62 protein-coding genes and 1 pseudogene (1 of these 63 only partly in view) are annotated in these 53,199 nt (G+C 64.9%); 28 read left to right on the forward strand and 35 right to left on the reverse strand.

All coding sequences use genetic code 11. From position 1 onward, the window contains the following. Nucleotides 1–279 precede the first annotated feature (279 nt). Both JX25_RS09930 and JX25_RS09935 read left to right on the forward strand, forming a co-directional pair. The gene (locus tag JX25_RS09930) at nucleotides 280–618 is read left to right on the forward strand and encodes a P-II family nitrogen regulator (protein WP_128254833.1); all 339 of its coding nucleotides are present in this window, start codon (nucleotides 280–282) and stop codon (nucleotides 616–618) included. Between the two features lie 25 nt (nucleotides 619–643). Continuing rightward, nucleotides 644–2,008 (forward strand): ammonium transporter family protein, encoded by a 1,365-nt coding sequence (locus JX25_RS09935; protein ID WP_128254834.1) that lies wholly within the window; start codon nucleotides 644–646, stop codon nucleotides 2,006–2,008. A gap of 51 nt (nucleotides 2,009–2,059) precedes the next feature. Here JX25_RS09935 and JX25_RS09940 read toward each other — a convergent pair whose 3' ends face one another. From JX25_RS09940 to dapA, 4 genes are read right to left on the reverse strand one after another with little or no spacing between them, the layout of a single operon-like run. Beyond that, the gene (locus JX25_RS09940) at nucleotides 2,060–3,220 is read right to left on the reverse strand and encodes an amino acid aminotransferase (protein ID WP_128254835.1); all 1,161 of its coding nucleotides are present in this window, start codon (nucleotides 3,218–3,220) and stop codon (nucleotides 2,060–2,062) included. Next, the gene (gene sseA / locus JX25_RS09945) at nucleotides 3,213–4,046 is read right to left on the reverse strand and encodes a 3-mercaptopyruvate sulfurtransferase (protein ID WP_128254836.1); all 834 of its coding nucleotides are present in this window, start codon (nucleotides 4,044–4,046) and stop codon (nucleotides 3,213–3,215) included. Before sseA ends, JX25_RS09940 begins: the two co-directional genes overlap by 8 nt. Nucleotides 4,047–4,079: 33 nt before the next feature. Next, nucleotides 4,080–4,547: an SsrA-binding protein SmpB gene (gene smpB, locus JX25_RS09950; RefSeq protein WP_128254837.1), complete on the reverse strand. Its 468-nt coding sequence runs from the start codon at nucleotides 4,545–4,547 to the stop codon at nucleotides 4,080–4,082. A gap of 37 nt (nucleotides 4,548–4,584) precedes the next feature. Further along, the gene (gene dapA / locus JX25_RS09955; RefSeq protein WP_128254838.1) at nucleotides 4,585–5,460 is read right to left on the reverse strand and encodes a 4-hydroxy-tetrahydrodipicolinate synthase; all 876 of its coding nucleotides are present in this window, start codon (nucleotides 5,458–5,460) and stop codon (nucleotides 4,585–4,587) included. A 129-nt stretch (nucleotides 5,461–5,589) separates the two neighbouring features. Between dapA and JX25_RS09960 the strand changes: the two genes are divergently transcribed. Then, the gene (locus tag JX25_RS09960; protein ID WP_128254839.1) at nucleotides 5,590–7,500 is read left to right on the forward strand and encodes a lytic transglycosylase domain-containing protein; all 1,911 of its coding nucleotides are present in this window, start codon (nucleotides 5,590–5,592) and stop codon (nucleotides 7,498–7,500) included. On the opposite strand, the gene JX25_RS09965 is transcribed toward JX25_RS09960, so the two are convergent. Continuing rightward, nucleotides 7,478–8,371 (reverse strand): DMT family transporter, encoded by an 894-nt coding sequence (locus JX25_RS09965; protein ID WP_128254840.1) that lies wholly within the window; start codon nucleotides 8,369–8,371, stop codon nucleotides 7,478–7,480. The two genes, JX25_RS09960 and JX25_RS09965, sit on opposite strands and share 23 nt — an antisense overlap. Next, nucleotides 8,368–9,039, reverse strand: coding sequence for a tRNA (5-methylaminomethyl-2-thiouridine)(34)-methyltransferase MnmC2 (gene mnmC2, locus JX25_RS09970; protein WP_241557900.1), 672 nt, complete (start codon nucleotides 9,037–9,039; stop codon nucleotides 8,368–8,370). The genes JX25_RS09965 and mnmC2 overlap by 4 nt, the downstream gene beginning before the upstream one ends. Before the next feature lie 88 nt (nucleotides 9,040–9,127). Here mnmC2 and JX25_RS09975 point away from each other — a divergent pair, with 88 nt between their 5' ends. Then, on the forward strand, nucleotides 9,128–10,150 hold the full coding sequence (locus tag JX25_RS09975; protein ID WP_128254842.1) for an NAD(P)/FAD-dependent oxidoreductase: 1,023 nt from the start codon (nucleotides 9,128–9,130) through the stop codon (nucleotides 10,148–10,150). Here JX25_RS09975 and JX25_RS09980 read toward each other — a convergent pair. The 3 genes from JX25_RS09980 to leuC are packed head-to-tail and all read right to left on the reverse strand — an operon-like array spanning nucleotide 10,147 to nucleotide 13,241. Then, nucleotides 10,147–11,163, reverse strand: a complete 1,017-nt coding sequence (locus JX25_RS09980) for an endonuclease/exonuclease/phosphatase family protein (RefSeq protein WP_206611546.1) — start codon at nucleotides 11,161–11,163, stop codon at nucleotides 10,147–10,149. The genes JX25_RS09975 and JX25_RS09980 overlap by 4 nt on opposite strands. A gap of 45 nt (nucleotides 11,164–11,208) precedes the next feature. Then, complete coding sequence (gene leuD / locus JX25_RS09985; RefSeq protein ID WP_128254843.1) at nucleotides 11,209–11,814, reverse strand: 3-isopropylmalate dehydratase small subunit; 606 nt, start codon at nucleotides 11,812–11,814, stop codon at nucleotides 11,209–11,211. Further along, nucleotides 11,814–13,241: a 3-isopropylmalate dehydratase large subunit gene (leuC, locus tag JX25_RS09990; RefSeq protein ID WP_128254844.1), complete on the reverse strand. Its 1,428-nt coding sequence runs from the start codon at nucleotides 13,239–13,241 to the stop codon at nucleotides 11,814–11,816. Before leuC ends, leuD begins: the two co-directional genes overlap by 1 nt. Before the next feature lie 511 nt (nucleotides 13,242–13,752). Between leuC and rsfS the strand changes: the two genes are divergently transcribed. Together rsfS and rlmH are read left to right on the forward strand one after the other, a co-directional pair. After that, a complete protein-coding gene (gene rsfS / locus JX25_RS09995; protein ID WP_164876106.1) occupies nucleotides 13,753–14,121 on the forward strand; it encodes a ribosome silencing factor in 369 nt (122 codons plus the stop codon). Continuing rightward, nucleotides 14,121–14,591, forward strand: coding sequence for a 23S rRNA (pseudouridine(1915)-N(3))-methyltransferase RlmH (rlmH, locus tag JX25_RS10000; protein ID WP_128254845.1), 471 nt, complete (start codon nucleotides 14,121–14,123; stop codon nucleotides 14,589–14,591). Before rsfS ends, rlmH begins: the two co-directional genes overlap by 1 nt. Nucleotides 14,592–14,624: 33 nt before the next feature. Here rlmH and JX25_RS10005 read toward each other — a convergent pair whose 3' ends face one another. Then, nucleotides 14,625–15,584 carry an acetyl-CoA carboxylase carboxyltransferase subunit alpha gene (locus tag JX25_RS10005; protein ID WP_128254846.1) on the reverse strand — a complete coding sequence of 320 codons (960 nt, stop codon included), beginning with the start codon at nucleotides 15,582–15,584 and terminating at the stop codon, nucleotides 14,625–14,627. Between the two features lie 414 nt (nucleotides 15,585–15,998). Between JX25_RS10005 and dgcN the strand changes: the two genes are divergently transcribed. Genes dgcN through JX25_RS10020 form a run of 3 tightly spaced genes read left to right on the forward strand, consistent with a single transcriptional unit; the run spans nucleotide 15,999 to nucleotide 18,877 of the window. Beyond that, nucleotides 15,999–17,000: an N-acetyltransferase DgcN gene (dgcN, locus tag JX25_RS10010; RefSeq protein WP_128254847.1), complete on the forward strand. Its 1,002-nt coding sequence runs from the start codon at nucleotides 15,999–16,001 to the stop codon at nucleotides 16,998–17,000. Nucleotides 17,001–17,048: 48 nt separating this feature from the next. Further along, nucleotides 17,049–18,011: an N-acetyl-D-Glu racemase DgcA gene (gene dgcA / locus JX25_RS10015; RefSeq protein ID WP_128254848.1), complete on the forward strand. Its 963-nt coding sequence runs from the start codon at nucleotides 17,049–17,051 to the stop codon at nucleotides 18,009–18,011. A gap of 2 nt (nucleotides 18,012–18,013) precedes the next feature. Further along, on the forward strand, nucleotides 18,014–18,877 hold the full coding sequence (locus JX25_RS10020; protein ID WP_128254849.1) for a D-amino-acid transaminase: 864 nt from the start codon (nucleotides 18,014–18,016) through the stop codon (nucleotides 18,875–18,877). Here the strand turns inward: JX25_RS10020 and JX25_RS14860 are convergent. Then, nucleotides 18,874–19,041, reverse strand: coding sequence for a hypothetical protein (locus JX25_RS14860; protein ID WP_164876108.1), 168 nt, complete (start codon nucleotides 19,039–19,041; stop codon nucleotides 18,874–18,876). The genes JX25_RS10020 and JX25_RS14860 overlap by 4 nt on opposite strands. Before the next feature lie 51 nt (nucleotides 19,042–19,092). Continuing rightward, nucleotides 19,093–19,842, reverse strand: coding sequence for an N-formylglutamate amidohydrolase (locus JX25_RS10025; protein ID WP_128254850.1), 750 nt, complete (start codon nucleotides 19,840–19,842; stop codon nucleotides 19,093–19,095). 127 nt (nucleotides 19,843–19,969) lie between these two features. On the opposite strand from JX25_RS10025, the pseudogene JX25_RS10030 reads away from it, so the two are divergent. The 6 genes and pseudogenes from JX25_RS10030 to pheT form a co-directional block, all read left to right on the forward strand. Next, a pseudogene (locus JX25_RS10030) lies at nucleotides 19,970–20,191 on the forward strand (pyruvate kinase); the annotation flags it as partial. Between the two features lie 34 nt (nucleotides 20,192–20,225). Next, a complete protein-coding gene (gene pyk, locus JX25_RS10035) occupies nucleotides 20,226–21,671 on the forward strand; it encodes a pyruvate kinase (RefSeq protein WP_128254851.1) in 1,446 nt (481 codons plus the stop codon). 109 nt (nucleotides 21,672–21,780) lie between these two features. Next, nucleotides 21,781–21,981 carry a 50S ribosomal protein L35 gene (rpmI, locus tag JX25_RS10040; RefSeq protein WP_128254852.1) on the forward strand — a complete coding sequence of 67 codons (201 nt, stop codon included), beginning with the start codon at nucleotides 21,781–21,783 and terminating at the stop codon, nucleotides 21,979–21,981. Nucleotides 21,982–21,992: 11 nt separating this feature from the next. After that, a complete protein-coding gene (gene rplT / locus JX25_RS10045; RefSeq protein WP_128254853.1) occupies nucleotides 21,993–22,355 on the forward strand; it encodes a 50S ribosomal protein L20 in 363 nt (120 codons plus the stop codon). 95 nt (nucleotides 22,356–22,450) lie between these two features. Then, complete coding sequence (gene pheS / locus JX25_RS10050; RefSeq protein WP_128254854.1) at nucleotides 22,451–23,533, forward strand: phenylalanine--tRNA ligase subunit alpha; 1,083 nt, start codon at nucleotides 22,451–22,453, stop codon at nucleotides 23,531–23,533. Nucleotides 23,534–23,545: 12 nt separating this feature from the next. After that, nucleotides 23,546–25,933 carry a phenylalanine--tRNA ligase subunit beta gene (gene pheT, locus JX25_RS10055; protein WP_128254855.1) on the forward strand — a complete coding sequence of 796 codons (2,388 nt, stop codon included), beginning with the start codon at nucleotides 23,546–23,548 and terminating at the stop codon, nucleotides 25,931–25,933. Between the two features lie 5 nt (nucleotides 25,934–25,938). Here pheT and panC read toward each other — a convergent pair whose 3' ends face one another. The 7 genes from panC to fliF all read right to left on the reverse strand — a co-directional run bounded on the left by panC (nucleotide 25,939) and on the right by fliF (nucleotide 31,555). Next, nucleotides 25,939–26,763: a pantoate--beta-alanine ligase gene (panC, locus tag JX25_RS10060; protein WP_128254856.1), complete on the reverse strand. Its 825-nt coding sequence runs from the start codon at nucleotides 26,761–26,763 to the stop codon at nucleotides 25,939–25,941. Next, the gene (panB, locus tag JX25_RS10065) at nucleotides 26,760–27,581 is read right to left on the reverse strand and encodes a 3-methyl-2-oxobutanoate hydroxymethyltransferase (RefSeq protein WP_128254857.1); all 822 of its coding nucleotides are present in this window, start codon (nucleotides 27,579–27,581) and stop codon (nucleotides 26,760–26,762) included. The genes panC and panB overlap by 4 nt, the downstream gene beginning before the upstream one ends. 61 nt (nucleotides 27,582–27,642) lie before the next feature. Continuing rightward, nucleotides 27,643–28,296 (reverse strand): L,D-transpeptidase, encoded by a 654-nt coding sequence (locus JX25_RS10070; RefSeq protein ID WP_128254858.1) that lies wholly within the window; start codon nucleotides 28,294–28,296, stop codon nucleotides 27,643–27,645. A 188-nt stretch (nucleotides 28,297–28,484) separates the two neighbouring features. Next, nucleotides 28,485–29,195: a flagellar type III secretion system pore protein FliP gene (fliP, locus tag JX25_RS10075; protein WP_128255247.1), complete on the reverse strand. Its 711-nt coding sequence runs from the start codon at nucleotides 29,193–29,195 to the stop codon at nucleotides 28,485–28,487. Continuing rightward, nucleotides 29,195–29,461: a FliM/FliN family flagellar motor switch protein gene (locus JX25_RS10080; protein ID WP_128254859.1), complete on the reverse strand. Its 267-nt coding sequence runs from the start codon at nucleotides 29,459–29,461 to the stop codon at nucleotides 29,195–29,197. Before JX25_RS10080 ends, fliP begins: the two co-directional genes overlap by 1 nt. Then, entirely contained in the window at nucleotides 29,454–30,032 is a 579-nt protein-coding gene (locus tag JX25_RS10085) for a hypothetical protein (RefSeq protein ID WP_128254860.1), read from the reverse strand. Before JX25_RS10085 ends, JX25_RS10080 begins: the two co-directional genes overlap by 8 nt. Further along, entirely contained in the window at nucleotides 30,029–31,555 is a 1,527-nt protein-coding gene (fliF, locus tag JX25_RS10090) for a flagellar basal-body MS-ring/collar protein FliF (RefSeq protein ID WP_128254861.1), read from the reverse strand. The genes JX25_RS10085 and fliF overlap by 4 nt, the downstream gene beginning before the upstream one ends. A 121-nt stretch (nucleotides 31,556–31,676) precedes the next feature. Between fliF and JX25_RS10095 the strand changes: the two genes are divergently transcribed. From JX25_RS10095 to JX25_RS14865, 10 genes are all read left to right on the forward strand, one after another. After that, nucleotides 31,677–32,141, forward strand: a complete 465-nt coding sequence (locus JX25_RS10095) for a flagellar basal body-associated FliL family protein (RefSeq protein WP_128254862.1) — start codon at nucleotides 31,677–31,679, stop codon at nucleotides 32,139–32,141. Nucleotides 32,142–32,152: 11 nt separating this feature from the next. Continuing rightward, nucleotides 32,153–32,461 carry a DUF6468 domain-containing protein gene (locus tag JX25_RS10100; protein WP_128254863.1) on the forward strand — a complete coding sequence of 103 codons (309 nt, stop codon included), beginning with the start codon at nucleotides 32,153–32,155 and terminating at the stop codon, nucleotides 32,459–32,461. Then, the gene (locus JX25_RS10105) at nucleotides 32,458–33,021 is read left to right on the forward strand and encodes a MotE family protein (RefSeq protein ID WP_128254864.1); all 564 of its coding nucleotides are present in this window, start codon (nucleotides 32,458–32,460) and stop codon (nucleotides 33,019–33,021) included. Before JX25_RS10100 ends, JX25_RS10105 begins: the two co-directional genes overlap by 4 nt. 5 nt (nucleotides 33,022–33,026) lie before the next feature. Then, a complete protein-coding gene (motA, locus tag JX25_RS10110) occupies nucleotides 33,027–33,893 on the forward strand; it encodes a flagellar motor stator protein MotA (RefSeq protein ID WP_128254865.1) in 867 nt (288 codons plus the stop codon). Beyond that, nucleotides 33,890–35,890 carry a hypothetical protein gene (locus JX25_RS10115; RefSeq protein WP_128254866.1) on the forward strand — a complete coding sequence of 667 codons (2,001 nt, stop codon included), beginning with the start codon at nucleotides 33,890–33,892 and terminating at the stop codon, nucleotides 35,888–35,890. The genes motA and JX25_RS10115 overlap by 4 nt, the downstream gene beginning before the upstream one ends. Before the next feature lie 72 nt (nucleotides 35,891–35,962). Next, complete coding sequence (locus JX25_RS10120) at nucleotides 35,963–36,607, forward strand: transglycosylase SLT domain-containing protein (RefSeq protein WP_128254867.1); 645 nt, start codon at nucleotides 35,963–35,965, stop codon at nucleotides 36,605–36,607. A 1-nt stretch (nucleotide 36,608) separates the two neighbouring features. Then, entirely contained in the window at nucleotides 36,609–38,657 is a 2,049-nt protein-coding gene (gene flhA / locus JX25_RS10125; protein ID WP_128254868.1) for a flagellar biosynthesis protein FlhA, read from the forward strand. Beyond that, on the forward strand, nucleotides 38,654–39,406 hold the full coding sequence (locus JX25_RS10130; RefSeq protein WP_421780669.1) for a flagellar biosynthetic protein FliR: 753 nt from the start codon (nucleotides 38,654–38,656) through the stop codon (nucleotides 39,404–39,406). The genes flhA and JX25_RS10130 overlap by 4 nt, the downstream gene beginning before the upstream one ends. Next, nucleotides 39,403–40,479: an EscU/YscU/HrcU family type III secretion system export apparatus switch protein gene (locus tag JX25_RS10135; RefSeq protein WP_128254869.1), complete on the forward strand. Its 1,077-nt coding sequence runs from the start codon at nucleotides 39,403–39,405 to the stop codon at nucleotides 40,477–40,479. The genes JX25_RS10130 and JX25_RS10135 overlap by 4 nt, the downstream gene beginning before the upstream one ends. Then, the gene (locus tag JX25_RS14865) at nucleotides 40,476–40,652 is read left to right on the forward strand and encodes a hypothetical protein (RefSeq protein ID WP_164876109.1); all 177 of its coding nucleotides are present in this window, start codon (nucleotides 40,476–40,478) and stop codon (nucleotides 40,650–40,652) included. The genes JX25_RS10135 and JX25_RS14865 overlap by 4 nt, the downstream gene beginning before the upstream one ends. A 138-nt stretch (nucleotides 40,653–40,790) precedes the next feature. On the opposite strand, the gene JX25_RS10140 is transcribed toward JX25_RS14865, so the two are convergent. Genes JX25_RS10140 through JX25_RS10180 form a run of 9 tightly spaced genes read right to left on the reverse strand, consistent with a single transcriptional unit; the run spans nucleotide 40,791 to nucleotide 45,202 of the window. Next, nucleotides 40,791–41,246 (reverse strand): flagellar basal body-associated FliL family protein, encoded by a 456-nt coding sequence (locus JX25_RS10140; protein WP_128254870.1) that lies wholly within the window; start codon nucleotides 41,244–41,246, stop codon nucleotides 40,791–40,793. After that, nucleotides 41,246–41,965 (reverse strand): flagellar basal body L-ring protein FlgH, encoded by a 720-nt coding sequence (gene flgH, locus JX25_RS10145; protein ID WP_128254871.1) that lies wholly within the window; start codon nucleotides 41,963–41,965, stop codon nucleotides 41,246–41,248. Before flgH ends, JX25_RS10140 begins: the two co-directional genes overlap by 1 nt. A 9-nt stretch (nucleotides 41,966–41,974) precedes the next feature. Beyond that, nucleotides 41,975–42,397, reverse strand: coding sequence for a flagellar basal body P-ring formation chaperone FlgA (flgA, locus tag JX25_RS10150; RefSeq protein ID WP_128254872.1), 423 nt, complete (start codon nucleotides 42,395–42,397; stop codon nucleotides 41,975–41,977). Next, nucleotides 42,394–43,179 (reverse strand): flagellar basal-body rod protein FlgG, encoded by a 786-nt coding sequence (gene flgG, locus JX25_RS10155; protein WP_128254873.1) that lies wholly within the window; start codon nucleotides 43,177–43,179, stop codon nucleotides 42,394–42,396. The genes flgA and flgG overlap by 4 nt, the downstream gene beginning before the upstream one ends. Nucleotides 43,180–43,187: 8 nt before the next feature. Next, nucleotides 43,188–43,898, reverse strand: coding sequence for a flagellar hook-basal body complex protein (locus JX25_RS10160; protein ID WP_128254874.1), 711 nt, complete (start codon nucleotides 43,896–43,898; stop codon nucleotides 43,188–43,190). Nucleotide 43,899: 1 nt separating this feature from the next. Beyond that, a complete protein-coding gene (locus tag JX25_RS10165) occupies nucleotides 43,900–44,169 on the reverse strand; it encodes a flagellar biosynthetic protein FliQ (protein WP_421780674.1) in 270 nt (89 codons plus the stop codon). Then, entirely contained in the window at nucleotides 44,169–44,441 is a 273-nt protein-coding gene (fliE, locus tag JX25_RS10170) for a flagellar hook-basal body complex protein FliE (protein ID WP_128254875.1), read from the reverse strand. The genes JX25_RS10165 and fliE overlap by 1 nt, the downstream gene beginning before the upstream one ends. Nucleotides 44,442–44,453: 12 nt before the next feature. Beyond that, complete coding sequence (flgC, locus tag JX25_RS10175; RefSeq protein WP_128254876.1) at nucleotides 44,454–44,831, reverse strand: flagellar basal body rod protein FlgC; 378 nt, start codon at nucleotides 44,829–44,831, stop codon at nucleotides 44,454–44,456. Further along, nucleotides 44,828–45,202 (reverse strand): FlgB family protein, encoded by a 375-nt coding sequence (locus JX25_RS10180; protein ID WP_206611547.1) that lies wholly within the window; start codon nucleotides 45,200–45,202, stop codon nucleotides 44,828–44,830. The genes flgC and JX25_RS10180 overlap by 4 nt, the downstream gene beginning before the upstream one ends. A gap of 82 nt (nucleotides 45,203–45,284) precedes the next feature. Between JX25_RS10180 and JX25_RS10185 the strand changes: the two genes are divergently transcribed. Beyond that, entirely contained in the window at nucleotides 45,285–46,580 is a 1,296-nt protein-coding gene (locus JX25_RS10185; RefSeq protein ID WP_128254878.1) for a FliI/YscN family ATPase, read from the forward strand. On the opposite strand, the gene JX25_RS10190 is transcribed toward JX25_RS10185, so the two are convergent. The 6 genes from JX25_RS10190 to JX25_RS10215 form a co-directional block, all read right to left on the reverse strand. Next, complete coding sequence (locus tag JX25_RS10190; RefSeq protein ID WP_128254879.1) at nucleotides 46,577–47,386, reverse strand: DUF1217 domain-containing protein; 810 nt, start codon at nucleotides 47,384–47,386, stop codon at nucleotides 46,577–46,579. The two genes, JX25_RS10185 and JX25_RS10190, sit on opposite strands and share 4 nt — an antisense overlap. Continuing rightward, a complete protein-coding gene (gene flbT, locus JX25_RS10195; RefSeq protein WP_128254880.1) occupies nucleotides 47,383–47,787 on the reverse strand; it encodes a flagellar biosynthesis repressor FlbT in 405 nt (134 codons plus the stop codon). Before flbT ends, JX25_RS10190 begins: the two co-directional genes overlap by 4 nt. Beyond that, the gene (gene flaF / locus JX25_RS10200) at nucleotides 47,784–48,152 is read right to left on the reverse strand and encodes a flagellar biosynthesis regulator FlaF (RefSeq protein WP_128254881.1); all 369 of its coding nucleotides are present in this window, start codon (nucleotides 48,150–48,152) and stop codon (nucleotides 47,784–47,786) included. The genes flbT and flaF overlap by 4 nt, the downstream gene beginning before the upstream one ends. A gap of 62 nt (nucleotides 48,153–48,214) precedes the next feature. Continuing rightward, the gene (locus JX25_RS10205; RefSeq protein WP_128254882.1) at nucleotides 48,215–49,414 is read right to left on the reverse strand and encodes a flagellin; all 1,200 of its coding nucleotides are present in this window, start codon (nucleotides 49,412–49,414) and stop codon (nucleotides 48,215–48,217) included. A 193-nt stretch (nucleotides 49,415–49,607) separates the two neighbouring features. Then, nucleotides 49,608–49,922 carry a hypothetical protein gene (locus JX25_RS10210; RefSeq protein WP_128254883.1) on the reverse strand — a complete coding sequence of 105 codons (315 nt, stop codon included), beginning with the start codon at nucleotides 49,920–49,922 and terminating at the stop codon, nucleotides 49,608–49,610. Further along, a complete protein-coding gene (locus JX25_RS10215; protein ID WP_128254884.1) occupies nucleotides 49,919–50,179 on the reverse strand; it encodes a rod-binding protein in 261 nt (86 codons plus the stop codon). The genes JX25_RS10210 and JX25_RS10215 overlap by 4 nt, the downstream gene beginning before the upstream one ends. 96 nt (nucleotides 50,180–50,275) lie before the next feature. On the opposite strand from JX25_RS10215, the gene JX25_RS10220 reads away from it, so the two are divergent. Next, nucleotides 50,276–51,505 (forward strand): flagellar hook-length control protein FliK, encoded by a 1,230-nt coding sequence (locus JX25_RS10220; RefSeq protein WP_128254885.1) that lies wholly within the window; start codon nucleotides 50,276–50,278, stop codon nucleotides 51,503–51,505. Nucleotides 51,506–51,514: 9 nt separating this feature from the next. Continuing rightward, nucleotides 51,515–52,132: a flagellar hook capping FlgD N-terminal domain-containing protein gene (locus JX25_RS10225; protein WP_128254886.1), complete on the forward strand. Its 618-nt coding sequence runs from the start codon at nucleotides 51,515–51,517 to the stop codon at nucleotides 52,130–52,132. Here the strand turns inward: JX25_RS10225 and ubiB are convergent. After that, on the reverse strand, nucleotides 52,129–53,199 hold the 3' portion of the coding sequence (gene ubiB / locus JX25_RS10230) for a 2-polyprenylphenol 6-hydroxylase (protein WP_128254887.1). The gene runs 450 nt beyond the window's last position; 1,071 of the gene's 1,521 nt are visible here — the last part of the coding sequence; its start codon lies beyond the right edge, outside the window — the gene reads right to left on this strand; the stop codon is at nucleotides 52,129–52,131. The two genes, JX25_RS10225 and ubiB, sit on opposite strands and share 4 nt — an antisense overlap.

Here is a 53,199-nt window from a genome sequence, read left to right on the forward strand (position 1 = left end):
GTCGGTCCACTCATGCCTGTCTGCCCTTGTCTGCGCCCGAAGTCTTGTTTTGTGGGCGCACCATAGCGGCAAACCTCAAGGATGTTTAGGCCAACTTCTTGCAGGCGGCGTTCCATCGCCGCCTGCATTTTAGGCAAGCACCCACCCGTTTGGACAAATGAAAGGCCATGCGCTGCACCGGCTGCCTTATCGTTCGGCGGAACATTGTCCGGTGCCTGAAAAAACCGCCTTCTCGTCCTCAGGGGTCCGGCCGGGCCATAATAACAAGGGGATGCACGGGTGAAACTGATCATTGCAGCCATCAAACCGTTCAAGCTGGAGGAGGTCCGCGAAGCCCTGACCGCCATCGGCGTTCGCGGGATGATGGTCACGGAAATCAAGGGCTTCGGCTCGCAGTCGGGACATACGGAAATCTATCGCGGTGCCGAATATGCGGTGAACTTCGTTCCCAAGGTCCGTCTGGAAATCGTCGTGACCGACGCGCTGGCCGAACAGGTGGTGGAAACGATCCGCATCACCGCCCGCACTGACAAGATCGGCGATGGCAAGATCTTCGTGCTGGACGTGGATCACGCCGTCCGCGTGCGGACCGGCGAATTGAATGACGATGCGCTTTGATCGCGCGACAAGGGGACCGGTTCAAATGAAAGACTTCAAGACAACTATCGGCCTTGCCGCGCTTCTGGCCACGGCCGCGCTGCCCGCGCTGGCGCAAGACGCACCTGCCGCGCCGGAGGCCGCAGCAGCGGTTGCCGTTCCGACCGACGTGGCGTTCATCTTCAACACGCTTCTTTTCCTGATCGGGGGCTTTCTTGTCTTCTGGATGGCGGCCGGCTTTGCCATGCTGGAAGCGGGCCTTGTGCGGTCCAAGAACGTCGCGATGCAGTGCCTGAAGAACATCTCGCTGTTTTCGCTGGCCTGCACGATGTATTACCTTGTCGGCTACAACCTGATGTACCCGCTGGGCAACTGGAGCATCGGCTCCGACGAGACCGGCGGCTATCTTGGCGCCTTCGGGGTGGCCATCCTTGAAGCGGTGGGCGTGACGTCCGATGCGGTCGACGACTATTCCTATGCCTCCACGGGTTCGGACTTCTTCTTCCAGGTGATGTTCTGCGCCACCACGGCCTCCATCGTGTCGGGCGCACTGGCCGAACGCATCCGCCTTTGGCCCTTCCTGATCTTCACCGCCATCCTGACGGCGCTGATCTACCCGATCCAGGCCTCGTGGAAATGGGGCGGCGGGTTCCTTGACGCGGCCGGCTTCATGGATTTCGCAGGATCCACCGTGGTTCACTCGGTCGGTGGCTGGGCTGCGCTGGCGGGTGCCATCATCCTTGGGCCGCGCCTTGGCAAATACGCGCAGGGCCGCGTGGTGGCCTTCCCCGGCTCCAACCTGACGCTGGCGACACTGGGCACCTTCATCCTGTGGCTGGGCTGGTTCGGGTTCAACGGCGCTTCGCAGCTTGCGATGGGCACGATCAGCGACGTCGCCGATGTCAGCCGCGCCTTCGCCAACACGAACGCCGCCGCCGCGGGTGGTGCATTGGCCGCGCTTGCCATGACGCAGATCATGTACAAGAAGGTCGACCTGACGATGGTGCTGAACGGGGCGCTGGCCGGCCTCGTCTCCATCACAGCGGAACCGCTGTACCCCACGCTTGGCGGGGCGATCCTGATCGGCGCCGTCGGCGGCATCCTGGTCGTGCTGACCGTTCCGCTGCTGGATCGCGTCAAGATCGACGACGTGGTAGGTGCGATCCCCGTGCACCTTGTCTGCGGCATCTGGGGCACGCTGGCTGTCGTGTTCTCCAACCCTGATGCGACGCTTGGGGCGCAGCTGATGGGCATCGTGATCGTGGGCATCTTCGTCTTCGTCGTGTCGGCCATCGTGTGGCTGATCCTGCGCGCCACCACCGGCCTGCGGGCAACAGCGGAAGAAGAAACGCTGGGCTTCGATAAGGCCGAACTGGGTCTGGAAGCCTATCCGGAGTTCACGAAGCTCTGATCTCCCCAAAGGAAAGTGCCTTGAAAGCCCCGCCACCGGCGGGGCTGTTTGTCAAAGAACAGCGGCGATCGCCTTGGCAACAACGGGAATGCTGTCGCGGCTCAGCCCGGCCACGTTGATCCGGCTGTCATCCAGCATGTAAACGCCGTGCCGGTCCCGCAGCGCCTGCGCCTGCGCCACTGTCAGCCCAAGGCGAGAGAACATTCCCCGATGTTCGGCCACAAAGCCGAAGCGGTCAGTCTGGCAGGCGTCCCGCAGGGCCACGGCCAGCCCCCCGCGAAGCGCGATCATGCCGGTGCGGATCTCCTCCAGTTCGGCCCGCCAGTCGGCGGCAAGCGCGGGATCGTCCAAGATGGTCGAAACCACGCGCGCCCCGTGATCGGGCGGGAACGAAACGGTCAGCCGGTTCACCGCCGCAAGATTGTCCTGCACCAGCGCGCGATCCCCACCCACCGCCAGCAGTACCCCCGCCCGCTCGCGATAGATCCCGAAATTCTTGGAGCAGGAGGCCGCAACCAGCACCTCCGGCAGCCGCTGCGCCAGAAGGCGCGTGGGCAGCGCATCCTCCTCCAGCCCGTCGCCAAACCCCTGATAGGCCAGATCCACCAGCGCCGGCGCGCCTGCCCGTTCCAGCACCGCCGCCACCTCGGCCCACTGGGCCAGCGACAGGTTCGCGCCGGTGGGGTTGTGGCAGCAGCCATGCAGCAGCACGACATCACCCGCCTTCACCCGCGCCAGATCCTCCAGCATCCCCGGCACGTCCAGCCCGCCCGTCGCCGCATCGAAATAGCGATATCGGGCGCGCCGCAGCCCCATATGGTCTATGATCGCGGGATGGTTCGGCCATGTCGGGTCCGACAGCCAGATCGTGACATGCGGCGAGGCTGCGCGGATCAGCTCCAGCGCCTGCCGCAGCGCACCGGTTCCGCCCACGGTGGCAATGGCCGCCCCCGTTTCCGCACCAAGGATCAGGCGCCGCATGCCCGACAGGAACGCGCCGTCACCCGCCATGGCGGTATAGACCTTCGTTTCCTGACGTTCCCAAACCAGCCGCTCGGCGCTGCGCACGGCGCGCATGACGGGGGTGCGGCCTTTGGCATCCTTGTAAACGCCTACGCCCAGATCAACCTTCACGGGGCGCGGATCGTCCCGGAAGGCCTGCATCAGGTGCAGGATCTTGTCCGCAGGCTGCGGTTTCAGGTTTTCAAACATCGCCCGTCTCCACCGGCAGGTCGGCGCGGCCGCCCCATTCGGTCCATGAACCATCGTAAAGCGCGTGATCGCGATGGCCCAGCCGTTCCAGCGCAAGGCTCAGCACCGCCGCCGTGATGCCCGACCCGCAAGAGGTGATCACAGGCCGCTCCAGATCGATTCCGGCGGCCACAAAGGCTTGCCGCAGGTCCTCCACCGGCTTCATCGTGCCGTCAGGGTTCAGAAGCTGGCCAAAGGGCAGATTGCGCGATCCGGGAATATGACCGGTGCGCAGACCGGGGCGCGGTTCGGGCGCCTCGCCGCGGAAGCGGGCGGCAGCGCGGGCATCGACGACCTGCGCCCGCCCCTCGGCCACCTGCTCGGCCGTGCGAATGCGCGCGGGCTGCGGGATGGGGGTTACGGCCTCGGCCAGCGGCTGCGGCACTTCGGTTGTCAGCGGACGCCCTTCGGCCTGCCATTTCGGCAGTCCGCCATCCAGCACGGCCACCGCGTCATGGCCCATCAGGCGGAACAGCCACCAAACCCGCGCCGCAGACCGCACGCCCGAGGCGTCGTAGACCACGACCTGTGTCGCCCCGCCGATGCCCATGGCACCGATCGCGGCCCCGAACATCTCGGCAGACGGGGCCATGTGCGGCAAGTGGCTGTCGGCGCTGATGGCATCAATATCGAAGAACCGTGCGCCGGGGATGTGGCCAGCCCCATATTCGGCGGCGGGATCGCGCCCTTCGGCGGGCATGTGCCACGATCCGTCCAGCACAACGACATCATCCAGATGCGCGGCCAGCCAGTCGGTGGAAACAAGGGTAAGGGGATCGTCGGTCATGGGGGCACCTCCGCCCCCTTGGTTACGCGCCCGTCAGCCCTGCTTCAAGAGCCGCTGCTTCTGGCGGTTCCAGTCCCGCTTGGCCGCGGTTTCCCGCTTGTCGGCCACCTTCTTGCCCTTGGCGATGCCGATGCGGATCTTCACCACGCCACGATCGTTGAAATACATCCGCAGCGGCACCAGCGTCATGCCTTCGCGCTTCGTTGCGTTCCACAACCGGGCCAGTTCCTTGCGACTGACCAGCAGCTTGCGCTTCCGCCGCTCCTCGTGGCCCCAGGTCTTGGCCTGAAGATAGGGCGCGACATATCCGTTGATCAGCCAAAGCTCCCCGTCCTCGACGCTGGCATAGCTTTCGGCGATGTTCGAGCCGCCCTGACGCAGGGACTTCACCTCGGATCCAAGCAGCATGATCCCTGCCTCAAGATCATCCTCGATGGCGTAATCGAACCGCGCACGGCGGTTCTCGGCGATCAGCTTGCTGTTTGGATCGGATTTTTTCATCGGGCAGAGATAGGGGCCACGGGGCCTTTCGTCCAGATCAGTTCAAAATGCCGGCATGGCGCATGGCGGCATCGATCCGCGCCTTCACGCCGTCCGAAACGCCAACCAGCGGCAGGCGCACCTCGTCCTCGCACCGGTCCAAACACGACAGGGCGTATTTCGCCCCCGCAAGGCCGGGTTCAAGGAAGATCGCCTCGTGCAGGGGCATCAGGCGATCCTGATAGGCCAGCGCCTTGGCATAATCGCCGGCAAGCGTCGCCGCCTGGAATTCGGCGCAAAGGCGCGGGGCGACGTTCGCGGTCACGCTGATGCAGCCAACGCCGCCATGTGCGTTGAAGCCAAGCGCGGTCGCATCTTCGCCCGAAAGCTGCACGAAATCCGGCCCGCAGGTGATGCGTTGCTGGCTGACGCGTTCCAGCTTGCCGGTCGCATCCTTCACACCGATGATTCGGGGCAGCTTTGCCAGCTCTCCCATCGTTTCGGGGCTCATATCCACGACAGAACGGCCGGGGATGTTGTAGATGATGATCGGCAGGTCGCAGCTGTCATGCAGCGCGCGGTAATGGGCGATCATGCCCGCCTGCGTGGGCTTGTTGTAATAGGGTGTGACGACCAGCGCCGCATCCGCCCCCGCGTCCTGCGCGTAACGGATCAGGCCAATCCCCTCCACGGTGGAGTTGGAGCCGGCTCCGGCGATCACGGGCACGCGGCCGGCCGCGTATTCCACCACCGCAGCGATCACGGTGCGGTGTTCATCATGGGTCAGGGTGGGGCTTTCGCCCGTCGTGCCCACCGGCACCAACGCCGAGGATCCTTCGGCGATCTGCCAATCCACGAGCTTCTTCAGCGTATCCAGATCCAGGGCGCCGTCCTTGAACGGCGTCACGAGGGCAGGAATGGACCCCTTGATCATGACACGCTTCTCCTGTGCGAAATGCGGATTCGTCCGCCGTCATCTGGCGTCTTACGCGCGTGGCAGCGCTTTGCCAAGCTGGCGGCTTCTTGAGTTGTGGCATCGCCTGCGCTTTGGCAGGATGCCGTCATGAAACGCGCCCTGCTTCTATCCGCCTGCCTGATGCTGCCCCTGCCCGCCTTCGCCGAGGACGGGCTGGCCGCGGCCCTTGCCCTTGCCGCGCGACATGACTGGACCGAAGCGGCCCGCGTCGTGAACAGCGACGTGGCCCGCGACATCGTGGAATGGCAGCGCCTGCGGGCGGGCGAAGGCACCGCCGCCGAGTATGAGGATTTCCTGACCCGCCGCCCCGACTGGCCGGGCCTGCCGCTGCTGCAAAGAAAGGGCGAAGGCGCGATTGCCACCTCGGGGGATGCGGGCCGCATCATCACCTTCTTCGCCGCCCTGCCCCCGCAAACGGCGAAAGGGGCAATAGCCCTGTCCCGCGCCTATCTTGCAACGAACCGCGCCCCCGAAGCGCAGGCCGAGGCGGAGCGGGCATGGCGCGATCTGTCCCTTTCCGCCGAGGAACAGACCGAACTTTCGCAGATGTATCCCGTGCCGCTGGCGGGGCTGGACATCCCGCGCACCGACCGCCTTTTATGGGACGGCGCGCGGGCCGAGGCAGAGCGGATGATCCCGCGCCTTTCCATGGGCTGGCAGGCGCTGGCACGGGCGCGGATCGCCCTGCGCGCCGATGAACAGGGCGTGGATGACCTGATCCATGCGGTGCCCGAACAGCTTGCCGATGATCCCGGCCTTGCCTTCGAACGCTTTGCATGGCGGATGCGGCGTGGCTTTTACGAAACCGCCGCCGAACTGATGCTTGAACGCAGCGGCAGCGCCGAAACGCTGGGCCTTCCGGAAAAATGGGCGCCCCGCCGCATCTATCTCGTGCGCGAGTTTCAGGACAGCGATCCCGATCTGGCCTATCGCCTCGCCTCCTCGCACCACCTGACAGAAGGCGGAAGCTTTGCCGATCTGGAATTTCTGGCCGGCCATATCGCCCTGCGCAAGCTGAACCGTCCCGCCGAGGCGCTGGAACATTTCCGCCATCTGGAAACCGGCGTCGGCACCGCCATCAGCCTGTCACGCGCGCTTTACTGGCAGGGCCGCGCACAAGAGGCGATGGGCAATTTCGATGCGGCGATGAACACGTTCCGCAAAGCGGCCGACCACTCCTCGGCCTATTACGGGCTGCTTGCTGCCGAGAGGCTGGGCCTGACCACAGATCCCGCACTTCTGGCGCAGGATCACGCCCCCGACTGGCACGGCGCGACCTTCACAACATCCTCGGTCTTTCAGGCGGCGCAGCTGCTTCTGGCGGCGGGGGATTTCCAGCTTGGCCGCCGCTTCATCCTGCATCTGGCCGAATCGCAGGATGCCACCGGCCTTGCCCAGCTTGCCGACATGGCGCTGGAAACCGGGGAACCGAACATCGCCCTTGGCGTGGCCAAAATGGCCGCCTATCGCGGGATCATCCTGCCTGCCGCCTATTACCCCGTGCCCGATCTGGTGCCCGAGGGGCTGCCGGTGACCCGGGCCTTCGCCCTTGCCATTTCCCGCCGCGAATCCGAATTCGATCCGGCGGTTATCAGCCCCGCAGGGGCACGCGGGCTGATGCAGGTTATGCCGGAAACCGCGCGCCGCTTGGCCGCAGGCCTTGGGGCCGACCATGACCGCGCGCGCCTGACCACCGATCCGGCATGGAACGTCACGCTCGGTTCCACCTACCTTGCGCAGATGATCGAAATCTTCGGCCCGTCGGTGGCGCTGGTCGCCTCGGGTTACAATGCGGGGCCGGGCCGCCCTGCCCAGTGGATCGAAAGGCTGGGCGATCCGCGTGATCCGCAGGTGGACGTGGTGGACTGGGTGGAAGCGATCCCCTTTGCCGAAACGCGAACCTATGTGCAGCGCGTGGTGGAATCGCTGGTCATCTATCGCGCGAAACTGGCCGGGACCCCCATCCCCGTCCGCGTCACGGACGAGCTACGGGGGTAGGCGCCTCGCCCTTCTTGTCGGCCCGCCACAAGGTGAACAAGCCCGCCGCCACCACGATGCCCGCGCCGATCACGACGTTGGCCGTAAGCGATTCGCCCAGAAACGCCACGCCAATGATCGACGCCCAGACAAGCTGCAGGAACGAAAACGGCTGGATCGCGCTCGCCTCGGCATAGTCATAGGCGCGGATCATGCACCAGTGCCCGATGATGCCGGTCACGCACAGCGCGGCCATCCACGGCCAGCTGCCCTCGCTCAGCGGTTCCCAGAACCACAGGCCAAGCATGGTGATGGCCACGGCCCCCGATGTGCCGGCCCAGAAAAAGCTGACCGCCGCGCCGTCCTCGGCCGCGACATAGCGGGTCAGCAGGCCGTAAAGCGCAAACAGCAGCGCCGCCGCAAAGGGCAGCACCGACCACAGCGACAGCACCCCGCCCCCCGGCTGCAGGATCACCAGCACCCCCACAAGGCCCACCGCAACCGCCGTCCAGCGCCGCCAGCCGACATATTCGCCCAGAACCGGCCCCGACAGTGCCGCCACCAGCAAGGGAAAACAGGTGAACACGGCATGGGTCGCCACCAGCCCCAGCTTCACGAAGGCCACGACCATGATGCATATCTCGGCCACCAGCATCACGCCGCGCAGCACCTGGATCACCGGAAAGCGCGGACGCAGCGCCCGCCCCAGCCCGCCGGGCGCCTTCAACGCCAGCGCGACAACGAAGGCGGCAAAGAACCAGTAGCGGATCATCACGATCACGAAGACGTTGTTCGTCTCGCCCAGGTGCCTGGACAAGGCATCCTGCACAGAGAAAACCAGCGTGGCGGCGATCATGCAGGCGATGCCTTTGCGCGTGTCGGGTCGGGTCATTCCTGCTCCTTGCGGTATCCGGTACTCATGTGTCGTTTGGTGCCGAAGCCGGGCTGGCGGCTGACGGCGAAGCCTGCCGCTTCCAGCGACCGGCGTACATGGCCTGCGGCAGTATAAGTGGCAAAGGTGCCGCCCGCGCAGGTGTGCCGCCCCACCTCGTCCAGCAGGTCTTCGGCCCACATCTCGGGGTTCTTTGCGGGGGAAAAGCCGTCCAGAAACCACGCATCCGCCACACCCGCCCAAGGGCGAAGGGTTTCGCGCACATCGCCCACGATCACCTCGGCCTCCAGATCGTCCAGAACGATCCGGCGCGCGCCCGCCTCCCACTGGGCTAGGATGGGCGCGGCGATCTGCTGCACTTCGGGAAAGGCGGCATGGGCGCGGGCCATGTCATCGGCGCGCATCGGAAATCCCTCGAACGAGGTGAAGCGCAGCTTCCCTGCCACACCCGCCGCCCGCCATGCCATCAGCGCCGCCAGCAGGTTCAGGCCGGTGCCAAAGCCGAGTTCGGCGATATGGAACCCGTCGCGAAAGCGGGCGGGCAAGCCGTTGCCGTCCAGAAACACGTGCCGCGTTTCCGCCAGCCCGCCGGTCAACGAGAAATAGGGATCGTCGAAGCGGGTGGATACCGGGATTGTCCCGTCCCGCCAGTCAAGCTCTGCCTGCATGGGTGGCCTCCGTCCTGCCTTCCATGCGCCTGCCGGAAGGGAAGCGCAACCTCTGGCCGCGCGCCTGCCCGTGACGTATGAAGCCGCCATGCAACCAGATCTTGTCATCCACGGGGCCGGCATCTTCGGCCTGTCCATCGCCTGGGAAGCCACCCGCCGCGGCGCGCGTGTGATCGTTGCCGATCCGCATGGCGTCGGCGCGGGGGCATCGGGGGGCGTTGTCGGGGCTTTGGCACCGCATGTGCCGGAAAACTGGAACGAAAAGAAAGCCTTTCAACTCTCCAGCCTTCTGATGGCGGGCGCCTTCTGGGCAGGGGCCGAGGAGGCTTCGGGCCTTCCCTCCGGCTATGCCCGCACCGGCCGGCTGCAACCCTTGGCCGATGACGCGGCGGTAACGCTGGCCCGCCAGCGGTGCGAAGGCGCAAGGGCCCTGTGGCAGGGCGAGGCTGTCTGGACCGTTCGCCCCGCCCAAGGTGGGTGGGAACCGCCCTCCCCCACGGGCCTGCTGGTGGAGGATACGCTGAGCGGGCGCATCCAGCCGCGCATGGCGCTGGCCGCGCTGGCGGGGGCGATCCGCGCCAAGGGCGGCCGGATCACCGATGAGGCAGAAAGCACGCCTGCGATATGGGCCACGGGCGCTGCGGGCCTGCATGATCTGTCCGCTGCGCTTGGCCGCAACGTGGGCACCAGCATCAAGGGTCAGGCGCTGGTGCTGCGGCACGAGGCGCGGACCCTGCCGCAGCTTTTCGTGGACGGGCTGCATATTGTGCCCCATGCCGATGGAACGGTTGCCATCGGTTCAACGACGGAACGTGACGTGCAGGATCTGGGAACGGATCATCAGCTTGATGCCTTGCATGAAAAGGCGGTTGCAGCGCTGCCGGTGCTGGCCGATGCGCCGGTAGTGGAACGGTGGGCCGGCCTTCGCCCCCGCGCCAGATCGCGTGCCCCGATGCTGGGGGCATGGCCAGACAGGCCGGGACATTTCATTGCCAATGGCGGCTTCAAGATCGGCTTTGGCATGGCGCCGAAGGTGGCGCAGGTGATGGTCGATCTGGTGCTGGAAGGGCGGGACGCGATCCCAGGCGGCTTCCGCGTCAGCGACAGTTAAAGATCCAGATCCACCCAGACCGGCCAGTGCGAGGAAGCGTCGCGCGCCTCCTCCGCCTCGGTCAGGCCCGCGCCAAGGACCGCAAGACCCGCCATCGGCAGCACGTAATCCAGCCGCAACCCGCCCGTGCGGTCATATTGGGCGGTGTGCAGGGCCGGATCACCCCGCGTGTTGCCATCGCGGATGGAACCTTGCGGTCGCGGATCCGTCAGCGTGGGATGATGCAGCAGGCGCAGGATGCCATCGGCCAGCCCGTCGCCATCCTCGGGGTCGGCATTGGCATCGCCCAGCACCACGAAAGGTGGCGCGGGCGGATCGAAGGGAAGCCGCCCCTCGATCAGGTTTGCCCAGAACACAAGCTCGTCATGGTTGCGGCGGCCGTTCCGATCTTCGGGCCCGTCAAAGACCGGCGGCGTGGCGTGGAAGGTCAGCAGCCGCAGCACGGTGCCGGAAGGAAGCTGCACCGGCACCTCCCAATGGGCGACGGAGGACAAGCGCTGCACACGCTTCGCCTCCGCCGTCATGCCATCGAACAGAAGGGCATCCGGCTGATCGGCCCAAAGCAGATCCGAAAAATCGCGCACCTGATCGGTCAGGATCGGATGGCGCGACAGGACGGCAGTTCCCCCGTCGCCGGCGAAAAAGCCGAAACCCTGCGCATCCCCTGCCCCGCCAAGCCGCCCGTCACCATCCAGATCCAGACCCGTTGCCATGCCGCTGTTCGGCCGACGCGCAAGGCGGTGGGGATAGTCCGTCGCCAACAGATCGGCGAAGGCAGACAGGCCGATGCCTTCCAGATCGTAATCGATATCCTGCAACACGATCACATCGGCGCGGGTGGCATCCACCATGGCCGCCGCGGCCAGCGCCTGCGGATCGCCCTTCAGGATGTCGCGCAGCATCAGCCCCGGCCCCTTGCGCGACAGGCTGGTGTTGAAGCTGGCCACGCGCACCGGATCGGCCAGGGCCGCCAAGGGAAGGATCAGCAGGATAAGAAAAAGCCCGACACGCATGGTGCCGGGCTATCACATCACGGTTAACGTGCCGTTAAACCGCCATCAGATCCAGGGACGGGCGGTGGCCATCTTCGCCTCGAACCCCTGAATGGCGGAGGCCTTTTCCATCGTCAGGCCGATATCGTCCAGCCCGTTCAGCAGGCAATGGCGGCGGAACGGATCGACCGAAAACGCGAACTCCTTCCCGTCCGAAGTGGTCACCACCTCACGCTCCAGATCAACGGTCATGCGGGCATTGGCCCCGCGCGAGGCATCTTCCATCAGCACATCCACAACGTCTTGCGGCAAGGTGATCGGCAGGATGCCGTTCTTGAAGCAGTTGTTGAAGAAGATGTCGGCAAAGCTGGTGGAGATCACGCAGCGGATGCCGAAATCCAGAAGCGCCCAAGGCGCGTGTTCGCGCGACGATCCGCAACCGAAATTGTCGCCCGCGATCAGGATCTCGGCCTGACGATAGGCGGGCTGGTTCAGCACGAAACCGGGATTCTCGTTACCGTCCGCATCGAATCGCAGCTCGTCGAACAGGTTCTTGCCCAGGCCCGACCGCAGGATCGTCTTCAGAAACTGCTTGGGTATGATCATGTCCGTGTCGATGTTGACCAGCGGCATGGGGGCGGCAACGCCCGTCAGTTGGGTGAACTTTTCCATCAAACAGCCTCCGCCATCAGGTCGCGCACATCGGTCAGGCGGCCCGTCACCGCCGCTGCCGCCGCCATTGCGGGGCTCATCAGGTGGGTGCGGCCGCCGCGGCCCTGACGGCCTTCGAAGTTGCGGTTCGACGTCGCGGCGCAACGGTCGCCGGGCGACAGCTGATCATCGTTCATGCCAAGGCACATGGAGCAGCCTGCCAAACGCCATTCGAAACCCGCATCGATGAAGATCTGCGCGATGCCTTCCTGTTCGGCCTGCGCACGCACCAGCCCCGATCCGGGAACCACCATCGCGCGGATCCCGTCCTTGACGCGGCGGCCACGCAGAACCTCGGCCGCGGCGCGCAGATCCTCGATCCGGCCATTGGTGCAGGAGCCGATGAAGACCGTGTTCACCTCGATCTCGTCCAGCTTCTGGCCGGCCTCCAGCCCCATGTATTCCAGCGAACGTTTCGCGGCAGCGACCTTGCCGCCCGCGAAGCTTTCCGGTGCCGGAACAACACCGGTGATGGGCAGCACATCCTCGGGCGAGGTGCCCCATGTCACGACAGGGGCGATATCCTCGGCACGGATGGTGATGACCTTGTCGTAATGCGCGCCTTCATCGGAAAACAGCGTCTTCCAATAGGCGACGGCGGCATCCCACTGTTCGCCCTTCGGCGCGTTGGGGCGGCCCTTGCAATAGGCGAAGGTCGTTTCGTCCGGCGCGATCAGGCCAGCGCGGGCACCCCCTTCGATCGCCATGTTGCAGACGGTCATGCGGCCTTCCATCGACAGTTCGCGAATCGCCTGCCCGCAATATTCGATCACATGGCCGGTGCCGCCTGCCGTGCCGGTCAGGCCGATCACCGTCAGGGTGATGTCCTTGGCCGTCACGCCCGGGGGAAGCGATCCGGTGATCTCTACCTTCATGTTCTTGGACTTCTTCTGGATCAGCGTCTGGGTGGCCAGAACATGCTCCACCTCCGACGTGCCGATGCCGTGGGCCAACGCACCGAAGGCGCCATGCGTGGCGGTGTGGCTGTCGCCGCAAACCACCGTCATGCCCGGCAGCGTCCAGCCCTGTTCGGGGCCGACGATGTGCACGATCCCCTGACGCACGTCGTCGATGGGGTAATAATGCACGCCCGTCGCGCGGGCATTGGTATCGAGGGCGGCGACCTGGATGCGCCCCTCCTCGTTCTCGATATGCGTTTCGCGGCCCGCAGTGGTGGGGACGTTGTGATCCGGCACGGCAATCGTCTTGCCCGGCGCATGCACGGTGCGGCCCGCCATGCGCAGCCCTTCGAAGGCCTGCGGGCTGGTCACCTCGTGCACCAGATGGCGGTCGATATACAGCAGGCAGGTGCCGTCGGCATCCTGCTGGACGACGTGGTCGTCCCAGATCTTGTCGTAAAGGGTACGCGGTTTGTCCTGAGCGGTCATGGCTCGTCCTGTGTCGGAATGGCTTTGAGTGTTTGGGATCAGCGGCGTCTGGGATGCGCGAAGGCAGCCCGCCGCATCAAAGCCGCGCGAGGACGTTACGGGTCGCACCGAAGAACCGCGCCGGAAGGCGGGCATGGTCGGTGATGTTGAAATAGATGAACCCTTGCATACTGCCGATCATATCAGGATTGCCGTCCCCGGCAAGGTTCTCGAAAGCGATCGGATCATGACATGAAGACTGCGGCTTTGCTTCCCGCCGGATGCCGTGATCATGATTGGATCAGCGCCCCGCGAGGGCGGGGCGAAAGGTCCCATAATCGCCATGATATGCGCCCTTTTCGCCTCTGCGCCGCATCCCCTGCCCGCCCGTTGAAGCGGCGTTGAGGTTGCGGCCCCTTGATGGTATCGTCGGGATGTGGCGCGGGGCCTTTTCCGCGCAAGATAACTGGAGGACAATGTCCTGTCTCATTCCGATCCTGCGACCGGGTTGCCGGTCGGGCCGCGTCCTGACATGACCGTGGCCAAAACCGATGACGCACAAAGCGAGGCGATGCTTGCCCGCGTCCTGCAATCGCTTGACGATGACAAGGCCGAGGAAATCGTGCAGATCGATCTGCGCGGTCGTTCCGACATGGCCGATTACATGATCATCTGCTCGGGCCGGTCGTCCCGCCAGGTGGCCTCGATCGCCGAAAAGCTGACCGACAACGTGAAGCGCGACTTCGGCCGCGTCTCCAAGGTCGAAGGCAAGGAAACCGGCGACTGGGTGCTGATCGACACGGGCGATGTCATCGTTCACGTCTTCCGCCCCGAAGTGCGCGAGTTCTACCAGCTTGAAAAGATGTGGCTGCCTTCGGACCAGCAACACCAGCCCGGCTGATGCGGGTGCATCTTTGCGCTGTGGGCCGGCTGCGGCAGGGCCCCGAGCGTGATCTGGTGGATGATTACGTCACCCGCTTCGACCGCACCGGCCGCGCCCTTGGCCTTGGTCCACTGACCATGCACGAGGTGGAGGATCGCAAGGGTGGCGGCATGGAGGCGGAAGCCGACCTGCTGTCTCGCGCCCTGCCCGCCGGCGCGCTGGTGGCGGTGATGGATGAACGGGGTCGAACGCTGAACAGCCCCGAATTTTCCGATCAGCTTGCAAAATGGCGCGATGGCGGGCGGCAGGATGTCGCCTTCGTCATCGGCGGGGCGGACGGACTTGCGCCCGCCTTCCGCCAGCGGGCGGATTTCGCACTGTCCTTCGGGCGCATGGTCTGGCCGCATATGCTGGTGCGGGTCATGTTGACCGAACAGCTTTACCGTGCGGCATCGATCCTGTCGGGAAGCCCGTATCACCGGGCATAAGGCGGCGCGGCTTCCCGCGCCACCCTTCCGTGATCAGGCAGCGAGGCTTTTGCTGCCCATTTCAAGGAACTTCTTGCGGCGATCGGCGATCAGCTCCTTGCCGCTTTTTCCCGAAAGCTCTTTCAGCATCGTGGCGATGGCCTTTCCGACCGCCTGAATCGTTTCTGCGGGGGCACGCTGCGCGCCGCCCAGCGGTTCCTGGATGATGCGGTCGATCACGCCAAGCTTCTGAAGATCCTGTGCCGTCAGGCGGAGCGCTTCGGCGGCTTCGCGCATTTTTTCGGCGTCCTTCCACAGGATGGACGCGCACCCCTCGGGCGAGATCACGGAATAAACCGAATGTTCCAGCATCGCGACGCGGTTGCCCGCAGCGAATGCGACAGCACCGCCCGAGCCCCCTTCGCCGATCACGGTGGCCAGCACCGGAACGCCGATTTCAAGGCATTTCTGCGTGGAACGGGCGATGGCCTCGGACTGGCCCCGTTCTTCGGCACCCTTGCCGGGATACGCGCCGGGCGTGTCGATCAGAGTGATGACTGGCAGGCCGAAACGGTCGGCCATGTCCATCAGGCGGATCGCCTTGCGGTAACCTTCCGGGCGGGCCATGCCGAAGTTCCGCTCGATCCGGCTTTTGGTGTCATTGCCCTTTTCGTGGCCGAGGACCACGACCGGCTGATCGTGAAACCGCGCGATGCCGCCCATCACGGCATGATCATCGGCGAAGTTCCGGTCGCCGGCCAGCGGCGTGAACTCGGTGAACAGCGCGTCGATGTAATCCTTGCAGTGCGGACGTTCGGGATGACGCGCCACTTGCGTCTTCTGCCACGCCGTCAGGCCCTTATAAAGGTCGCGCAGCATCGTCTCGGCCTTGCGGTCAAGGGCGGCGGCTTCCTTTTCCACATCCATGGACTCGTTCTGGCGGCCCATTGCGCGAAGCTCTTCTGCCGTGCCCTCGATCTCGGCAAGCGGCTTTTCGAATTCCAGATACTGCATTGCGTCGTCCCTGTGGATGCTTGCCGTTATATGCCCGCCCCGAACGCGCGATGCAACCGCGAGGCCGGACATGGCAACGCCCCGGAGTTTCCTCCGAGGCGCGCCTCCCTCCCCTCGATGTCGCCAAGTGCCTCCCCGCACCGACGACCGGGTATTCCGTTGCTGATCCCGTGATCAACCATAGCGGTAGAGTGATGGTGATTCCGGCGTTCTGTCAACAATTCTTTACAAAGCACCCCCAAGCATATCGGTGCGCGGATCTTGCGCCCTCCGGACATCCGACGCCTGATCCTGTCGCCATACGGGCATTGTGCCGGATTATCTTCGACGGCCGAAGGAATCAGGATCAAAAACAGAGAACCAATTCCACGGGACCGCCTCTAACCTGCGATGACCCTCAGCCGGAGAAACGTCATGATCGAAACGCCTTATCTGCTGTTCCTGGGCGATGCGCCCGATGCCCTTGCCGCCAAGGTGGCGCAGGGAATCAAGGACTGGCGCCCCGAATTCGCCAAGGGCCAGCTTCGGATGGAGGGGTGCAAGGCCGATATGGGCCTGACCGACATGACGGTGGACGAGGCTGTGGCCGCCGGCGTCAAGACGCTGGTGATCGGCGTGGCCAACCGGGGCGGCGTCATTTCACCCGCGTGGAAGAAGGTGCTGGTGGAGGCGCTGGAGAAAGGCCTCGACATCGCGTCGGGCCTGCACAACCTGCTGCGGGACGAAGCGGAACTGGTCGCAGCCGCCAAGGCCAATGGCCGCCAGCTGCATGACGTGCGCGTGCCATCGGTGCAGTATCCCATCGCGAACGGCAAGAAGCGCACGGGGAAGCGGATGCTGGCCGTGGGCACCGATTGTTCGATCGGCAAGATGTACACGGCGCTGTGCGTTGAAAAGGAAATGCGCGCACGCGGCATGAAGGCCGACTTCCGCGCCACGGGCCAGACAGGCATCCTGATCACCGGCAACGGCGTGCCGCTGGACGCGGTGATTGCGGATTTCATGGCAGGCTCCGTGGAATACCTGACGCCCGACAACGATGCGGATCACTGGGACCTGATCGAGGGGCAGGGTTCGCTGTTCCACGTTTCCTATTCCGGGGTGACGATGGCGCTGATTCACGGCGGCCAGCCGGATGCGCTGGTGGTGTGCCATGAACCCACGCGAGAGCACATGCGCGGCCTGCCCGATTACAGGCTGCCCTCGCTGGAGGCGGTGCGCGACATGGCGCTGGCGCTGGCCAGGGTGGCCAATCCCGATTGCAAGGTCGTCGGGTATTCCATCAACACCCAGCACATGAACGAGGCTGACGCCAAGGCCTACATCGCGAAGGTGGAAGCGGATCTGGGCCTGCCTGCCACCGATCCTTTCCGCTTCGGGGCCGGCAAACTGGTGGACGCACTGGACGCGATCTGAAACCCTGCCGGGGGCGTACAGCCCCCGCATCATTCCAAGGAGGTCGGCATGATCGACGTTCTCGCCGAAACCTTTCCGCTTGCGCAGGTTTTTACCATCAGCCGCGGTTCGCGCACGGAAACCCGGGTCATCACCGTGAAGATCACGCGCGGCGGCATCACGGGATGGGGCGAATGCCTGCCCTATGCCCGCTATGACGAAACGCTGGACAGCGTGGCCGACCAGATCGCCACCCTTCCCGATAACGTGACGCGCGCGCAGCTTCAGGGCCTGCTGCCCGCAGGCGCGGCCCGCAACGCGGTCGATTGCGCGCTTTGGGATCTGGAGGCGAAGGCCACGGGCAAGCGGGTGTGGGAACTTGCGGGCCTTTCCGCACCGGGGCCTGAGATCACGGCCTATACCCTCTCGCTCGACACGCCCGAGAACATGCGCGCGGCAGCGGCCAAGAACGCCCATCGCCCCCTGCTGAAGATCAAGCTTGGCACCGAGGGCGACATGCCGCGGCTTGAAGCTGTTCGCGCCGGTGCGCCGAACACGAAGATCATCGTGGATGCGAACGAAGGCTGGACGGCAGAGGTTTATTCCGACCTTGCCCCGCATCTGGTTCGCATGGGGGTGGCACTGGTGGAACAGCCGCTGCCGGCAGGCAAGGACGACATGCTGGCCGAGATTGCGCGCCCCCTGCCTGTTTGCGCCGACGAATCCTGTCATAACCGTGCCAGCCTGCCGCACCTTAAAGGGAAGTACGATGTCATCAACATCAAGCTGGACAAGACCGGCGGCCTGACCGAGGCGCTGGATCTGAAGCGCGCGGCGCTGGCCGAAGGCTATGGCCTGATGGTCGGCTGCATGGTCGGCACCAGCCTTGCCATGGCCCCCGCCCTGCTGGTGGCGCAAGGCGCGCTGGTGACCGACCTTGACGGTCCGCTGCTTCTGGCCGAAGACCGCATGCACCCGCTGACCTTCGATCAGGCCGGGGTGCACCCGTCTGACGCGAAACTCTGGGGATGACCATGACGCGCATTGTCTATGTGAACGGCGAATACCTTCCCGATACGGAAGCCAAGATTTCCATCTTCGACCGCGGCTTCCTGATGGCCGATGCCGTCTACGAGGTGACCTCGGTTCTGGATGGAAAGCTTCTGGATTACGCCGGGCATGAATCGCGCCTTGCCCGCTCGCTGGACGAGCTGGGGATGGCCAATCCCGTCACGAAAGAGGAACTGCTGGCGATCCACCGCGAACTGGTGTCGCGCAACGGCGTCGGCAATGGCCTGGTTTATCTTCAGATCACGCGCGGCAGCGCGGGCGACCGCAGCTTCGTGTTCCCCGATCCGGCCACCACCCCGTCGGGCATCGTGCTGTTCACGCAGAAGGTCGATGATCTGGATTTCCCGCCCGCAGCCAAGACGGGCATCAAGGTCATCGCATTCGACGATCTGCGCTGGGGCCGCCGCGACATCAAGACGGTGCAGCTTCTGTGGCCCTCGATGGCGAAGATGGCGGCAAAGAAGGCCGGTTGCGATGACGCCTTCTTCGTGCAGGACGGGATGGTGACGGAAGGCTCCGCCTCCAACGCTTATATCGTGAAGGGCAACCGCATCATCACGCGCCCGCTGTCCAACGATATCCTGCACGGCATCACCCGCGCCACGCTGCTGAAATACGCCGCCGAAGCCCAGTTCGAGATCGAGGAACGCGCCTTCACCATCGCCGAGGCGCAGGCCGCGGACGAAGCTTTCGTGACCGGCGCCTCCACTTTCGTGATGCCGGTGGTGGAAGTTGACGGCGCAAAAGTGGGCAGCGGCACGCCCGGCCCCGTCGCCACCCGCCTGCGCGAGCTTTACATCGAGGAAGCGAAAAAGGCCGCGATCTAACGGCGCGGCGCGCTTTCGCGCAACCACACCTCGGCGGCATCCTCTTCGCGGGGGGCCGCCATGCGGGACGCGTCCCGCGTCACATGCGGAAGATCGACGGGCGGGCGAGCCGTTGCAGGGCCGCCCAGCCCAAGGCAGATCATCGCAGCAAAAAGTCGCAACATGGGATGGCTCCGTTCCAGGTGCGGCAATGATGGGGCTGCCACACCCTCACGTCAAAACGCCATCGCGTGATCCAGATCGGCCACCGCCGCCGCGACGACCGGGGCAAGCCGGTCCGCCCATGCCGCCTGCCCCGCAGGGCTTCGGATCAGGTCGTTGCGCAATTCGATCAGCGTGTTGTGTCGCCCCTTCTGCAATGCGTGGCGATCGATGGCATCGCCCGGAAGGTGCCCCGAATAGGGTTCGTTGTCGCCAGTGCAGATGTCCGGCTCGGCCCGCAGACGGGCGATCAGCCGCTGGCTCAGCCTGTCGTTCAGGGGCGAATGCAGCACGCCCACATGCCACGGTCGCTGCGCCCGCCCGTTCAGGCGCGGCGTGAAACTGTGGATCGACACGATCACGGTATCGTCCCGCCGCGCCGCCAGCCGCGCCAGCGCCGCGTGATAAGGGCGGTAAAGCGTGTCCAGCCGCCGCTCCACCTCTGCCGCATCGACATGGCGGTTGGCGGGGATGATCGTGCCGTCATAAAGGCGCATCACCAGCGTGGGATCATCCTCTCCCCGGTTCGGATCGATGACGAGGCGCGAGAAATCCGACAGCACCGCCGTCGCCCCCAAACGGTCCGCCAGCGCCACCGCCAGCCCGGCCGCGCCCACGTCGAAGGCGATGTGGCGGTTCATGTCTTCGGCCGCGATTCCCAGATCGCCGCCGTTCACATCGCCCGGCACGCGGTTGCTTGCGTGATCGCAAGTGACCAGAATCTGGGCGTCGCGATTTTCGCCATGGATACGGAACGGGTGCACGTGGCCCTCCTTGTCGCATTTCCTTCGGGTTGACCCTATATCCCGACGAGAACCGAAGCCAGTTGCGAGGGATGTTGTGCGCTAACACGAAAGCGGGCAAAACATCCCCAAGGAATGGGAGAATTGAATGAGACGCCTTCGCAACGTCAAGATCGTGGCCACGCTTGGTCCTGCTTCCAGCAGCTACGAGGTGATCCGCGCACTGTTTGAGGCCGGTGCCGACGTGTTCCGCCTGAACATGAGCCACGGAAGCCATGACGACATCCGTGCGAGGCACGAGATTATCCGCCGGATCGAAAGCGACACGGGCCGCCCCATCGGCATCCTTGCCGACCTTCAGGGCCCAAAGCGGGCAAAACATCCCCAAGGAATGGGAGAATTGAATGAGACGCCTTCGCAACGTCAAGATCGTGGCCACGCTTGGTCCTGCTTCCAGCAGCTACGAGGTGATCCGCGCACTGTTTGAGGCCGGTGCCGACGTGTTCCGCCTGAACATGAGCCACGGAAGCCATGACGACATCCGTGCGAGGCACGAGATTATCCGCCGGATCGAAAGCGACACGGGCCGCCCCATCGGCATCCTTGCCGACCTTCAGGGCCCGAAGCTGCGCGTCGGCGTGTTCGCAAACGATTCCGAGGAACTGGCCGAAGGCGCACCCTTCCGTCTGGACCTGTCGGATGCGCCGGGCGATGCCACGCGCGTGAACCTGCCCCACCCCGAGATTTTCGCCGCGCTGGAGCCGGGGGCTTCGCTTCTGGTCAATGACGGGAAGATCCGCCTGCGGGTGCACGAATGCGGCACCGATTTCGCCAATTGCGTGGTGGAAGTCGGCGGCACCATTTCGAACCGCAAGGGTGTGAACGTGCCGGACGTGGTGCTGCCGCTGGCGGCGCTGTCTGCAAAGGACCGCAAGGATCTGGAGTTCATCTGCGATCTGGGCTGTGACTGGCTGGCCCTGTCCTTCGTGCAGCGCCCCGAGGATGTGACCGAGGCACGCGACCTGGCAAAGGGCCGCGCCGCGATCCTGTCCAAGATCGAGAAGCCGGCCGCCGTGAAGGCCTATGACGCGATTCTGGAAGCGTCGGACGGCATCATGGTCGCGCGGGGCGATCTGGGCGTGGAACTGCCGGTGCAGGCCGTTCCGCCGATCCAGAAGCGCCTGGTCCGTCTGGCCCGCGCCGCCGCCAAGCCGGTGATCGTGGCCACGCAGATGCTGGAATCGATGATCGATTCGCCCGTTCCCACGCGGGCCGAGGTGTCGGACGTCGCCACCGCCATCTATGAAGGCGCCGATGCGGTGATGCTGTCTGCCGAATCCGCTGCCGGCCATTATCCGGTGGAAGCGGTAACGACGATGAACAACGTCGCCATCTCGGTCGAAAGCGACAGCACCTACCGCGAGGTGATCGAGGCAAGCCGCTCGGCCAAGCGCGCCTCGGTTGCCGATGCGATCGTGGCCGCCGCGCGCGAAATTGCGGAAAGCACGCCGATCAAGGCGATCTGCTGCTTCTCGCAAACCGGCACCACGGTGTCGCTGGTGGCCCGTGAACGCCCGCGCGTGCCAATCATGGCGCTGACGCCGCTGATGGAAACCGCGCGGCGCATGACGCTGACATGGGGCACCCATTGCGCGATCACCGAATCACAGCACCGCTTCAAGGGGGCGGTTCTGGCCGCGGCCAAGGCCGCACGGCAATACGGCTTCGCGACCGAGGATGAACAGATCGTCGTGACCGCCGGCGTGCCCTTCAACCGTGCCGGCACCACGAACATCCTGCGCGTCGCCCCTTGCGACGAACGCCGGATCGTCAGCGCCGAGTTCGAATAAGCTTGCAGCGGGCGGTGTTCCACCTTATACGCCGCCCCCTGATACCCGCGCGCCCGGCCGATGTGGCATTGCCGTGGCGCGCGTTCACAACTCGCAAGAGGAGACGAAAATGCCCAAGATGAAGACAAAGTCGGCCGCGAAGAAGCGCTTCAGCTTCACGGCCTCCGGCCGCGTCAAGGCCGGTCCTGCCGGTAAGCGCCACGGCATGATCAAACGCTCGACGAAATTCATCCGCGACGTCACGGGAACGATGATCCTGTGCGATTCGGACGAGAAGATCGTCAAGAAATACATGCCCTACAACCGGTAAGGAGAGCGTAGATGTCCCGCGTTAAATCCGGCGTCGTCACGCACGCCCGTCACCGTAAAGTCATCAAGGCGGCCAAAGGCTACTACGCCGCCCGTTCGACGAACTTCCGCACCGCGACCCAGGCCGTCGACAAGGCGAACCAGTACGCGACCCGCGACCGCAAGACCCGCAAGCGCACGTTCCGCGCCCTGTGGATCCAGCGCATCAACGCGGCTGTTCGCCTGTTCGACGCCGAGATGACCTATTCGCGCTTCATCAACGGTCTGGCGCTTGCCGGTATCGAAGTGGACCGCAAGGTTCTGGCCGATCTGGCCGTGCGCGAGCCCGAGGCGTTCAACGCCATCGCGGCCCAGGCGAAAAAAGCCCTCGCCTGATCTTCGAAAAGCCCCGCTTCGGCGGGGTTTTTTATTGCCCGCCTTGCCAGTCAGCGCCCCTGCGGCTAATCCAAAGCCGGACCAAGGAGGCCGGCATGGACGGGATCGACACGCTTCGCGACACTTACCTCAACCGCATCAAGGATGCCGGGGATGAGGCTGCGGTGGAGGAGCTTCGTCTTGCCGCGCTTGGCAAGAAGGGCGAAATCAGCCTGAAGATGCGCGAGCTGGGCAAGATGACGCCCGAGGAGCGCCAGACGACCGGCGCCGCGCTGAACCGTTTGAAGGACGAACTCGACGCAGCCCTGCGGGCTCGCAAAGCTTCGCTTGCCGATGCCGCGCTGGAACAGCGCCTTGCCGCCGAATGGCTGGACGTGACGCTGCCGGGCCGCCCGCGCCGCTTCGGCACCATCCACCCTGTCAGCCAGGTCATGGACGAGCTGACCGCCATCTTCGCCGATATGGGCTTTTCCGTTGCCGAAGGCCCGCAGGTCGAATCCGACTGGTACAACTTCGACGCGCTGAACATCCCGCCCGAACACCCCGCGCGGCAGGAACATGACACCTTTTTCATGCATCGTGCGGAAGGCGATGACCGCCCGCCCCACGTGCTGCGCACCCACACCTCGCCCGTGCAGATCCGCGCGATGACGCAGCAGGGCGCGCCAATCCGCGTGATCGCCCCCGGCCGCGTGTATCGCATGGACATGGATCAGACCCACACGCCGATGTTCCACCAGGTCGAAGGCCTCGCCATCGACAAGAACATCTCCATGGCCAACCTGAAATGGGTGCTGGAGGAGTTCTGCCGTGCCTTCTTCGAGGTGCCCTCGGTCGAACTGCGTTTCCGCGCGTCCCACTTCCCCTTCACCGAACCCTCGGCCGAGGTGGATATCCGCTGTTCATGGGCGAACGGCCAGCTGAAGATCGGCGAAGGTGACGACTGGATGGAAATCCTCGGCTCCGGCATGGTGCATCCGAAGGTGCTGAAGGCCGCGGGTGTCGATCCCGACCAGTGGCAGGGCTTCGCCTTCGGCATGGGCATCGACCGGCTTGCGATGCTGAAATACGGCATCCCCGACCTGCGCGCCTTCTTCGAATCCGATCTGCGCTGGCTGCGCCATTACGGCTTCGCCTCGCTTGACATGCCCGACCTTGCCAGCGGGCTGAGCCGCTAAGGAGATACAGACATGAAATTCACCCTCTCCTGGCTCAAGACCCACCTCGACACGGCTGCAAGCCTTGATGACATCGCCTATGCCCTGACCGATCTGGGGCTGGAGGTGGAAGGCATCACGGATCCCGCCGCGAAGCTGAAAAACTTCACGCTGGCCAAGGTCCTGCATGCCGAACAGCATCCGGATGCAGACCGCCTGCGCGTGTGCCGCGTCCAGACCGATGAAGGCGAAAAGCAGATCGTCTGCGGTGCTCCGAACGCTCGCGAAGGCATCACCGTGGTGCTGTGCAAACCCGGCGATTACGTTCCCGGCATCGACACCACGCTGGGCGTGGGCAAGATCCGCGGCATCGAATCCCACGGCATGATGGCGTCCGAACGTGAGTTGGAGCTTTCGGACGAACATAACGGCATCATCGAGCTGCCCTCGGGTGAAGTCGGCGAGCGGTTCGTTGACTGGCTGGCCGCGAACCGCCCCGGCGCGGTCGATCCGATGATCCACATCAAGATCACGCCGAACCGCCCCGATGCCCTTGGCGTGCGCGGCATCGCACGCGATCTGGCGGCGCGCGGCCTTGGCACGCTGAAGCCGCTGGTGGTTGAGCCGGTTATTGGCAACTTCCCGAACCCGATCACCGTGCGCACGGAAACCGAAGGCTGCCCCCTGTTCGCGGGCCGCGTGATCCGCGGCGTGAAGAACGGTCCCTCGCCCGCTTGGCTGCAACAGCGGCTGATGGCAATCGGCCTGCGTCCGATCTCGGTTCTGGTGGATATCACCAACTTCTTCACCTTCGACCTGAACCGCCCGCTGCACGTGTTCGATGCAGGCAAGGTGAAGGGCGATCTGGTCGTCCGGTCCGCGCAGGATGGCGAAACCCTGCAGGCGCTGGATGGCAAGACCTATACCCTTCGCCCCGGCATGGTGGTCATCGCCGATGATACCGGCGTCGAATCCCTTGGCGGCATCATGGGCGGCGAGGTTTCGGGCTGCGACGAGGCGACCACCGATGTTTATCTGGAAGCCGCCTACTTCGATCCGATCACCACGGCCACCACGGGCCGCGCACTGAAGATCAACTCCGACGCGCGCTATCGCTTCGAACGCGGCATCGACCCCGCCTTCACGCTGGAGGGGATGGAACTTGCGACGCGCATGATCCTCGACCTGTGCGGGGGGGAGGCATCGGAGGTGCAGGTGGCAGGTGCCGTGCCGGACACGGCCCGCGCCTATCGCCTCGACACCGACCGCGTCGTGTCGCTGGTCGGGATGGAGATCGCGGCCGAAGAACAGCGCGCAACGCTGGAAGCGCTTGGCTTCCGGCTGGAAGGCGACATGGCCCATGTGCCCTCATGGCGCCCGGATGTGCTGGGAGAGGCTGATCTGGTCGAGGAAATCGCCCGCGTTGCTTCCCTTACCAAGCTGCAGGGCAAACCCCTGCCCCGCACCGCTGCCGGTGTGCCGCTGCCGATCCTGACGCCGCTGCAACAGCGCGAGAAGATGGCGCGGCGGACGCTGGCATCGATCGGCTATAACGAATGCGTCACCTACAGCTTCATCAATGCAGGCGATGCGGCGCTGTTCGGCGGCGGCGCGGATGCCGTGCGGGTGGAAAACCCCATCAGCAGCGAGATGACGCATCTGCGGCCCGACCTACTTCCGGGCCTGCTGCGGGCCGCGGCCCGCAATCAGGCGCGCGGTTTCGCCGACATGGCCCTGTTTGAGGTTGGCCCCGCCTTTACGGGTGGCGAACCCGGCGAGCAGGTGCTGCAAGCGACCGGCCTGCTGATCGGTGCCAGCGCCGTGCGTGACACCTTCGGATCGCGCCGCCCGGTGGACTTGTTCGACGCCAAGGCAGATGCAGAGGCGATCCTTGCCGCCCTTGGCGCCCCCGCGAAGGTGCAGATCAGCCGCAAGGCGGCGGGCTGGTGGCATCCGGGACGCTCTGGCGTCATCGGTCTGGGGCCGAACGCGCTGGCGACGTTCGGAGAGGTGCATCCGCGCATCCTGCATGCGCTGGATGTGAAGGGCCCCGCAGTTGCCTTCACGATCAACATTGCCAAGATCCCCTATCCCAAGGTGAAAACGCCGACGCGGCCCGCACTGGTCCTGTCGGACCTGCAGGCGGTGGACCGTGATTTCGCCTTTGTTGTGGACGCACAGGTGGAGGCGCTGACGCTTGTCAACGCGGCTGCCGGTGCAGACAAGGCGCTGATCGAAAGCGTGCGCGTGTTCGACCAGTTCGCGACCGATGCGCAAAAGGCCGAGGGCAAAAAATCCCTCGCCCTGACCGTGCGCCTGCAACCGACGGACAAAACGCTGACCGACAAGGATATCGAGGCGGCCAGCGCCAAGATCATCGAAAAGGTGGCAAAGGCAACAGGCGCGACATTGCGCGCCTGACTCCATCAGACGGCGATGTTGTCGATCAGACGCACGCCGTCGATCCACGCCGCTGCAAGCATACGGGCCGGTCGGGACAACGTCTCGGTCGGCTCAAGTGTTTCGGCATCACAGAGTTCGACATAATCGATCTCGGCAAATCCTGCCTTTCGCAGCGCCTGCCGTGCCTGATCCAGCGCATGGTCGATCGCAACACCGCTGCGGATCGCCTGTGCCGCATCACGCATCGCACCATACATCAGGCGCGCATCGTCGCGCGATGCCGTCAGCCTGCGATTGCGCGAGGACATGGCAAGGCCATCCGCCTCGCGCACCGTTTCGCAGCCCTTGATCCGGATAGGCAGGTTCAGATCGGCCACGAACCGGCGCACGATCTGAAGCTGCTGCCAGTCCTTTTCCCCGAAGAAGGCAATATCGGCCTGCGACATCGAGAACAGTTTCGTCACCACCGTGGCCATGCCGTTGAAATGGCCGGGCCGGTGCGCACCCTCCAGCAGGTCCGACAGGCCGCCCACCTGAACCGTGCTGGCGAATCCCGCCGGATACATCTCCTCCACCGAGGGGATGAAAACTGCGTCGACCCCATCCAGCAGGGCCACGTCGCGCGCCTCGTCACGGGGATACTTCGCCAGATCCTCGGGGTTGTTGAACTGGATCGGGTTCACGAAGATCGACACGATCACCCGTCCACATTCGGCCCGGGCGCTGTTCACAAGGCTCAGATGCCCGTCATGCAGCGCGCCCATGGTGGGAACCAGCCCGACGGTCTGCCCCGCCGCCTTCCACGCCGCAACCTGTGCACGCAGATCGGCCACAGTCCGAACGATCATTTGACGGCATCCCCGAAGCTGTGTTCCGGTGCCGGGAAGGCGCCGCTTCGCACCTCGGCGGCATAGGCGGCGATGGCGCGATCCGCTTCACCCGCCAGATCGGCATAGCGCTTGACGAACTTGGGGCGGAAATCGGCGAAGAGGCCCAGCATGTCATCCACGACGAGGATCTGTCCGTCACATCCTGCGCCAGCGCCGATGCCGATGGTCGGTATCTTCAGTGCCTCGGTGATCTGGCGGCCCAGCGATTCCGGGACCTTTTCCAGAACGACGGCGAAAGCCCCGGCATCCGCCACGGCCTGCGCATCGGCCAGAATACGTTCGCGGTCCGCATTGCGCCCTTGAACCTTGTAGCCGCCAAGTGTGTTCACCGCCTGCGGCGTCAGCCCGATATGCGCCATGACCGGCACGCCGCGCGCCACCAGAAACGCGATCGTTTCGGCCATATGCGCGCCCCCCTCCAGCTTCACCGCTGCGGCCCCCGTTTCCGCCAGCAAGCGCGAGGCGTTGCGGAAGGCCTGTTGCGGGCTTTCCTCGTAACTGCCGAAGGGCAGATCGATCACGCAAAATGCGCGGGACAACCCGCGCATCACCGCCTGCCCGTGCAGGATCATCATCTCCATCGTGACGCCAAGCGTGGACGGCAAACCGTGCAGCACCATGCCAAGGCTATCGCCCACCAGCACAATGTCGCAATGGGCATCCACCTGCCGGGCCATCGGCGTGGTATAGGCCGTCAGGCAAACGAGCGGAGTTGCCCCCTTTGCCCCGAGGATGTCCGGAACCGTCAGGCTCCGGCTTTGAACATTGGCGCTCATGTAACCTCCCCGGGCTGCGTTGCGGGAAGGTGATAGCGGCAGGCCCCGTTGGGCGCCAGCCTCAGCCGGCCGACGCAACCAGCAGGGGCAGTTCCGTCCCGGGCGGGTGGACCTCGCCATTGGCATCCTCCACCCATATACCTTCGTATTCGCGGCTTTCGGCCTCGGTCCGCACCTTCACGCGGGCGCCGGGCTCGACGCGGTTGTAAAGGTCGATGATGTCCTGGTTGAACAGACGGATGCACCCGGCCGAATTTGCGCGCCCGATGGACCGATCATCGATCGTGCCGTGAATACGGTAATAGGTGTCGCGCCCGTTGCGATAAAGGTACAGCGCGCGCGCGCCCAGCGGGTTTTCCAGCCCGCCCGGAAGGCCCGAAGCATATTCCGCGTAAAGTTCCGGCTGCGTGCGGATCATGTTCTGCGTCGGCGTCCAGCTGGGCCATTCCCGCTTCATCCCGATGCGCGCATTGCCGCGGAATGCCTTGCCTTCAGGGCCGACACCCACCGCATAGCGCATCGCGCGCCCGTCGGGCAGAACATAGTAAAGGCGGCGGGTAAAGGGATCGACGACGATGGTGTTCGGCGATTCCGGCCCGCTATAGGCCACTTCCGTGCGCACCTTTTCTGGCGTCAGAAAGGCCGGGTTTACGGCCGGGATCAGGTATTCCCCGTCCTGAACGGCGGCATATCGCGGATCTGCGGGCGCTTGCATGACCTGCGGCGGCGGCGCGGCACAAGCCGTAAGGAAAGCGAGCGACACAACCGTGGCTATATGTCTGAGTTTCAGGCGCAACGTAGATTCCCATCTTCTTCTTATTCACGGGTCAAACTGCGCTGCGGCCGATCAAGGTCAACCCGCAACACATACGGGCGGTACCGACCGTGGCCGATTGGCCACCCTCAGGAATAGCTCCGCACCAATGCCGCCGCGACCAGCGACCAGCCATCGGCCACCACGAAGAAAGCAAGCTTGAACGGAAGCGAAACGATCGCCGGGGGCACCATCATCATCCCCATCGACATCAGCACCGCCGAAACGACAAGGTCGATCACAAGGAAGGGAAGAAACAGCAGGAAGCCGATTTCAAACGCCCGCTGGATTTCTGACAGCATGAAGGACGGAACCAGCACCGACAGCGGCGCCTCCCCGATCACGGGGGGCGCGCCTTCGCGCAAGGAGGCAAGCGCAGCGAATGCGTCCGGATCCATGCGCGCGGTCATGAAGGCGCGGAACGGATCGACGATCGCGGGCCATGCCGTTTCAAGATCCACCTGCCCCTCACTTAATGGGCGGATCCCGTTGATCCATGCATCCGTCAGCACCGGGTCCATCACGAACCAGGTCAGGAACATCGCAAGGCTGATCATCAGCATGTTTGGCGGCGCCTGCTGCAGGCCGATGGCCTGACGCAGGATGGACAGCACCGTCACGATGAAAGGAAAGCAGGTCACCATGATCGCGATGCCTGGCACAAGGCTCAGCACAGTGATCAGCGCGATCAGCTGGATCGAACGTCCTGCAAGGGAGGCGTCGCCGTTCCCCATGTCGATGGAGATCTGCTGCGCCAGCGCAGGCTGGGCCAGCAGGATCAGCACCAGCGCGATGCGGATCAAAGCGCGCCCCCACCGGCGGCAACCTCGGTCAGGCGCACAGCAAGCTGGCCGGCCTGGTCGCCCTCACCTTCCTGCAGAACGCCGCGGGCAATCAGCCTGTCGCCGACGTAAAGCTCCACCGGGTCTTCCACGCGGCGGTCCAGTGTCAGGACCGCATCGCGGCCAAGGTTCAGAAGTTCGCGCACGCGGGGGCGGGCCTTGCCCACTGAAACGGTGATCTCGATCGGGACCTGCGAAAACGGGCTATCGGCGGTGTCATCCATGGCGGACCTCGGCATTGAGGGTGAAGAAATCATCAAGCGCGGCAAGGATCGCGTTTGCCGCGCCCGCGGGATCGACCAGGGTTTCGGACAGCCCGTCTGCGATCAGGGCAGAGCCACGGGCCACGGCGGCGTCCGTTTGCACCACAAGCGGGAACCCCGCATCGGGAAGGCGCGGCAAAATGGCCGCGTGATCTTCCGGATGCAGCAACAGGCGCAGCGGCTGGCCGGTGGCCGATTGCGCCAGCGGCAGCACGGCATCGGCAACGGCAGGGGCCAGCGCCGCGGCGGCCATGGGCGGCAGAACGGTGTTCAGGATCTGGCGCAGCAACGGATCCAGCGCCTGCATCATCTGCTCTCGGGCACCGTGCCATGCGAAGGCCATGTCCTGCAGGCTGCGCGAAAGGGTTTCCGCGATCTCCCGCTCTGCCTGTTCGGCCGAGGCGGCCATTTCCGCCTCTGCCTCGGCGCGGCCTGCCGCACGGGCCTCGCGGCGCACGTCTTCCAGCGCGGCAGCATCGGTCACCACGACCTCACTGGCATCGCCAAAAGGTTCAAGACGCAGGGGAATCATGTCCGTTCTTCCTTGTCCATCCATCCACGCAGAACTTCCACCGTTTCCACCTGCCGCGCCTCGATCAGGCGGCGCAGACGGGCCACGGGATCGGGCAGGTCATCATCGGCGTCGGCCGTTTCCTCCAGCTCGCCGTCGAGGGCGGTCGTGCCGGGAAGGGCAAGAACCGGCGCGGGCGCCTCCAGCTCCTCGGGGCGGCGCGTCAGGATCGGGCGCACCACGAACAGCCCGAGGATCAGTGCAACAAGCGCCAGCACCGCGATCTGCACGATCTGCATCATGTTCATCTGCTTGAGGGGCGAGAACATGCCCTCTTCGGCCAGCGTGCCCTGCGGGGCCACCTGTTCGAACTGAAGCGAGCGGATGGTCAGGATATCGCCCCGCGCCGTATCCAGCCCCACGGCCGAGGCGACAAGGTCATGCAGCGCCGTCATTTCTTCCTCGGGGCGCGGTGTCCAGGTGGTGGTGCCATCTTCGGCCGTCTCCGTCAGCCCATCCACGAGCACCGCCACGCTGAGCCTGCGAACATCACCCGGGCTGCGCAGCAGGTCGCGCTGCGTTTCGGACACTTCGTAGTTCACCGTTTCCTGCGTTTCGGAACTGCTGCTGCGCCCGTCCTGCGCATCCCCGGCAGCATCGCCGTCAGGCACGTTGGAGGCCACCGTCACGGCACCCGACGGGCGGGTATCGGAACTTGTCCTTTCCACCATTTCGGAACTGATCGGCACGCGGCCCTGCGGATCGAAACGCCGCTCGATGATCTGCTCACGCTCCGTCCCGAGTTCGACCGCGACTTCCACGACCGCGTGGCCGGGGCCGACGCGGGCTGCCAGCAGGCGTTCCACGTTCTGGCGCAGGCGTTCGGCGCGATCGGTGGCGGGGGGCGTTTCATCCATGTCCAGCAGCCCGCGACGGCTGTCGATCACGGAAACATCCTCCACCCGCATGCCGGCGACGGCCCCCGAGACGAGCGAGCGCAAAGCGCGCGCCTGCGCCTGTGTCAGCCCGCCCTGCGCCGTGGTCAGCGTGACGCTGGCGGTGGGCCGTGCCTCGCGACGGAAGGGCTGGTCGTTGCCCTGCGCGATATGCACACGCGCCGCGCGCACCTCGGGCATGGAAAGGATGGTACGGGCCAGCTCCCCTTCCTTTGCCCGAAGATAGGCGGCGTCGAATATCTGCGACGTGGTGCCGAACCCCGACAGCCCGTCAAGAAGTTCGTATCCGGCGGCGCCGAAACTTGGCAGGTCCTGCCCGGCCAGCATCATGCGAAGGCGGTCGCGTTGTGCCGCGTCCACGTGGATCGAGTCGCCCTCGATCCGGTATGAAACGCCCTGCTGTTCCAGCGCGCCCACCACCTCGCCTGCGGCCTGCGGCTCCAGCCCGGAATAAAGAAGTGCCATGTCGGGTGCAGTCGCGATGCGTGAAAGACCAAGAATGGCCGCGAACATCCCCAGTGTCGCCCCGACAATGACGATCTTGCGCCGCAGCGCCATGGATGCCCAAAGGGACAGCACGTTCTGCATGTCGTGTCCTCCGATATTCGGGCTTCTGCCCACGAAGGCTGTCTGAACTATCCAGCTTAACAATCGGTTAGTGGAATGGCCCCTATAACCGCCGCAACGCAGAAAGGCGGAAGGAAGACCGATGACGGAAGTCGCAGACCAGCAGGATCCATCCCCGCGCAAGTCGCGCCTGCCCCTGATAACCGGCGCGGTTCTGGCCGTGACGCTGGGCGCTGCCGGATTCTATGCAGCCTATTCGGGGATGCTGCCACTGGCGCAGAAGGACGCGGGGGCGGTGGGGCTTCCGGCCCTGTCCTATGTCACTCTTGAACCGGTGCTCATCTCGCTTGGGGATGCGTCGGATCGCCAGCACCTGCGCTTCCGCGCCGAGCTGGAGGTTGCGCCCCAGCACAAGGCCGAGGTGGAACTTTTGCAGCCGCGCATTCTGGATGTGCTGAACAGCTATCTTCGCGCCGTATCTGTCGAGGATCTTGAAGATCCCGCCCATCTTGTGCGGCTGCGGGCGCAGATGCTGCGCCGCGTCCAGATCGTGACCGGCGAGGGCCGGGTGCGCGATCTTCTTGTGACCGAATTCGTATTGAACTGAAAGGAAGCGTCATGGACCTGATCACGGATGTGCTTCTGGGGGCTGGCGCACTTGGGGCTGCCTTCTATTGCTATATTCTTGGCCGCCGCCTGCGTGCCTTTTCAGAGCTTGAAGGCGGAATGGGCGGTGCCATTGCCGTGCTTTCGGCCCAGGTGGACGAGATGACGCGCGCGCTGGAAGCCGCCCGCGCCACCGCCGGCGATTCGGCCGACAAGCTGGAAGACCGCGTGGCCCGTGCCGAAGCGGCGGCGCAGCGGCTGGAACTGCTGCTTGCCTCGCTGCACGATCTGCCCACCGCCCCGCGCGAGGCTGCGGAATGAGCCGGCGGCGCGGACTTGGCGCGCTGGTGATTCTGGCGCTGTTCATGGGATCGGCCGGGGCGCTACGCCTTGGCGCGGGCGTCAGCACCGCACTGGCACGTGTTCCGGACCAATCTGCGCCGGCCATGCCCCCCGCGCCTGCGATCTGCCCCGAACCGCCCGCCGCACTGGCCGAGGCGCTGCGCCAACGCGAGGCGGAGGTTGAAATGCAGGAAGCGGCGCTGGCCGAACGGCTGGCTGCGCTTGATCTGGCCAATGCCGCGATCGACCGGCGGATGGAGGATCTTCAGCAGGCGGAAAGCAAGCTGTCCGAAACGCTGGCCGTCGCCGATGGTGCATCGGAAAAAGATCTTTCGCGCCTGACCAGCGTTTACGAGGCGATGCGCCCGAAGGACGCCGCCGCGCTTTTCACCGCGATGGATACCGACTTCGCCGCAGGCTTCATCGGCCGGATGCGCCCCGAAGCGGCAGGCGCGGTGCTGGCCGGAATGCCTTCTGAAAATGCCTATGCGATCAGCCTGCTGCTGGCCGGACGCAACGCCCTCGTTCCCAAGGAGTAAGCTTTATGCTGGGACTGATCGGAATCGCCGTCATCTTCGTCATGGTCTTTGGTGGCTTTGTTCTCGCGGGCGGCAAGCTGGGCGTCATTCTGCATGCGCTTCCCTATGAATTGGCGATGATCGGCGGCGCAGCCACCGGAGCCTTCCTGCTGGGCAATGACATGGCCACCGTGAAGGCCACGCTGCGTGATGTCGTGAAGGTGTTTCGCGGCACGCGTTGGAAGAACGACGATTATCGCGATCTTCTTTGCCTGTTGTTCGAACTGATCCGCATCGCCCGCGCCAATCCCGTCGCGTTGGAAGAACATATCGAAAACCCTGCCGACTCTTCTGTCTTTGCGCGGTACCCGCGCATTGTTGCCGATCACGAGGCGGTGGACCTGATCTGCGATACGCTGCGCGCCGGCTCCATGAACTATGACGATCCCCACCAGGTGGAGGAGGTTCTGGAAAAACGGATGGAGGCGAATGCTCATCACGCGATGACCACCAGCCACGCCCTGCAGACAATGGCCGATGCCTTGCCTGCCCTTGGCATCGTGGCCGCCGTTCTGGGCGTGATCAAGACCATGAGCGCCATCGACCAGCCCCCCGAGATTCTGGGCAGCATGATCGGCGGCGCACTTGTTGGCACCTTTCTGGGCGTGTTCCTTGCCTATGGCCTTGTCGGCCCGTTCGCCACGCGCCTGAAATCCATCGCCGAGGAGGACGGCCAGTTCTATGGCCTGATCCGCGAGGTGCTGGTGGCCAACCTGCACGCCCACCCGGCCAATATCTGCATCGAAGTCGGCCGCCAGAACACGCCGCACCACTTCCGGCCTGCCTTCAACGATCTGAACGCTGCCCTTCGCGGACTGAAGGAGGCAGCATGAAGAATGTTCTTGCCGCTGCACTTTGCGTGGCCGCTTCGGGCGCATGGGGGCAGGCAGTTACCGTTCATACGGGCGAACACAAAGGCTTCACGCGCCTCGCGATGGTGCTGCCTTCGCAGCAGGGCTGGCGCCTTGGCCGCACCGATGAGGGCTATGCACTGGCGCTGGACAAGCCGGTGGATCTGAACCTTTCCGGTGTCTGGCGCAGGATCGGCAAGCAGCGCATCAACGGGCTGTCGCACGATCAAGGCAGCAGCATGCTGCGGGTGGCGCTTGCCTGTTCGGCCTGCCACGCGACGGCGTTCGAGATGGAGCCCGGCCTCATCGTCGTGGATATCCGCGACGGCGACGCACCGGAAGGTTCGCGCTTCGAAGCGCGGCTGGTCGCGGACCGCCCCCGCCCGCGCCAGCCCGAACCGAAACAACGCGACGTGGTGGCGCTGCCGACTTCGCGGCCGGAGCGCGGCTATGACTGGACGACCCTGCCGCGCAACCCGGACGTGGCCCCACCCCCTCCCGCACTGGACGCCTTCCGCGATGCCGTTCTGCGCCAGCTGGCGGACGGTGCCGCACGCGGTGTCGTGGACATGGTGGAAAGCCTGCCTCCCGCCCCCGAGATGACGGCCCTGCCGCCACAGATGCGCGTGCAGCAGGAACCGGGCTTCGTTCCTGACCCCAAGCAACCCCTGACGGCCGAGGGGCGCATCTGCATCCCTGCCGAACGTCTCGACCTTGCAAGCTGGGGAACCGAGGCGCCGGTTTCGGAAGCGCTCGGCCTTGCCCGCAGCGGGCTGGAGGGCGAATTCGACGTTCCCGACACGGAAGCCGTGGACCGCGCTGTCCGTTATTATCTGCACCTTGGTTTCGGGGCGGAGGCGCGGCAGCTTGCGCAGGCCTATTCCCTTCCGGCCGAGGATCGCCGCCTGTATTCCGCCCTGTCCCGCATTCTGGACGGGGAGCCGGTGCCCGGCGGCCTTCTGGCACCGATGGCCGATTGCGATGGCCCCGCCGCCCTTTGGGCCTTGCTTGCATTGCCCGCCCCGCGTCCGGGGCAGCCGGAAAATGCAGGGGCCGCGCTGCAAGCCTTCACCGCCCTGCCCCAGCATCTTCGCCGGACCCTTGCGCCCTTGCTGCTCGAACGGCTTGAACGGCGGAAGGACACCGAGTCCATCCGCATCGTGCAGGACGCCTTGCTGCGGGCCGATCCCGACCCCGATCCCGAAACCCGTCTGCTCGTCGCGCGGCAGGCCACGGATGGGGAGGCCGATCTGGCCGCCCTTGCTGCCGAAGGCGGCCGCGGCTCTGCCGATGCGACCGTGGCACTGGCCGACCGGCGGCTGTCGGCGGGAACGCCCATCGACGCCCCGACGCTGGTGGCCCTGCAGGCGCTGGCGCAGGAACGTGACAGCGCGGCCCTGCGCCGGCTGGTGGTGCTGGGGCTGGCCTCCACGGGGGATTTCGAAGCCGCCTTCCGCGAGGTTGCGCATGCCCGTTCGGCCGCGGACGAGCTTTGGGGCTGGCTGGCGACCACGGGCGATGACAACACGCTTTTGCGCCATGCCGTCCTGCCCAAGGACGCCCCGCATCCTGCGCTGCCGCTTGCCACGCGGATCGCGCTGGCGGACCGACTGACCGATATCGGGCTGCCGGAGCTGGCCGTCCGGTGGCTCGGCGATGCTGCAACCCTTCCCGATGCGACCGAGGCCGAACGTCTGGCTGCCGCGCGGGCTGCCGTTGCAGATCGCAATGCGCCCGAGGTCGTGCGGCTTCTGGCAGGGCTGACGGGAAAGGACGCGGACGCGCTTCGCGCACGTGCGGATGCGCAGCCCAAACGCGCCCCCTCCCCCTCGGAAGCCTGGGCGCAGACGCAAGAGTTGCTGACGGTCGATCATCCCGAAGAAGGCCCGCTGGGGCATGGGCGCACCCTTGCCGCGCAGGCCGGGGATACCCGGGCACGGATCGAGGCGCTTCTGACCGGCACGCAGGTGCAACGGTAATGCTTGGGAAAGATTCAGACCCTACTCTGCCCGCAAAGGGCGGCGAAGCTGCGACAAACACGGGTGAAACCCATGAAGGCTTGGATATGGCTGATGATCGCGCTTGCGCTGCCGCAGGCGGCGCTCGCGGCGCGCGATCCGTCAATGCTGTGCGAACAAGCCGCCCGGATTGCCGCGCAGCGTGAAGGTGTTCCGCTGGACGTGATGCGCGCGCTGACCCTTACCGAAACCGGGCACCACCGCGACGGTGCGCTGCGCCCGTGGCCCTGGGCCATCAACCGCGGCGGAGAGGGGCACTGGTTCGAAACCGAAGCGGAAGCCTTTGCCTTCGCCACCAACACGCTGAGGCAAGGGGCGCGCAATTTCGACGTCGGCTGCTTCCAGTTGAACCACCGCTGGCATGCGAACGGGTTCAGTGATCTGCGCACCATGTTTGATCCGTTGGAAAACGCACTTTATGCCGCCCGCTTCCTGCGCCGGCAATATGACGCCACCGGCGACTGGACCCGCGCGGCGGGCGCTTATCATTCGCTGACGCCGGAACATGCCGCCCGCTATCGCACCCGTTTTGCCCAGCTTCGCGAAGGGCTGGATGCCGCACCGCAGGTCGGCCGCGCGGAACGGCAGAACAGCTTCCCCCTTTTGCGCGGCGGACGCGGCACGGCAGGGTCTCTGGTTCCGCTGGGCGGCCTTGGCATGCGCCTGATCGGAGATTGATATGACGGCACGCGCACTTTTCCAACCCACAGTTCTTCTGGCGCTGGCGCTGACAGCGGTTGTCGTGATGATGATCCTGCCCGTTCCAGCATGGATGCTGGATATCGGGCTGGCGGCCTCGTTCGCGCTGGCGATCCTGATGCTGACCGTGACGCTGTTCATCGAACGGCCGCTGGATTTTTCGGCCTTTCCGACGATCCTTCTCGCCTCGCTGATGCTGCGGCTCTCGCTCAACGTCAGCTCGACCAAGCTGATCATCGGGGAAGGGCATACCGGCACGGCTGCGGCCGGCCACGTGATCGAAGGCTTCGCCAATTTCATCATGGGCGGCAACATCCTGCTGGGTCTTGTGATCTTCTGCGTGCTGCTGATCGTCAACTTCATCGTCATCACCAAGGGCGCGGGCCGGATGGCCGAGGTGGGCGCCCGCTTCGCGCTGGACGGTATGCCCGGCAAGCAGCTTGCCATCGATGCCGACATGGCCGCCGGTGCGATCGATCACACCGAAGCCAAGGCACGACGAGAGCGGGAGCTGGACGAGACGAACTTCTTCGGCGCCCTGGACGGTGCATCGAAATTCGTGAAGGGCGATGCGGTGGCAGGGCTGCTGATCACGCTTCTGAACATCGTCGTCGGGCTGATCGTTGGCATCGTCATGCATGGCATGCCGGTGGAACGTGCCTTTGGCACCTATGCCATCCTGACGGTGGGCGACGGGCTGGTGGGGCAGATACCGGCGGTCCTGATCTCTATCGCGACGGCACTGCTGCTGACGCGCGGCGGCGCGAAAGGCGCCGCGGACGTTGCGTTTTTCCAGCAGCTCGGCCGTTACCCGGCAGCGCTTGGCACGGTGGCTGCCCTGATGGCGCTGTTCGCGCTGGTGCCGGGAATGCCGTTCCTGCCCTTCATCTGCGGCGCGGCGGCACTGGCGGCGGCGGCCTGGTTCGGCGCGCGCCGTCCGAAGGTGGATGACACGCCGATGGCGGAAGCACCGCCCCCGCAACGCTCCTTGGGCGACATTCTCGATTTCGACGATATCCATATCGAGTTTGCCTCGGATCTGGTGCCTATGGTTCTGGATCCGGCAACGGGGCTGGATGCACGCATCACCAACATGCGGACCCATGTTGCCAGCGCCTTCGGCCTGATCCTGCCCGAGATTCGGCTGACGGATGAAGCCGCCCTGCCCCCCGGCACCTATCGCATCCGCCTGCACGGGGTGGAACGGGCGCGCGACCTGCTGCACTCCGACCGCGCACTGGTCCTGCTGGCCGATGACATCGCTGCCCCTGCGGGCGAGGATGTGCGCGAGCCCGTATATGGCGCGCCGGCACGTTGGATCGCGCGCGACCGGCATGAGGATGCGGCGCTGTCTGGCCTGACCGTCGTCAGCCCTGCCGAGGTTCTGGCCACCCACCTGCTGGAGGTTCTGAAGGCCAACCTTGGCCGCCTGCTGACGCTGAAGGGCCTGCGCCGCCTGCTGGATGAATTCACCAACCTGTCCGACCCCGCGCGTGCCGCCGCCAACCGGCGCCTGCTGGATGAGCTGGTGCCAGACAAGGTGCCGGTCGATCTGCTTCTGGCCGTGATGCGCCTGCTGCTGGAGGAGCGTGTTTCCATCCGCAACCTTCCCCTGATCCTCGAATCGGTTTCGGAAGGGCGCAGCCTTGGCCCGGCAGAAGTGGTGGCCGAACATGTGCGCCAGCGGCTGGGGTTCCAGATGGTGGCCGAACTGCGTCGCCCCGACGGCACGATCCCCCTGATCCAGCTGGCGCAGGAATGGGAACAGACGTTCGCGCGCCACACGATGGAAGGCGGGCGCGACGTGGCCCTGCCCCCCGATGCGTTCAACCGCCTGGCCGCCGGATTGGCCGGCCAGTTGAACAAGGCGGCGGAAATGGGGTCGCATCCGGCCATCGTCACCTCGGCCCTGCGGCGGCGCTTCGTGCGGACGGTGGTGGCCGCCAAAGGCCTTGGCGCGCCGGTGCTGTCATATGACGAGATCGGAATGGACGCGCGGCCTTCCATGATTGGCGTGGTGCCACTTTGAACGACCTGATCGCCGTCCTGACCCAACTGACCGGAACTGCCGCCGAGATGTGGCAGCAGGCCTTCGCGGTCTTCCTGCGGATCGGTGCGGTGGCCGCGCTGATGCCCGGCTTTGGCGAACAATCCGTACCGCAGCGCGTGCGGCTGGGCGTGGCACTGGCTTTCACCGCCGTCGTCGCGCCGTCGGTTGACGTTCCGGTGCTGACACTTGGCGGATACGGGGCCGAGGTTGTGGCGGGGCTGGCGCTGGGCCTTGGGCTGCGGCTGCTGGTCATGGCGCTGCAAACGGCGGCGGCCATGGTGGCGCAGGCAAGTTCATTGTCGCAACTTCTGGGGGGCGCTGGCGAACCGCAACCGGCGATCGGCCATCTGCTGACGCTGGGCGGAATTGCCGTGGCGATGGCAGCCGGGTTGCATCTGCGGCTGGTGGAATTCCTGGTCCTCTCCTACCGCGCGATGCCGGCCGGCACCCTGCCCGACGCGGGAATGCTGGCCGAATGGGGCGTGGCGCAGGTGGCGCATGCCTTCTGGCTGGCCTTCGCGCTGGCTGCACCCTTTGTGGCAGGCTCGTTGATCTATAACGTTGCGCTTGGTGTCATCAACCGCGCGATGCCGCAGCTGATGGTGGCGATGATCGGTGCCCCCGCCCTCAGCCTTGGTGCGATGGCAATGCTGGCAATTGTTGTGCCGCTGGCGCTGGCCCTTTGGGTGGCAGCGCTGAACGGCTGGCTGGCGGATCCGTTCGGATGAGCGAGGAAGCCGCCGAAAAGGAACACGAGCCGACACAGCGAAAGCTGGACGAGGCGCGCAAGGAAGGCAACATTCCCCGTTCGGCCGATCTGACATGGGCGGCGGTCTGCGGCGGGTTCATTCTTGCGGCGATGACCGCCGGACCGAACGCACTGCGCGAGGCGGGCGAGGCGGCAGAGGTGCTGCTGGACCAGTCCGCCCGGCTCGCCCCCCTGATGGCCGAAGGCGCAAGCGCGCCACTGGGCGGGCTGATGCTTCGCCTTGGGGCAGCGCTTTGGCCCTTCGTGCTGATCCCCTTCGTGGCGGCGATCACTTCAGTGGCCCTGCAACGCAGCTTTCTGATCACGCCCTCCAAGCTGGCACCGAAGCTCTCGCGCATCTCCCCGCTGTCCAACGCCAAGAACAAGTTCGGGGCGGATGGCTTGTTCGAGTTTGGCAAAAGCTTCGTGAAGATGATCCTCACCGGCATCATCCTTGTCTGGTTCCTTGCCAGCCAGAAGGACCGGATCGTGGCGATGCTTTACCTTGATCCGGCGGTTGCCTTTGCAACCACGCTGGGCCTTGTGCTGCGGTTCCTGCTGGTGGTTCTGGCGCTGGCAGTGCTGATCGGCGGCACGGATTTCTTTTGGCAGCGGATGCAGCACATCAGGCGCAACCGCATGTCGCGACAAGAGGTTCTGGACGAACACAAGGGCGCCGAGGGCGATCCCCACATGAAGCAGCAGCGGCGCCAGCGCGGCATGGAAATCGCCATGAACAAGATGCTGACCGAGGTGGCGAAGGCCGATGTCGTGATGGTGAACCCGACGCATTATGCCGTGGCGCTGGCATGGGATCGGGCCAGCGGGCGGGCGCCGGTTTGCGTGGCCAAGGGGGTTGATGAAGTTGCCCGTCGCATCCGCGAACGCGCGGCCGAGGCGGGCGTGCCGGTGCATCGCGATCCGGCAACCACCCGTGTGCTGCATGCAAGCCTGGAGATCGGGGACGCGATCCATCCCGACCATTATCGCGCTGTCGCTGCCGCGATCCGCTTTGCAGATGCGATGCGCAAGAAAGCCAAGGAGCGGGAATGAAGCGCCTGAACCGGCTGTCGCAGATCGCGGATCTGCTGCTTGATGCGAAGCTTGTGAAACTGCGTGAGGCTGCCCGGGCGCGGGATGAAAGCCTTTCACATCTGGCAGCCTTGCAGCTGGCTGCGGCGCCCTCGGATGATCCGCTGCTCTTGGCCCGGGTTGCGGTGCGGTAGGAGGGGTGGGCAGATACACGCCGCGCTGCGATCAACGTGACGCTGGCGCGACAAACGGCCGAATGGATGGACGCGCAGGACGAGGCCCGCGCCGCCTTCGGCCGGGCGCAGGTTCTGGCCCGGCTGAAGGCACGGTGATCAGTTGTCCTGACGCATGATCTCCACGATCAGCACGTCGGATACCGTCGCACCCAGCACCTGCTGCGCCGCTTCAAGAAGCGATTTGCGCAACGTCACAAGGTTGGTGCCATCGGTGAAGCTTCCATCGAAGCCGCCGGTATTGGCATGATCGAACATCACCTGAAGGAAGCTGTCCCGCAGCTTCGGTTCGCGCAGATAGACATTGTCCGTTGCACCCACCTGCACCTCAAGACTGAGGGAGATGACGATCATCGATGTCACCCGCCCCTGCGACAGAAGCGGCACGACGAACTGGTTGCCCATCTTGATGTAATCATGCTTCGCCGAGATGTCGGGCGCCGCTGCGGGCTGCTCTTCCAGCTCTGCCTGCGGGGCGGGACGCAGGGCAATACCCGCCCCGACGCCGCCGCCAACGCCAATCAACACAAGAATGAGGGGGAGAAGTTTTTTCATCAGAATGGCAACACGATATCGGTGATCTGCTGGCCATAGCGGGGCTGCTGCACGTTCGTGATCTGCCCGCGCCCGCCATAGGCGATCTGCGCGCCGGCGATCTTGTCGTACGTCACCTCGTTCTGGCGGGAAATGTCGGCGGGGCGGACATAGCCCGTGACCTGCAATTCACGAAGTTCATAGTTCACGCGCACCTCCTGCCGGCCTTCGATCCGCAGAACCCCGTTCGGCAGTTCCTCCACCACGGTTGCGGCGATGCGCAGTTCAAGCTTTTCATTGCGCTTGGTCGATCCGTCGCCTTCATAGCTGTGGCTGGAAGAGGTGTTGACGGCACTGGCCATCGTTGCACCTTCGGGCAGCTTCCGGTCCAGCCGTTCCGGCAGGCCGAACAGCGAAGGCAGCTTCATCTCGTCTGATCCGCTGCGCGTCTGGCCGGATGTGTTCGACATCTCGGCCCGATCGTCAATCTCGATCACGACGGTCAGGATGTCGCCACGGCGTTCGGCGCGCCGATCGCTGAGCAGCGATGACCGCCCCCCCGTCCAAAGAGAGGAGGTTGAAGCCGGCGTTGCCTGCCGCACCGAATCCGGCATCGGCGTCGCGTAAAGCGCGTGATACTGATAGGTTTCCTGCTGGGGCGAAAAGGCGGGGGCCTTGCCCACCTGCGACAGCGGCCCGCAGGCAGTCAGGGTGGTCAGGCAAAGTATGGCGGCGCGCATGGGTTCCTCCTACAGGCCTGACTTCACGATCACCTGCCCGTTTTCGGACACGCGGCCGGACACGGTGGTGCGCGATTGCAGGTTCATGACGCGGATCACGTCCCCTGCCCCGCCCCGACCAAGGGCGCGGCCTTCGGTCAGGATCGACAAGCCCCCAGCGTAAAAGCTGAGCGGCACAAGCTGGTTGCGCGTGACGATGGCGGGCGGGCCGAGATCTTCGGCCTTGATCGGGCGGCCTGCATAAAGCGTCACCCGCGCTTCCATCCCGATGGCCAGACGCGGATCATCCAGCGCACCGGAAACGGTGCCGGGAACGGTTTTCACATCCTCGGCCGACAGCACGGTTTCTGCCCGCAGCGTTCGCCCTGCCAGCACCGTATCGGCACCTGCCGCGGCGGGCAGCAGCGCAAGGATCAGTGCGGCGGGGATCATTTGACCTGAACCGTGGCTGACAGGATTTCATCCGCCGCGCGGATCACCTTGGAATTCAACTCGTACGCCCGCTGCGCCTTGATCAGTTCGGTCACCTCGCGCACCGCATCGACAGAGCTGTCCTCAAGATAGCCCTGCCGCAGGGTGCCCAGGCCGTCTTCGCCGGGCAGGCCCTGGATGGGTGGGCCAGAGGCTTCGGTTTCAAGGAAGAGGTTGGATCCAGTCGCCTCCAACCCTTTTGCATTGGTGAAGTTCACCATGTTCAGCTGGCCAAGAAGCTGCGGCTGCACCTGAGCGGAAAAATAAGCGTAAACCTCGCCATCGGCGTTGATGGACAGGCTGTTGGCATCGTCCGGAATGGTGATGCCCGGGGCAACCTCGTGCCCGTCGGCATTCACGATCAACCCGTCGGCGGACCGCTTCAGCGCACCATCGCGGGTATAGGCGGCGGCACCGTTGGGCAGCGTCACTTCCAGATAACCAGCACCTTCGATGGCGACATCCAGATCGCCGCCGGTTTGCGAAAGCGAGCCCTGCGCCAGAACCACGGAAACCGAAGAAGGGCGCACCCCCATTCCAAGCTGGACGCCCGTGGGAAGCATCGTACCATCTTCGGCCGCGATGGTGCCTGGGCGGGCGATCTGCTGGTAATGCAGGTCGGCAAAATCGGCGCGACGTGCGTTGTAGCCGGTCGTCGACATGTTGGCGAGGTTATTGGACACGGTATCCACGCGCATCTGCTGCGCGGCCATGCCCGAGGCGGCGATCTGAAGGGCGTTCATGGCAGCTCCTACTGGCCGAGGGTCTGGATTGCGGTGCGGAGGCGGTCATCCTCACGATCAAGGAAGCTCTGCCCCATCTCGTAGGCGCGCTGGACCTCGATCATGCAGGCAATCTCACCGATCGGATCGACGTTCGAATCTTCCAGTGCACCTTGAATGATTGTTCCCGCTTCGGTCGGTTCGGTCGCATCCGCGGCAAAAAGGGTGCCGCTTTCGTGGCGCAGGCTGTTCGGATCGGCGGGTTGCCACAGCCCGATGCGCGCCAGTGGCTGACCGCCCGCGGAAAGCGAGCCGTCCAGCGCTACAGCGACCGGCCCCGCATCCGGCGGCACGAAAACCGGTGCGCCGCCATCATCCAGCAGCGGATGGCCATCGGGGTTGACCAGCAGCCCTTCGGGCGATGGGGTGAAGCTGCCGGCGCGGGTCAGCCGCTCCCCCTCAGGGGTTTGCACGGCGAAGAAACCTTCGCCCTGGATTGCAAAATCGAAGCTGCCGCCCGTTGTCGTGATCCCGCCCTGCGACAGGTCGATCTGGCGGACGCTTGCGTTTGCCATCGACAAGGACGGCGCATCGTCCAGCTTGCGGACGAATTCGGAAAACCCAACGCCTTCGCGCCGGAAACCGGTGGTGGAGATGTTGGCGACGTTGTTTGCAACAGCCTGCATCTCTCGCATCAGGCCTGCTTGCCGCGTCAGCGTGGTATAGCCGCTTGCATCCATTTCACTGCCCCGCGATCCGGGGAAGCACCCCGTCATGAAAGAATGAGACCAGCGTTGCGGTCATGAAGCTCATCGAGACCCAGAACACGGCAAGCATCGCCGCCACCTTGGGCACGAAAGTCAGCGTCATCTCCTGGACCGAGGTCAGTGCCTGGAACAGGCCGATGATCAGGCCGGCAACCAGCGCCACGGCCAGAAGCGGGGCGGAGATCTGCACCGCGATCCACAAGGCCTGACGCAGAATGTCGAAGATTACGCCTTCGTCCAGCATCAGACGGGCATCCGCAGGATGTCCTGATATGCCTCGACCACCTTGTCGCGCACGGTCACGGCCGTTTCCACTGCCAACTCCGACGCGGAAAGGGCCTGCACAAGGGCATGCGGAGCGGCACCGCCCGTCATGGCGGCGGCTGCGGTTTGTTCGCCCTGTTGCAGGGTCTTTGCAAAATCGCCTGCCACGCGGAACAGGCCATTGCCGTCAGGCTCTGTCGCGGGGCGGGATTTCAGATAGCCCTGCGCGGCGAAGGATGCGGTGATTTCCATTCTGGAACCTCTTTATCGGCGAAGAAGATCGAACAGGCTTTGCGTCATCTGCCGCGCCTGATCGAACATGCGAAGGTTTGCCTCGTAGCTGCGCTGCGCTTCCCGTGCGTCGGCGATTTCCATCACCATGTCGACGTTGGAGCCGTCGTAATGACCGGTCGCGTCAGCAAGCGGATTCGAGGGATCATAGACCCGGGTCAGATCGCTGCGATCAAGGCGAACGGGGCCTGGCGTCACGCCGCCATTCATCGCCTCGCCGAAGCTGATCGTTTTGCGATGATAGCCGGGGGTGTCGGCGTTCGCGATGTTCTCGGACACGTGCCGCAGCCGCTGGGTTTGCGCCGTCATGCCCGAAGCGGAAATCGAAAGGCTGCCAAGAAGATCGCTCATCCCCGCCTCCCCAGGCTGGCCCGCAGAATGTCGGATGAGGCGCGGTAGATCGACAGCGCCAGATCATGTTCCTGCCGGATCTGGGCCGCGCGAACCATTTCCTGATCCAGCGATACCGTGTTGCCGTTCGGATCAGCCCCTAGGGGGGACTGGACGATTTGCGCCTGCCCCTGCGATCCGCCGACATGGGCCGCGCGCGTGGCACGCATCGCCCCTGCCTCGCGGAAGCTGTCGGCGAAACTGCCCATATCCAGCGCCTTGAAGCCGGGCGTATCGGCGTTGGCGATGTTGCGCGACACCAGAACCTGACGCGATCCTGCGTGATCCGCCAAGGCATGTGCCATTTTTACGATCTTCAAACTTTCGAACATCGGGGCTTCTCCCTCGACCACTTTCATCAAGGCTTAAGGGTGATTCCTTTAGAAACGGTAAGCGAACGAAAAAGGAACCGTCATGCAGTCTCCCTTTCAGGCCCTGGGCACAAAGATCGAAGGCATCACCGCTGTTCGCCGCGTCGGGCGCATCGCTGCGCTGGGCGGCGGAACGCTGCGGGTGACGGGGCTTTCGGATATCGCGGCGCTGGGCGACCGCGTTGCCATCTCGGGCCGGTTCGGCGGGGAGGTGGTGGAAATCGGCACCGACACCCTGACCGTCATCTGCGACGAGGCGATCGAGGGGCTGGCCCTTCAGGACCGGGTGGAGCTTGAGGGCGCGATGAGCGTGGCACCTGATGACAGCTGGATCGGCCGCGTCATCGATCCGCTTGGCCGCCCGCTGGACGGCCGCCCGCTGCTGCCGGGGCCGCATGCGCGCAGCCTTCGGGCGGCCCCGCCGCAGCCCGCTGAACGTCGCGCGATGGGTGACCGCTTGGCCACGGGAATGGCCGCCTTCGACACGCTTCTGCCACTGGTGCGCGGGCAGCGGATCGGTCTTTTCGCCGGCTCGGGCGTTGGGAAATCCACATTGCTTGCCGGCTTTGCGCGGGGGGTTCAGGCCGACATCGTCGTCATCGCGCTGATCGGGGAACGGGGGCGGGAGTTGCGTGAATTCGTTGAAACAGTGCTGGGGCCGGAAGGCATGGCGCGCGCGGTCGTCATTGCTGCCACCTCGGACCGGTCGGCCCCGGTCCGGCGGCGCTGCGCCCTGACCGCAATGACGGTGGCCGAGCATTTTCGTGATCGCGGGCATCATGTGCTGCTTCTGGCGGACTCCATCACCCGCTTCGCCGAAGCGCATCGCGAAATGGCAGTTGCGGCCGGCGAAGCCGCCAGCCTGCGCGGGTATCCCCCATCCACCAGCCATGCGATCATGTCGCTTGCCGAGCGGGCCGGTCCGGGAACCGAGGGTGCTGGCGACATCACCGCCGTCTTCAGCGTGCTTGTCGCAGGGTCGGACATGGAAGAGCCGGTGGCAGATATCCTGCGCGGCACCATTGACGGGCATGTTGTTCTGGATCGCGCCATTGCCGAACGTGGCCGCTTTCCCGCGATCGACATCCTCCGCTCTGTTTCGCGCAGCCTTCCTGCGGCCGCCACTGCCGAACAGAACGCCATGATCGGGCGCGCAAGGCAGATCATGGGCACATGGGACAAGGCCGAGATGATGGTTCAGGCGGGACTTTATGCCAAGGGATCGGACCCGCAGGTTGATCTGGCGGTGCGCCTCTGGCCGAAGCTGGACGCGTTCCTGGCCGAACGTTCGACCGGTGTCACCCATGCCTTCCAGCGGCTGGAGGCGTGCCTGCGTTAGGCCAGAAGCGACAGGATTCCGCCAGCCGATCCGTTGGACTGGAAAAGCTGCAAGACCGGCGATTGTGCCGCGGCCGAGTTGTTGATCTGCGACATCGTCAGGAACCGCTTGATCAGCGTGTCCATCTTTTCAGGATCTTCAAGCGCGGAAAGGGAGTCGGTTCCCAGCAGGGACTGCATCTTGTCCTGCATCTGGCGCACCTGCTGGTCCAGATCGATGGCCGCAAAGGAAGAGGGCAGGCCAAAGGCCGTCTGGAACACATTGCGCAACGGGCTGGACCCCAGAACCGTGTACCACTTGGTCGTATCGCTGGAGCTTTTACCGGCAAGTGTCGCCAATTCCCGCTCTGCGTTCAGGGCCAGCCGCATGTCGTTGTTCTGTTCCCCCACCGCCAGTTCGAACTGGCGGTCGGAAAAACGGGAAAGGATCTTGTCGGCGAAACCCGCTTCCTTCGTGGCGCCGACCTTGAAATCGAAAGCTTCCGCCATCGTGGCATAGCTTTTGTCCGACAGGCGGTTGGCGAGGGCGGATTTTTCTTCCGTCCCTTCCTCCAGAACCTTGCGGATGAAGAACCTGCTGTTGATTTCATCATCCAGCCCGAAGGCGCCCAGCGCGACCTTCAGCAGGCGGCGGTCGGAAACCAGCTCCTCGGCCGAGGTGATGGAGCCGATCTTTTCGCGGAAATAATCCTCGTCCCGCTGAAGTTCGGGGGACGCATCGAAGGCCGCCTTCTGGCTGTCCATCGTGCGTTGCAGGAAGGTCCAGCCGCCATAGCCGGCCATGGGGATGATGGGGGTGAAGCTCATCCCACTTGCGCGGCCAGCAGCCGCTCCTCTCGTGGCAGCAGGGCGCGCAGAACCTTAAGCGCGGGATAAAACTGCCCTTGCAAAACAGCAGCGGTCGCCTGTGTCAGCAGGCTGCGGCTGTCGTGGTCGGTCAGAACCTGGCTCAGTTGTTCGATGCCCGAAAGAAGCTGCTTACGGCCTTCGGCCGGCTCCGCATCACCGGAAAGAACAAGCTGCGCGATATAGCAAACGCGGCGCACGGGCGTGTCGGCCTGATCGGGGCGGATCGCATCGCGCATCCGCAGGATATGCGCGTTCGGCGTTTTCACGGCCAGTTTTGCGCGCCTGTCGCCGTTTTCGATGACCACGCCGTTGATCAGGACGCGTTCGTTGGGGCCAAGCTTCAGCACAAGGCCGGTCACGCTGCGGGCCCTCCGCGAAGACCGCGCATGACCGAGGTGTTGATTTCGATCAGCACATCAAGCCCGGCCTCTTTTTTCAGAGCCTTGGGCGTGTGCTGCATGGTGAACCGGTAAAGCGAAAGCAGTTGCGCTTTCAACTGATCGGGCAACGCATTGTTCGGCTGGCTCAGGTCAGCGGCCAGAGCGGTCCAAAGGCGCTGGTTGTCGTGCAAGGCTCGCACATAGGACGCGAAGGCGGTGTCACGCTGCGAGGGGGCTGCGGTCAGCGCGCGCGTGACGCGGGCGAAGACATCGTACTCGACGCTGCGTTCGCAGCGAAGCGGTGCGTCGGTGCGGGCATAGGCGTGGGGGTGATAGGCGTTCAATCCGGCTTCTCCCGATCGAAGTCAAATGTGGGGCCGGATGTTCACCCGGCCCCGTGTTCAGCTTAGCGGAACAGGGACATGATGCTTTGCGGCGACTGGTTGGCGATCGAAAGCGCCTGCACCCCCAGCTGCTGCTGCACCTGAAGCGCCTGCAGTCGCGCCGATGCTTCTTCCATGTCGGCATCGACCATCGCGCCGATACCCGACTTCAGGTTGTCCGTCAGCTTGCTGACGAAGTTCGACTGGGTTTCGATCTGGTTCTGGGCCGTACCAAAGGCAGAAGCGGCGTCGACGGAGGTCTTGATCAGCCCCTCGATCGCTTTCATCGCGCCCTCGGCGTCGGTGGTCACGTCCAGCGACGCCATGTCAGCCAGACCACCACGCTTCACGTTCATGTCGATGTCGAACGTATCGGTCGTGCTCGAGTTGGTGATCTCGTTGTCCGCCGCGCTGTACGTCAGGGTAGTGAAGCCAGCGTCGGTCAGCGCCCCGTTGATGCCGTCTTCGACCGCATCTGCGTCGTCACCGGCAGCAATGGTGTAGGTGACGGACTTGTCGCCCACCTTGATCTCGACAACGTCGCCTTCGATGATGCCGCTTGTGTCGCTTGCATCGGCGGATGCGTCATCAGCAGCAAGCGCGTCTGCGCCACCCTGGAAGGTCAGCGCTGCCACGGTAACCGCACCGTCATTGGTGCCATCATTGATCGCAACCGTCTGCACCTCGCCATCGGCGATGGACAGCGAACGAAGGTCAACGGTCGAAACGTCGATGTTCGCGGCCTTGACGTTGCCATTGATGTCGCGGTCCAACGAGGACAGGACCTTCATCGGGCTTTCGGTGCTGCCGTCCACAAGGTTGCGGCCATTGAACTGGGCCGAGCCGACAACGGAACTGACCTGCTTTTTCAGCGCATCGATATCGGCTTGGATCTTTTCCTTGGAGCTGGCATCAACGCCGTCACCCTGGGCTTGGGTGATCTTGTCCTTCATTTGCGTCAGCAGGTCGGTCACGGTTTCCGCAGCATCACGCGCAACGGCAACAGTCGACTTGCCAACAGCAAGGCCTTCCGAAATCTTTTTGAAGCCCGTCACGTCGGCTTCCATCGTCTTGGAGATCGCCCACACAGCGGCGTTGTCCTTGGCGCTACCGACAGATTTCCCCGTAGAGATCTCACTCTGCACCTGGCTGAGGTTGCTGTTGATGCCCTTCAGCGTTTGAAGGGCAACCATCGCGCTGGAGTTGGTCAGGATCGAAGACATCTTTTTATTCCCTTGTCGCCACGCAGTTTCACGTGGCCTTTGCCGCCTTCAAAGCAGCGATAAACGGGCTTCTACCCTGCGACCGGCGGGAACCGTCGCGCCGCCCCTACCGTGGGGCGCAGGACCGTTCTGCCCCCGGAATCTTAAGGAGGACCTAATGGCGCAGGACCAAGTAATTCGGATTTGAATCAACTCAGACACGCCGGGCAAGCGAGGTGCTTCCACCCGTGTCGTGGCGCTGGCCCTGGCCGTCATAGGTGACCAGGCGGTCGCCCTTGCGGCCCATGGCCCGGATCTCGGCCAGGCGCCAGCGCGCTGCGCGAACGCCATCCGCCGCAGCCTGAAGCCGGGGGCCCAGATCCCGCGCCAGCACCTGCACGGCGGCGGCATCCTCGCGCCGGATCAGGGCAATTTCCGCCTCCAGCTGCGCGGTGCAGGCGGTGACGGTTTCCAGATCGCCGGCAGACAGGGCCGCGCCGATCCGTTCCAGAAGAACAAGCGCCGTCATTCCGCACCCCCCATGGCGCGATAAAGCCGTTCCGTCAGCCCGATGCCGCCGCTTTGTACGAGGGCCTTCGCCTGTTCCTCGCGCAGGAACGAAGCGAACTGCTCCTCCCCTATGCCGCCCGAGAAGCCTTCCGTTGCAGCATCAAGGCCCGCATGGCCCAGCATCTCGGTCAGGAAGGCGGTTTCAAGTTGCGCTGCCTTTTCCCGCAACCTGTCGGGCTGTTGCGCGACGGGGTGGGAGTGAATTGATGTGATCATAGGGCCTCCTGCAATTTGGTGCAGTTTGGCGGAACGCGGTAAAGAAAGCGGTAATGGTCACCATGGCAGAAAGCCGTCAAAGGAGACCGCCGCGCAATGCATGTCCTGAATATATCAAACGGGCTACCGTCCCTGCAGCCGGCGGCAGCGCTGGTTGCCCCCGTTCTGCCGGTTGCCCCGTTCACGCTGGATCTGCCCAAGGGGGCCATCGTTCTGCCACAGCCTGAAGCCGCCCTTCCCCTTGCCGAGGGTGAGGTGCCAGCCGCCACGGAGATGCTTGCGAAGACAGAGCCCGCTCCCGACACCCACCTGACGCCAGAGGGCGAGGGGATCTTGGACGCGCTGGCGGTTGAACCGGATGCTCTTGGACCGGCAAAGATGCCAGCCAAACCGGACGCTACGTTGCCGGCAGCATTGCCGGATCAGGGCATGCCGGAAACCACAGCCGAACCGGAAGCGCCGGCCGGCCCCGCTCCGGCCATAGCGGATGGTCCGGTAACGACAATACCCCGCAAGGCGGAGCCAGTGGCGAACAAAGCCGAAGCCGCCGAGCCCGAGGAGGTTTCCGCCGACGCCGAAGCGACGGACACGCCGCCCGCCGCAGTTTCGCTGTCCGAGATGGTCTGGCGACTGCCCGAACAGCAGGCGTCGCCTGAGTCTCCGACCCGCCGCACCGTCATGCAAGGGGCCGCGCCTGTTCCGTCCGGTCCGGCTGTCATGACGCCGCCAGACCCCGTGCAGCCAGACCCCGTGCAGGCGGAAACGAAGGCGGCCAAGGCAGATATGCCAGTGCCGGACGTGGAGGGGCCCGCCCCAACGCCGGTCGGTACCGCGGTGCAGCCGGATGCCCTGCAAACGCAGGACGCCCCGCCCCCGCCCGACGAGATGGCTGGACGCAAGGCAGAGGCCCCGCCCCCACCAGCCGCGCCCGGCCCCGAAACCAGCGCGCAGGATGCCCCCCGCCGCGCCGCTGCCGAGGTGGTGCAGGACAGTCTGCAAAGGCTGGTCCAGAAGGACAGCGCCGAAGACCATCAGGGCCGTGTGCAGGTGACGCTGCACCGCGAGGGGGAGGATTGGCGCGTGGTGGTCAGCGCCGACAATCCCGAAACACTGGACCTGATGCGCCGCCATGCGGACATGCTTCAGCAGGATCTGGCGCGTCAGGGATTCGCGGGGGCACAGCTGGACTTCTCGGAATGGGTCGATGGGGAACAGGACGCACAAGAACAACAGCAGCAGGATGCGCCGCCACTCAAAGCCGGCAGCGCCACCTATGTCGCCCGCACCGGCCCTTCCGAATCGACCGGACTCGATCTTCGCCTATAGGAACGCAACATGAGCATCACACCCGCCGCATCCGGTTTGAAGCCGGACACCAACTATCAAACCTTTCTGACGATGCTGACCACGCAGATGCGGAATCAGGATCCGACCTCGCCCATGGAATCCAGCGATTTTGCAGTGCAGCTTGCCACCTTTTCCGGGGTGGAACAGCAGACGCGCACGAACGAGCTGATCGAAGGGCTGGGCGCGAAGCTGGACGCGCTGACGCTGTCGGATCTGTCCAGCTGGCTGGGGGCACAGGCGCTGGTGGATGCGCCGGTTCCGGTGGATGGCAGCACGATCACGCTTTTTCCCGAGACGGCCGCCAATGCCGATGGCGCGGTTCTGGTGGTCAAGGATGCCTCGGGCAAGGTTGTCAGCCGCACCGACATCGCGCCGGGCGCGCAAAGCGTGGAATGGGTGCCGGCGGATCAGGCCGGAACCCCGCTGACGGCAGGGCGGTATACCTTGGGCGTCGAAAGCTATCTTGGCCAGACGATGATCTCGACCGGTCCAGCCCGCCATTACGCCACAGTGGCCGAAGCGCGCAACGATGCGAGCGGCACGATCCTGGTGATGAAAGGCGGGGCTGAGGTTCCCGCAGGCCAGGTGGCCGCGCTGAAGCGCTAGATCAGCGCGCCCAGCGCCACCCCTGCCAGTGCGATAACCGCCCCCGCCACCATCCAGTTCAGGCGCGAGGGGGGGCGGACAACCACGGTGGTTTCCTGCCGATCGCGGATCAGCCGGTCTTCCACCAGGTCGGGCAGGCGCGGGCCGAAGCGGGCCAGAACCCGTGCCGTCCGTGCCAGATCGCGGATCGCGGCGCGGGGGCCGACATTCTCGCGGATGTATGCCTCCACCACCGGGCGGGCGACCTGCCAGATATTGATGTGGGGATCAAGGGAGCGGGCCACCCCTTCGACAACCACCATCGTACGTTGCAGCAGGATCAGCTCGGTCCGGGTTTGCATCCCGAAACGCTCCGTCACCTCGAACAGGTAGGACAGCAGCCGCGCCATGGAGATGTGGGAGGCGTCCATGCCGAAGATCGGTTCCCCGATCACGCGCAGGGCACGGGCGAATTCGTCGATGTCGCGGTCGCGCGGGACATAGCCCGCCTCGAAATGGACCTCTGCCACACGGCGGTAATCGCGGCGGATGAAACCATACAGGATTTCGGCATAAACGCGGCGGGTATAGGGATCGAGCCGCCCCATGATCCCGAAGTCATAGGCGACCACGGCACCGTCCGGTGCCACCTTCAGGTTGCCGTGATGCATGTCGGCATGGAACAGCCCGTCGCGCAGCGCGTGGTTCAGGAACAGTTGCAGCACGCGGTCGCCGATCACCACCCGGTCATGCCCCGCCGCATCCAGCGCTGCCGTATCGGCAAGGCTGATGCCGTCCACCCAGTCCATCGTCATGACGGTGCGGCCCGACAGGTTCCAGATCGGCGCAGGGACGCGGAAGCCCTGATCATTGGCGGTGTTCACCGCAAATTCCCCAGCTGCGGCCGCTTCCAGCCGCAGGTCCAGTTCCCCCGTCACGACGCCGTCGAAATGGCGCACGACGTCCATCGGGCGCAGGCGGCGCGAAAACGGCAAAAGCGCCTCCACGATGCGCGCCCCGGTATAGAATGCGTCCACATCCACGCGGAATGCCCGCTCGATTCCCGGACGAAGGACCTTCACGGCAAC

The sequence above is a fragment of the Falsirhodobacter deserti genome (assembly GCF_004015795.1).
GTDB classification, from domain to species: Bacteria; Pseudomonadota; Alphaproteobacteria; order Rhodobacterales; family Rhodobacteraceae; genus Falsirhodobacter; species Falsirhodobacter deserti.

Bases quoted from the DNA above. Each gene is read 5' to 3' on its own strand.
- JX25_RS09935 (WP_128254834.1), top strand. From the start codon at position 644: ATGAAAGACTTCAAGACAACTATCGGCCTTGCCGCGCTTCTGGCCACG.
- JX25_RS09940 (WP_128254835.1), bottom strand. From the start codon at position 3,220: ATGTTTGAAAACCTGAAACCGCAGCCTGCGGACAAGATCCTGCACCTG.
- sseA (WP_128254836.1), bottom strand. From the start codon at position 4,046: ATGACCGACGATCCCCTTACCCTTGTTTCCACCGACTGGCTGGCCGCG.
- smpB (WP_128254837.1), bottom strand. From the start codon at position 4,547: ATGAAAAAATCCGATCCAAACAGCAAGCTGATCGCCGAGAACCGCCGT.
- dapA (WP_128254838.1), bottom strand. From the start codon at position 5,460: ATGATCAAGGGGTCCATTCCTGCCCTCGTGACGCCGTTCAAGGACGGC.
- JX25_RS09960 (WP_128254839.1), top strand. From the start codon at position 5,590: ATGAAACGCGCCCTGCTTCTATCCGCCTGCCTGATGCTGCCCCTGCCC.
- JX25_RS09965 (WP_128254840.1), bottom strand. From the start codon at position 8,371: ATGACCCGACCCGACACGCGCAAAGGCATCGCCTGCATGATCGCCGCC.
- mnmC2 (WP_241557900.1), bottom strand. From the start codon at position 9,039: ATGCAGGCAGAGCTTGACTGGCGGGACGGGACAATCCCGGTATCCACC.
- JX25_RS09975 (WP_128254842.1), top strand. From the start codon at position 9,128: ATGCAACCAGATCTTGTCATCCACGGGGCCGGCATCTTCGGCCTGTCC.
- JX25_RS09980 (WP_206611546.1), bottom strand. From the start codon at position 11,163: ATGCGTGTCGGGCTTTTTCTTATCCTGCTGATCCTTCCCTTGGCGGCC.
- leuD (WP_128254843.1), bottom strand. From the start codon at position 11,814: ATGGAAAAGTTCACCCAACTGACGGGCGTTGCCGCCCCCATGCCGCTG.
- leuC (WP_128254844.1), bottom strand. From the start codon at position 13,241: ATGACCGCTCAGGACAAACCGCGTACCCTTTACGACAAGATCTGGGAC.
- rsfS (WP_164876106.1), top strand. From the start codon at position 13,753: ATGACCGTGGCCAAAACCGATGACGCACAAAGCGAGGCGATGCTTGCC.
- rlmH (WP_128254845.1), top strand. From the start codon at position 14,121: ATGCGGGTGCATCTTTGCGCTGTGGGCCGGCTGCGGCAGGGCCCCGAG.
- JX25_RS10005 (WP_128254846.1), bottom strand. From the start codon at position 15,584: ATGCAGTATCTGGAATTCGAAAAGCCGCTTGCCGAGATCGAGGGCACG.
- dgcN (WP_128254847.1), top strand. From the start codon at position 15,999: ATGATCGAAACGCCTTATCTGCTGTTCCTGGGCGATGCGCCCGATGCC.
- dgcA (WP_128254848.1), top strand. From the start codon at position 17,049: ATGATCGACGTTCTCGCCGAAACCTTTCCGCTTGCGCAGGTTTTTACC.
- JX25_RS10020 (WP_128254849.1), top strand. From the start codon at position 18,014: ATGACGCGCATTGTCTATGTGAACGGCGAATACCTTCCCGATACGGAA.
- JX25_RS14860 (WP_164876108.1), bottom strand. From the start codon at position 19,041: ATGTTGCGACTTTTTGCTGCGATGATCTGCCTTGGGCTGGGCGGCCCT.
- pyk (WP_128254851.1), top strand. From the start codon at position 20,226: ATGAGACGCCTTCGCAACGTCAAGATCGTGGCCACGCTTGGTCCTGCT.
- rpmI (WP_128254852.1), top strand. From the start codon at position 21,781: ATGCCCAAGATGAAGACAAAGTCGGCCGCGAAGAAGCGCTTCAGCTTC.
- rplT (WP_128254853.1), top strand. From the start codon at position 21,993: ATGTCCCGCGTTAAATCCGGCGTCGTCACGCACGCCCGTCACCGTAAA.
- pheS (WP_128254854.1), top strand. From the start codon at position 22,451: ATGGACGGGATCGACACGCTTCGCGACACTTACCTCAACCGCATCAAG.
- pheT (WP_128254855.1), top strand. From the start codon at position 23,546: ATGAAATTCACCCTCTCCTGGCTCAAGACCCACCTCGACACGGCTGCA.
- panC (WP_128254856.1), bottom strand. From the start codon at position 26,763: ATGATCGTTCGGACTGTGGCCGATCTGCGTGCACAGGTTGCGGCGTGG.
- panB (WP_128254857.1), bottom strand. From the start codon at position 27,581: ATGAGCGCCAATGTTCAAAGCCGGAGCCTGACGGTTCCGGACATCCTC.
- JX25_RS10070 (WP_128254858.1), bottom strand. From the start codon at position 28,296: ATGCAAGCGCCCGCAGATCCGCGATATGCCGCCGTTCAGGACGGGGAA.
- JX25_RS10080 (WP_128254859.1), bottom strand. From the start codon at position 29,461: ATGGATGACACCGCCGATAGCCCGTTTTCGCAGGTCCCGATCGAGATC.
- JX25_RS10085 (WP_128254860.1), bottom strand. From the start codon at position 30,032: ATGATTCCCCTGCGTCTTGAACCTTTTGGCGATGCCAGTGAGGTCGTG.
- fliF (WP_128254861.1), bottom strand. From the start codon at position 31,555: ATGCAGAACGTGCTGTCCCTTTGGGCATCCATGGCGCTGCGGCGCAAG.
- JX25_RS10095 (WP_128254862.1), top strand. From the start codon at position 31,677: ATGACGGAAGTCGCAGACCAGCAGGATCCATCCCCGCGCAAGTCGCGC.
- JX25_RS10100 (WP_128254863.1), top strand. From the start codon at position 32,153: ATGGACCTGATCACGGATGTGCTTCTGGGGGCTGGCGCACTTGGGGCT.
- JX25_RS10105 (WP_128254864.1), top strand. From the start codon at position 32,458: ATGAGCCGGCGGCGCGGACTTGGCGCGCTGGTGATTCTGGCGCTGTTC.
- motA (WP_128254865.1), top strand. From the start codon at position 33,027: ATGCTGGGACTGATCGGAATCGCCGTCATCTTCGTCATGGTCTTTGGT.
- JX25_RS10115 (WP_128254866.1), top strand. From the start codon at position 33,890: ATGAAGAATGTTCTTGCCGCTGCACTTTGCGTGGCCGCTTCGGGCGCA.
- JX25_RS10120 (WP_128254867.1), top strand. From the start codon at position 35,963: ATGAAGGCTTGGATATGGCTGATGATCGCGCTTGCGCTGCCGCAGGCG.
- flhA (WP_128254868.1), top strand. From the start codon at position 36,609: ATGACGGCACGCGCACTTTTCCAACCCACAGTTCTTCTGGCGCTGGCG.
- JX25_RS10135 (WP_128254869.1), top strand. From the start codon at position 39,403: ATGAGCGAGGAAGCCGCCGAAAAGGAACACGAGCCGACACAGCGAAAG.
- JX25_RS14865 (WP_164876109.1), top strand. From the start codon at position 40,476: ATGAAGCGCCTGAACCGGCTGTCGCAGATCGCGGATCTGCTGCTTGAT.
- JX25_RS10140 (WP_128254870.1), bottom strand. From the start codon at position 41,246: ATGAAAAAACTTCTCCCCCTCATTCTTGTGTTGATTGGCGTTGGCGGC.
- flgH (WP_128254871.1), bottom strand. From the start codon at position 41,965: ATGCGCGCCGCCATACTTTGCCTGACCACCCTGACTGCCTGCGGGCCG.
- flgA (WP_128254872.1), bottom strand. From the start codon at position 42,397: ATGATCCCCGCCGCACTGATCCTTGCGCTGCTGCCCGCCGCGGCAGGT.
- flgG (WP_128254873.1), bottom strand. From the start codon at position 43,179: ATGAACGCCCTTCAGATCGCCGCCTCGGGCATGGCCGCGCAGCAGATG.
- JX25_RS10160 (WP_128254874.1), bottom strand. From the start codon at position 43,898: ATGGATGCAAGCGGCTATACCACGCTGACGCGGCAAGCAGGCCTGATG.
- JX25_RS10165 (WP_421780674.1), bottom strand. From the start codon at position 44,169: ATGCTGGACGAAGGCGTAATCTTCGACATTCTGCGTCAGGCCTTGTGG.
- fliE (WP_128254875.1), bottom strand. From the start codon at position 44,441: ATGGAAATCACCGCATCCTTCGCCGCGCAGGGCTATCTGAAATCCCGC.
- flgC (WP_128254876.1), bottom strand. From the start codon at position 44,831: ATGAGCGATCTTCTTGGCAGCCTTTCGATTTCCGCTTCGGGCATGACG.
- JX25_RS10180 (WP_206611547.1), bottom strand. From the start codon at position 45,202: ATGTTCGAAAGTTTGAAGATCGTAAAAATGGCACATGCCTTGGCGGAT.
- JX25_RS10185 (WP_128254878.1), top strand. From the start codon at position 45,285: ATGCAGTCTCCCTTTCAGGCCCTGGGCACAAAGATCGAAGGCATCACC.
- JX25_RS10190 (WP_128254879.1), bottom strand. From the start codon at position 47,386: ATGAGCTTCACCCCCATCATCCCCATGGCCGGCTATGGCGGCTGGACC.
- JX25_RS10205 (WP_128254882.1), bottom strand. From the start codon at position 49,414: ATGTCTTCGATCCTGACCAACTCCAGCGCGATGGTTGCCCTTCAAACG.
- JX25_RS10210 (WP_128254883.1), bottom strand. From the start codon at position 49,922: ATGACGGCGCTTGTTCTTCTGGAACGGATCGGCGCGGCCCTGTCTGCC.
- JX25_RS10215 (WP_128254884.1), bottom strand. From the start codon at position 50,179: ATGATCACATCAATTCACTCCCACCCCGTCGCGCAACAGCCCGACAGG.
- JX25_RS10220 (WP_128254885.1), top strand. From the start codon at position 50,276: ATGCATGTCCTGAATATATCAAACGGGCTACCGTCCCTGCAGCCGGCG.
- JX25_RS10225 (WP_128254886.1), top strand. From the start codon at position 51,515: ATGAGCATCACACCCGCCGCATCCGGTTTGAAGCCGGACACCAACTAT.